Here is a 46,777-nt window from a genome sequence, read left to right as displayed (position 1 = left end):
AGGTTCCTCGACAGATCGATCTCCACCTGATCGAGGCCGAAGGTATTCGAATCATCGGAATTGTTGTAGGTGTAACTGGCATCTACGAATCCCGAGATTTCGACCAGGCGGGAAACGGCCGAATCACCATTCTCCTGTGCGGAGGCCGGGAAGGCGGCGAGCATCAAGACCGTAAGCCAGCCTGGGAATCTACGTAGCACAAAGGTACCTCTTTCATGATCCCATGATGTGATGTTAAAAACCTACGGATCAGATTCGACTCAGAACGAATAGGTCATCTCGAAGGCGAAGTTGACCATCGACTTTTCCTGCTCACCTTCATCCGGATCCCCGAATATCGCAGCGTCAGCGAAATCCCGGCGGAGTTCCATGAGGAACCCCAGGCCGTCGGTCAGCGCGAACGTCGGGGCGACGGTGAGGGCCTGATGGGTCTTATCCGATTCGAATGTATGAATCAAACCGGGGGCGGAGGAGGTGACGGTTCTGGTGCTGGTGTTAAAGTAGTCATACCTGCCCGTCAATCCCATGACGTCGGTAAGACTGTAGTGCGCCATGACCATGTAGCCGTTCCACTTGGTTTCCGAGTCCCAAATTTCCAGTTCTCTTTTGCCGTAGTTGTACTCCCCGCCGATGATGAGCCCGGGCGCCGGCGTCAGGGTCAGGTCGATGTCGTAGACGGTCAGATTGCCGACCGGATCTTCGACGGCCGAATTCAAGACCGTTACCTCCTGGTCGCCGCGCATCGCCGAGAAGCCTATCCCGCCCATATCCTCGTGGCTGTAACCGAGTCGGCCGCCGAACATCTTGTTGGAATTCGCGTCGACGTTATTGTCCCACCCGTTCGTAAGGTGGACCACCACGTCCATGCCGCCGCTCAGATTTATGGCCAGCATCGCGCCGGTCAGATTGGTGGGCAGTCCCCTACTGAAGACCAGCGAGTGGGAATACTGGTACATGTCCGGGGCGTCCAGGAGTTCGAACCCGATGGGCGCGTTGAATTTACCGAAGGTCAGGATCGGGTAGTTCCCCTCGTCCCGACCCAGCCCGAGATCGAGGGTGACGTAACCCTGCTCGGCGTCGAGGGTGAACCCGCCCTCGCCGTCACTCACCCATTCCAGGTCCGCGCGCAACGAGCCGATATCGCCCAGGTTCCTCGACAGATCGATCTCCACCTGATCGAGGCCGAAGGTATTCGAATCATGGAGACTGTTGTAGGTGTAGCTGGCGTCTACGAACCCCGAGATTTCGACCAGGCCGGAAACGGCCGAATCTTCATTCTCCTGCGCGGCGGCCGGGAAGGCGGCGAGTATCAGGACCGCCAGCAAGGCGGGGATTCCTCGTAACAAGAAGGTACCCATATACGCGCTCCCATGGTGTGATGGTAAAACTCACGGATCAGGTCCGACTCAGAACGAATAGGTCATCTCGAAGGCGAAATTGACCATCGACTTTTCCGATTTCCCCGATTCCGAATTGTAGAAGATCGCTTCGTCGGAGAAATCCCGGCGGAGTTCCATGAGGAACCCGAGCCCATCGGTCAGCGCGAACGTCGGGGCGATGGTGAGGGCCTGCTGGGATACTTCCACGTTGCCCGGTGGATGATCCTGCGCACCGCTGCGGCGTGCCGCAACCTGCGAAATGTCCCGGCTGAAGTAGTCGTACCGGCCCGTCAACCCCATGACGTCGGTAAGACTGTAGTGTGCCATCACCATGTAGCCGCTCCAGCTGTTTTCTACGTTAACTTGGTCAAGCTCCGTCTTGCCGTTGTTGTACTCCCCGCCGATGATGAGTCCGGGCGCCGGCGTCAGGGTCAGGTCGACGTCGTAGACGGTCAGGTTGCCGACCAAGCCCTCTTCGTCGCCGCGCATCGCCGAGAAACCGATGCCGCCCAACTCCTCGTGGCTGTAGCCGAGCCGGCCGCCGATCATCTTGTTGGTATTCGTGTCGACGTTCTGGTCCCATCCGTTGGACAGGTGGACCACCACGTCCATGCCGCCGCCCAGGTCCATGGACAGCATGGCGCCGGTCAGGTTGGTGGGCAATCCATTATCGAAGACCAGTGCGTGGGAGTACTGGTACATGTCCGGCGCGTCAAGAAGCTCGAACCCGATGGGCGCGTTGAATTTGCCGAAGGTCAGGGTCGGGTAGTTCCCCTCCCCGCGGCCCATGCCGAGATCAAGGGTCACGTACCCCTGCTCCGCGTCGAGGGAGAACCCGCCTTCGCCGTCGCTCACCCATTCCAGGTCCGCGCGCAACGAGCCGATATCGCCCAGGTTCCTCGATAGATCGATCTCCACCTGATCGAGACCGAAGGTGTTCGAATCATCGAGATTGGAGTAGGTGTAGCTGGCGTCTACGAACCCCGAGATTTCGACCAGGCCGGAAACGGCCGAATCACCGCTCTCCTGCGCGGCGGCCGGTAAGGCCGCGAGCATCAGGACCGCCAGCCATACGGGGAATCTGCGTAACATAAAGGTACCCATTTTCACGCTCCCATGATGTGGATGTGATGTGACAGAAAAGGAACCTCTTGATGTTAACGATTCGTCGCGAGTATGCGATTCGTATAATAGGACGTAATAGTATGATGTCAACTAAACATTTGGCTACTAAACATTACAGGTGGATGATACGATCTATGCGATCGCGCTCCCCGGCGACGAGCAGGACATCTTCCTCCTGGATCACATAGTCCGGCGCAGGGACGAAGTGCGCCTGGCCGTCCCGGTTCGCCTGGCCGGCCTGGACCGCCTGGTCTGCCTGGTCTGCCGGTTTCGACTGGGCGTCCTGACCGTCCCCGTGCTCCCGTTTCCTGATAAGCAGGATCTGCACACCGTGCCGGCTGCGGATCTGAAGGCGCCGGATGCTGCTTCCTATGAACCGCCGGGGCGCGTTGATTTCCACCATGGCGTAAGCGTCTCCCAGCTGCACGACCTGTCCGCCGCTCAACGTGTCTACCATGCTCCCGAATTCACCGGCCAGGTCCCGTCTGGCCGTCTCCCGGTTGTAGGCGTCCATGACGTGTTCTCGGCTGATGACGCCGACCAGGCGCCCCGAGTCCGGCTCGACAACGGGAAAGGCGTTTACCTGGTGCCGACCGAAGAGCAGCATGACCCGGTCCAGCGTGTCGCCGTCGTTGACTGTCGGCAGGTCGAACTGGGCGATGTCGTGGGCCACGATGACGCCTTCGAGATCCTCGCCGTACGCGACGAGACTGCGGATGCGGTCGAAGGTGACCGTTCCCTGGTAACGCTCCTCACCGTCCGTAATATAGAACTCCGTATCCGTACTATCGGCCAGGCGGGACATGAGGTCGTCGAGCGGCGCCTGCGGCGGTATCGTCTCGAAAGAGGCAACCCGGGCCTGCCCGACGGTCAGCGACCTGAGGATGTTCGTCTCCTGGCCCTTTTCCAGGTCCACGTTTCTCCTGAGGAGGCGCAAGGTGTAAACCGAAGGCTTGAGCAGGTAGGCGGACAGCGCCGTACTGACGATGACGGAGATCGCCAGCGGCAGGATCAACTCGTAATTACCGGTCATTTCGAAGATCATCAGGATCGACGTCATGGGGGTCCGGATGGTCGAAGACACCAGCGCGCCCATGGCCACCAGGGCGTACGCGCCGTCGGTGGCGCTCGTTCCGGGAAGCAGGTGGTTGACCAGCGCGCCGAAAGCGCCGCCCAGCATGCAGCCGACGAACAGGGAGGGGGCAATCACGCCGCCCGAGGCGCCCGATCCCAGGGAGAAGGACGTGGCGGCGATTTTCATGAATACCAGGATGAGCAGGAACTGCCATTCCAGTTCGGAGAACAATGCCCGGTCCATGGTCTCGTATCCCACGCCGAGGATCTGGGGATAGAGCAGGGCCAGGGCGCCGACGAGCAGGCCTCCGGTCATCGGCTTCAGGTAATCCGGAAGCGGCACCTTTCCGTAGAGGTCTTCCACGCCGTAAAGCGCCCGGACGAAGAGGGTGCCCACGATGGCGGCCAGGATGCCCAGTACGGCGTACAGAACGAATTCGAGCGGGTGGTTCACGCCGTGCGGGGGCACGATGATGGCCGGCTGGTTGCCCAGAAAATGGCGGGAAATGGCGGTAGCCACCACCGAGGAGATCACGATGGGACTGAACCGGCTGAAGGAGAAATTGCCCAGGATGACTTCGAGGGCGAACAGCGCGCCGGCGATCGGCGTGTTGAAGGTCGCCGCGATGCCCGCGGCCGCGCCGCAGCCCACGAAGGTGCGCATGCGATGGACGTTGACGTGCGTCAGACGGCCGAAGGTGGAGCCGATGGCGGCGCCGATCTGGGCGATGGGACCCTCGCGGCCCACCGACAACCCGGAGCCTATGCTGATGGCGGTGGCGAGCGAGGTCTCCACGGCGACCCGGGGCCTTATGCGTCCGCCGCGAAGAGCCACGGCTTCCATGACATCGGGCAGTCCGCGGGCTTCCCGGGTGCTGAAGTAGATCAGGACGCCGACGATCAGCCCGCCGGCCGTGGGTACCGTGAGCACCGCCAGCGTAGTGAGTGAAACACGGTCGGACAATCCACCGCCCCAGGCCACGGACTCGATGAACATGATCAGCTCGCGGAATGCGATGGCTCCTCCCGCCCCCAGCACGCCGATCAGTACCGCGGCGCTGATCATGAAGACCTGGTCGGTCGTCCGCATGCGTTCGATATTGGCGTGCAGGCGTTGCCTGAAACGCCGTGCCATTACGCGCCAGAGGCGAAACACCCGAAGCCTCGACAGATTCATGAATCGTCCTTCCCACCTTCATCTTGTCATCGACCGGCAAACCCAGTATCATACATATACTTGCCGAGAATCATTAAGTCAATTTTCGCACTGGAACAGGTCTGAACATGTCCGAGAACAAAAAGTCCGAAGACCCCATGTCCGAAGAATCCAGGTCCGGCGAACTCAAGTCCGACGACTTCTCTATTCCACTGCCCGATACATCCGATTGGGACGAGCCAGACCGAGGCATCCGCGTGAAACCCGCGGACGGCCGCGGCATCCTCATGCGGGACTGCCAGGTCGGCAGGGCAGGCGAAGTGCCGGAAGTGGCGTTCGACGGACACGGCCTGGCGCAGCGGGGTTCGGTCGTCGATCCCGGAACGCCCGATTTCGGGTTTGCCATTCGGGAGAAGAAGCTGGTATGGGCCGATAACATCGCGGATCTGTACGAGCAGGGCAAGGCGGGGCAGTGGGACGCCACGACGGACATCCCGTGGGATGACCTGCCCGTGTTGCCGGACGATCTGGAGCAGGCGGTGTGCCAGGTCATGACCTTCCTGATCCAGAACGAGTACCTGGCTATGTACCTGCCAGCCAAGTTCATGAACCGTATCGATCCGCAGTTCTCCGAGGTGGTCCTCTTCCTGGCCACGCAGGTCATGGACGAGGCCCGGCACGCGGAGGTATTCACCAAGCGCGCCCTCGCCAACGGCGGTGGCCTGCAGTACGTCTCGGCCGCGACCGAATGGTCCCTGCGCAGCCTGCTGGCCCAGGACGACTACTCGAACGGTTCCTTTCTCATGCACGTTCTGGGCGAGGGAACCTTCATGGAACTCCTCATGTTCCTGGAGCAGGTCGCGCCCGACCCGGTGACCGCCCGGACATTCAAGCTGGCGCGCCAGGACGAGGGCCGGCACGTCGGGTACGGCATATCCCATTTCGCCTACCACATCGAGCAGGATCCCTCGATAAAGGACGATCTGATGCGGGCGGCCGAGGAGCGGACCCTGTTCCTCCAGCAGGCTTCAGGTTCCAGCCCCTTCGTGCTGAAAGCCATGATGACGCTGGCCGGCGGCGGCTCGCACCCGGAGCAACTGGCGCGGGGACGGGACGCGGTGATGGGGCTATACGAGGAAATGCACCACAAGCGGGTACGCGAGTTGGTAGCCATCGGCTTCGACCGCCAGGATGCCGAACGCATCTCGGAACTGCACGGCAGCGGCGTGCGGAACTTCATGTAGTGCGTTCACTTAATCGTGAATAGGCCGTTTTGCTAAGAGGCTTGAAATGGGTGTCGTCCATAAGCACCAGGGACAGCAAGGAGCGAACGACTGGTCCGGCGTGGAGAAGCAGCCCTACAGCAAAGGCGGGGCAGTGGGCGGATCGGTGCGTGTAGTCATCGGTCCCGACGACGGGGCGAACAATTTTTCCGTCCGCTACTTCGAAATCGAACCGGGCGGGCAATCTTCCTTCGACCGCCATCCCCACGACCACGGCATCTACATCCTACGGGGACGGGCGAAAGTACTTATCGGGTGGGACGTCCACGACGTGGGACCGGGCGACGTGGTGTACATCGCCCCTAACGAACAGCACCAGTTCGAGAGCGTCGGCGAGGAACCGCTCGGGTTCCTGTGCGTCGTGCCGCCAAAGGGTGCCCCGGAACCGGCCGACGGCTAGCCTTCGGTCAGCCGCCCTTCGCGCCGCTGTTTTTCATTCCGTTTGCCATCAGGTGCAGTTGCGTATTCACGTATCCCGGCCGTACTTCCTCGAAGTGGGGGCCCATGATCCGGTGCAGGTCGCCGAGGGCGTGGAAGGGCACGGTGGGAATGGCGTGGTGTTCGGCGTGGTACGCGTTGTTCCAGTTCAGCCACCGGACCAGGGGGATGGTCAGCACGGTCCGGGTGTTGAGCAGGATGTGGCGGACGCGGGGACAGCCCGTGTGCTCGGACATGCGGATGAGACGCATGACGGGCTCGCCCAGGAAACGGGGCGCCAGCCAGAACAGGACCACGGCCAGCGTGTCGAACCAGACCGATACGGCCGCCAGCGCGCCGTAGGCCAGGACCATGCTCCAGGCCTCCATCACCACGATTCCACGTGCTCGTCCCGGCAGAAACTTGCGTTCGACCGCGTTGAACCGCCCGAAGAGCATCCGCGCCAGGGCGGTCAGGTTGCTGTAGAAATAGGGAATGCCCGTCGCGTACCAGAGATAGCCGCCCAGGCTTTCCGCCATGGGGATCATCTCGGGATCGTCCCCGGTGATCTGCGTGTGGGAATGATGGGCCAGGTGCTCGTAGCGAAAGTACGCGGGGATGAGAAACAGCCCGGTGCCGGTGACCCACCCCACGATCCGGTTCATCGCCGTGCTTCTGAAGGCCGTGCCGTGAGAGCATTCATGGAAGGGCGCGAACCAGTGCACCACGACGGCGCCATGGGCCAGCAGGGCCGGCGCCAGCCACCAGGTGCCCAGGGTAAGCGACACCAGGTATCCGGTGAGCAAGGTGGCCGCCAGATGCCCGGCCAGGAATACGAAACCCGGCAGGTTGCGTCGACGCAACAGTTCGCTCAGCCGGTCGGGCGGAACGATATCGGTGGGTTTTACCGGAACTTGTCCGGTTTTTTGTTCGAGGGTGGACATGGGTCGACAGGCGCCTGATCGGGTGGACGGGATCTGGCTAGCGACATGGTACGGGCACGGACCGTGGGTTGCGGCGGCTATCCGGTGCGTGCCGCGCGGTCGTCGATCTCCACGATACCCCGCTCGAGATCGAAGCGGCGCGTCTTCTGCCTTTCCACGTCCCCCACGGTAACGCGGACGAAGAAGGCGCCGTCGGGATAGTCGATGGAGTGGATATCCCCCTCGGCGAAGGCGGTCGCCTGCCCGGCGCCCACGGTATACTCCCGGGCCACCTCGAGGCGGGCCGGTCCTTCCGATCCTCCATCGTCCAGCCGATTCCATCGCCGCATCAGGGTATGCCCGGTGTAGTTGCCGTAGATCACGCTGCAGGGACCGTGATCGTGGGGCGGGGAAGTGCCGCCCTTTTGACCTCCATGGACGATGACGTGTATATCCGTCTCGGGATCATGGCCGATTACCGTGTGGCCTTCGTATTCGTCCATGTTCACATAGGTTTCCAGCAGGTCGGACTGGCCCAGCAGCCTTTCGGTGTTCTTCCTGATCGATTCCAGTCCGTGCCTGATCCCGTTTTCCCGCACGATCCGCCGGGCGTCTCCCAGAAAATCATCGACGGTGTACCTGGTCATCGATGGCCTCCTTGATGCTTCGATTCCGTTGAGTATGCTTGAAAGTCGAGAATATAACTTGCTTATTCAGGCCAAATGGCATATCTTATCTTACTTGGATACAATATACGCCGAAAACCTCGCTTTGTCCATAAATACTCAGTGTCCTGTAACGCTCAGTTATCCAACGGAGGAATGAGGATGACACGCATCATGAAGTTGAAAAGTCTTGCCGTATTCACGGTCCTGGTCGCGTTGGTCGCGGCGCCTGCCATTCAGGCCCAGACGATAGATGACGCGAAGACGAAAGTGGACGCCATGCCGGACGATCCTCCCCGTCACTACAATCTCGGCATCGCCTACTTCAAGGCAGGACAGTTTACGAACGCCATCGGTGCGTTCCAGAAAGCCGTCGAGTTGAAGGCGGACTACAAGGAAGCGTACTACAACCTCGGCCTTTCCCAGCAGAAGGCGGGCCAGACCTCCAACGCGATCAGGTCGTTCCGGAAGGCGACGGAGATCGATGCCAAATACGCAGACGCCCACGGCGCGTTGGGCAGCGCATACCAGAAGCTCAAGAACAGCAGCAACGCGATCAGATCCTACCGGGCCGCGATCGGCATCAACGACAAGAAGGCGAACTGGCACTACAACCTGGGCATCCTGTACCAGACCCGCGAGGACTATCCGAACGCGATCAGGTCCTACGAGAACTATCTGAGACTGGCGCCCCGGGCCAGGAACGCCGCGTCACTCCGGAACATCGTCGCCCAGATGAAGGACGCGATCCGTTAAGCGACATCCGGATTGATCCGGCCGATCAAGCCGAAGAAACAATCAGAAACGGACCGAAAATCGAAAGGCCTCCGCGTGAAAGGGATTCGCGCGGAGGCCTTTTGTTTGAGTTTGTTTGTACGGATCTGCACCGCACCGTACCGTACGGATCTGTACCACCGCCCTATCGCACCTGGGCGTTCCCACGGGCGGTTTACAACGGACGGTTTTCAACGGGAGATGTAGACCCGCGTATAGTCCATGGCGCCGACCGTACCGTCGGGGTTTTCCGCGATCCCCTTGACCCAGGGCTTCCTGAGTTCCAGGTACACCGGATGGAAGAGAAAGGACCCGGCGTAGTCCGACACCATGATCTCCTCCGCCTCCGCGTAAAGCGCCCGCCGCCTGTCCCTGTCCAGTTCCGCGGCTGCCTCCTCCACCAGGCGGTCGAACTCGACGTTCGTCCAGTCCGAACGGCCATACCCCTGAGGCTGCGAATGCCAGATCATGTCGAGCATGTTGCGGGGATCCAGGTAATCCGCGTAGAACACGATCAGCCCCAGGTTCATGCGCCAGTTATACATGTTGTTCATGTACATGGTCCGGTCGGCGCTCCGGATCGTCACGTCGACCCCGATGTTCTCCTTCAGCATGGCCATGATGGCCTCGCTTATCCGCTTGATGGTGGGGTTCGGCGCACGCAGCCACATCTCCTGGCGGGGGAACCCTCTGCCGCGGGGATAACCGGCCTCGGCTATGAGTTCCCGGGCCCTTGCCGGATCGTAGGTCTGGTAGGGTTTCATGGCCGGCCCGTTGTACTCCGCGAACTCGGGCGGGATCATGGAGTAGGCGGGGACGGCCGTGCCGCCCAGGAGGATACTGGTGATGACCTCCCGGTCGATCGCCCGCGTGAAGGCTTCCCGGACCCGCACGTCGTCGAAGGGCGGCTGCCGGGTGCGGTAGAAGAGATACCATGAGGCCCGCGCGGCTATCTTGACCAGGTCCGGCGCGAGTTCGGGATCGGCCAGGATGCGGGGCATGTCGGTCACGTCAACGAGTTCGCGGTCCACCTCGTCGTTCTCGTAGGCGAGGACCGTGGCCACCGCCGCGTTGCGGAAGGGATGGATGACCTTCTCCAGGTACGGCTTGTGGGGACCGTTGTACATGGGGTCCGGAACCAGGGTCATGTGGCTTCCGGTGATCCACTCCGACAGTTTGAACCCCGAATTCGAGACGATGTTCTCGAGGCGGGTCCATTTCCTCTCGTGCTTCTCGACTTGCCAGGGCGGCACCGGCAGCGCATTCCCATAGGAAACGATATAGGGAAGGTACGGCGCCGACTTCTCCGTTTCGATGACCAGCGTGAGATCGTCGGCCGCGCGGACGCCCAGCTGGGTCAGGTCCTTGATCTCGCCGCGGTTGATAGGCCTGGCGTTCTTGAAGTCGTGGTAGAAGAACCCATAGGGGTTGGCCTCTTCCGGGTCCAGCATGCGGCGGAAGGAGTAGACGAAGTCATGGGCCGTAACGGGCCGGCCGTCGCTCCACCTCGCGCCCTGGCGTAGGTGGAAGGTCCACGTCTTGCCGTCCGGGGAAGACGTGTAGCTGTCCGCGGCCGCGGGTTCCGGATTCCAGTTCGGATCGCGGCGGAGCAGGGGCTCGAAGGGGATGATGGTGTCTTCCGTGTCGTAGTCGTTGATTGCGGAATCGAGGGTGCGGGGCTCCGGGCTCATGTACCTGAAGACCTGCTGGTCCCGAGGGGAGGCGTCCGGCGGAAGGGGCCGCGCGGCCGATTCCCCGGAACCGCCTTGCGCCGCGATCAGCAAGGGGACCAGGAAGAAGGCGGAGACGGCGCCGAGCAGGGCGGCAGCATACTTGATTGAATAGTGCATGGTTCTTTTCCTGTGATGAATAGATGGTCGGTGAATTCAGTCCAGACGGATTGTGCTGGCCAGGCGGACCGTGCTGTCCAGGTGGAACGTCAGATTTCTTCCAGCGTACCGGCCACCGCCTCGACGAGACCGTCGACATGCGATTCGTCCATGGCCGCGGAAAGGCAGTTCATGGCGAGGCCGTTCGACAGGTAGTAACCGCGGTTCAGCAAGCCAAGAAATACCGCGGCCACGGGTCCCTTGTCGGCCGCCGCCACGGCGCGGTAGGTTCGGACCGGTTCCCTTGTGAAATAGATGCTGAAGGTGGAGCCGGACGCGGCCACCGTCGCCACGGTACCCGTGCGGGCGAACACGTCTTCAAGACCATGCACGAGACGATCGGTGAGACGGTCGAGTCTTGTATACACGTCGGGCGTCAGCACTTCCAGCATGGCGAGGCCCGCGGCCATGGTGACGGGGTGTGCGCTGAAGGATCCGCTCTGGAAAACCCGGGCCTTGCCCTGGGTGGGATCCAGCAGGGACATCAGTTCCCTGCGGCCGCCGAAAGCGCCCGCGGGAAACCCACCGCCCACGATCTTTCCGTAGGTGCTCAGGTCGGGCAGAATGCCGCACTGGGCCTGGACCCCGCCCGGTGACGCGCGGAATCCCACGATCTCGTCCAGGATCAGGAGCACGCGGTGACGTGCGGTGATCTCGCGTACCGCCTTCACGAAGTCCAATCGCTGGGGGATGACGCCCGTCTTCGGGTCGAGGATCACGGCCGCCAGTTCGTCGCTTTTCTCCGCGACAATCGCCTCGACGGCCGCTTCGTCGTCGAAGGGCAGGATGACGACGTTGTCGGTGGCGTTGGGCGGCATGCCTCCCGCGCTGGCCACGGGCACCGGCCGATCCGCGGGACCCGCCTTCGCCGGATCGGGTGAAGTGCTGATTTCGACGGCGTCGTGGCTGCCGTGGTAGCCCCCTTCGAACTTGGCGATGAGGTGACGGCCCGTATACTCCCGCGCCAGCCGGATCGCGTGGAGGGTCGCCTCCGTCCCGGAGTTGCAGAACCGGACCATCTCCAGGGAGTCCACTCTCCGGCACAGCTCGTCCGCCAGCACCGTTTCGATTCCCATGGGAGCGGCCACTGCAATGCCCTGCTCCAGCTGTCGCTCCACGGCTTGAACGACGGCCGGGTGATTGTGCCCCAGGATCTGCGTCGTGTGGTGGTTGGCGAAATCCACGTACCGGTTGCCGTCCACGTCGTACAGGTGGCAGCCTTCTGCCCGCGCGATGGTGACCGGGTACGGCGCGTAGTAGTAGGCGCCCTTGGCGACGCCGGGCATGACTTCACCCGCGCGCTTGAACGCTTCACAGGATCCCGGCGTCCTTTTGCGGTAGACCGCCTCCTGCGATATCTTCTGTGCCGTCGTCATTTATAGGAGATCCCTTTCATTATGGACCGGAATCGAAGGATTGCGCCACACGGGCACTCAAGCGTTGGCACGCGCCCAGCGGTCGCTTACGCCTGGTACACTTCCCAGAGGGCCTTGTAGTAGCCCATCAGCCGCTCGGGTTCGGGGCTGTGGGCGATTTCCGCAAGCGTGTATCCTTCATAACCGTCCGCTTGAAGCAACCGGAAGAGCTCCCGCCAGGGATATTCCGCGCGATAGATCTCGGTGATGTGCACCAGGCCGATCTTGTGGGCAAGCAGCCGGTAGTTGGTCTCGATGGATCCGTTAACCACTTCGCCGAAATTCGAGTTCCAGCAGACATATGCATTGGGATGGTCCGCGTGGTCCATGATGGCGCGCATGCGCCGCGGCTCCTGGGTGTCCTTGCCGTGCACCTCGACCCGGATCTGCACGCCGAGGCCGCCGGCCGCTTCCGCGCATTCCCCGACCGCTTTCCCGATTTGCTCCAGGGTCGCCTCTTCGGGAATGCCCGCTTCGGTTTGCAGGCCGTTGGGGCGCACTTTGACGCCCGGACAACCGAGGTCAGCCGCCAGTTTCGCATACTCGACGGTTCCGTCCACGTTCGACCGCACCTCGTCCGGATCGACCGAATGATACTCGAAGGCCGTTCCAAGTCCCACCAGGTCCACGCCGCCGTCCTCGAAACGCCGCCGTACCTCCGAACGCTCGCCCGCACTCAACGAGGATTCCACGCCGTGGGCATGGGTCGTGCGGAGTTCCACGCCCGTGAAACCCGTCCTTCCGCACATGTCGATGATGGCCGGCACGTCCCAGTCCCGGCCGATCTGGTAGGTCACGAACCCGAGCTTCATTCGGTCTCCTAACCCCGCAGGCGCCGGACGCGCGCCGCACTAACCCCGCAGGCGCCGGACGCGCGCCGGTACGTCGTCCTGGTGTATTTCGGCGGACAGGATGCCCAGTTCACGATCCGGCACGGGTAGGTGAACCTTCTGCCCTTTCCTTCGATGGGATTCCCGGAGGGCGATGGCCACTTCCAGGGCCTCGCGCCCGTCCACCCCGGAACACTTCGGGGGATGGCCGTTTTCGACGGCCGAAATCAGGTCCGCGACGATGGTCAGCCCCATGGATGGGTACCGGGCCGGCCAGGGAAACGGCATGCGGGCGGGCACGCCTCTGCCCCGCGGACCGCCGGGATGCAGCTTCACCAGTTCGGCGTCCTGCCCGTTCGCGATGGAGCGGAAGCGGCCCTTCGTGCCAAGGACGTCGATCTCCCAGTTCGCGATCCCGCAGGGCATGCCGCGGACAAAGGCCCGGACCCCGTTGTCGAAGGCCAGGTATCCGTTGCCCATGAGATCTTTCTCGCCCGCCGCGGCCTCGTCGGATTCCATCTCGCCGTACACCCATTCGACCCTGCCGCCCGCCATGTACCGGACAATATCGATGAGGTGGCTGCCGTTGTGGGAAAGACCGCACTGGCCGTAGCCCGTCACCTGTACGATCTCGCCGAGTTCGTCTTCTTCGATCATGGTCTTCGCGTGGGAGAAGAACGGATGCCAGCGCCGCGCGCAGTTGATGGCCAGGGCGACGCCGTGCTTCGCGCAGGTCTCCACCATGGCGTCCGCCTCGGCCAGGGTCAGGGCGATGGGCTTTTCCGCCCAAATGGCCTTCACGCCGGCCCGGGCGGCATCCTGAACGATCTGTGATCGGATCCGGGCCGTGGTGCAGACGCTGAGCAGATCGATACGCTCCTGCTCGAGCATATCGCGGTAGTCCGCATAAAGGTGACCACCTTCGATGCCCCAGCGCTCGCCGAATATCGAGCTCTGCTCTTTGTGGGGATCCGCCCCGGCGACCAGGTCCACATCCGGCGCGGCATGGTAGGACGGCGCGTGGCAGTAAGGCAGGAAAATGGATCCGCCCTGGTCGATCTCGTCGTCGAAGGTGCTGCCCATGCGGCCGAGGCCGATCACGGCGGCGCGGTATCTGCTGGCCATGCTGTCCTCCGGGTCATCCGGGAGCATTCGGGTGATTCTCGTGTAACGAGGATTATAAGACGGCAGCGGACACGGGACAAGCAGCAATTACCCTTTTGGCCCTACCCGCGGTCCGTACGACCGGCCCAGAATCGTCCCCACGATTCCAGGTAGTCGGAACTGCTCCAGGCCTTGTCCAACCCCACCCCCGAAATCACTTCGATGCCGAGTTCCTTGCATACGCTCCACTCGGGTATATTGGACATGTCGGTCCGGTCACCGCCCTTGGTGAACACGCGGGGCCGGATCACCCTCAGGGCCTCGCAGACCGTATCGTCGTCTTCTATTTCAAAAGGTATGACGTAGTCCACGCCGCGGATACAGGAGACGACCTGGCAACGGGCCCTGAGATCCATGAAGGGCTTGCCCTTCTTGCGGCGAAGAAACCCGTCGCCGTTGACGATAACGACCAGGGTATCGCCATGGGCCGACGACTCCAGCAGGCAGGAGACGTGGCCGGGATGAAGCGGATCGTACCCCCCTGAGGTGGCGACGATGGCGCCCAGGTCTTCCCTGGCCTTCGGGCCGGGGAACTCATCCAGGTCTACGATGCGGGCTTCATTTCGCGTGTGCTGCGGCATGGTACGGGATGATGATTTTGGCAGGGGACCGGGAATCCTGCTCAGAAGTCCAGGGTCTGCGTAATCTGTTGTTGGCTGAACAACAGGCTCTTCTTCTGGCCGTTGGCGTTGACGTGCACGAGATTGACCTGCTCCTCAAACGTCTCGAGGAGCAGTGTATTCGTCATGGTCATCGATTCCAGCACAGGGATGTTCTCGACCTCCACGTAACACCAGATCGCATCCGTGTCCACTTCCTTTCCAAGAAAGGCGGCACTGACGCGACGGCCGTTAATCTCGATTACGACGTGGCGCGCGAGATATCGGTCAATGTAAATATCCGCTTTTTCAACTTCGCGTTCCGTTCCCAGGTGCAGCCGATCCGTGCCCATCGTTTCCAGGGCCAGTTCCAGGTCGTCCATGAAGATGCGAAAAGACATCTCCAGCGCACCGGATTCGGGGTTGTGATCGACCTGGCAGACGCTGATGTAGAAGGGATGGGTTGCGTGGCGCGGTGCGACCAGCGAACGGGCCTCACCTGCCGTGGCGGCCGCCAGAAGGAGTCCACCGGCCAGAAGCGTACCCGACATGGCAATCCTGGTGTATCCCCACTTCATTCGGCTCCTCCCATATGCCAGTGCGGCGCGACACGCGCGACATGATATTCGAGCCGGCTTCCACGAGCACCGAAGTTATCCGATTTCGGCAAGGCAGGCAACTCGAATCTTTTGTCGGATCTTGCCCTATGCCTGCCTCGATGTCCGCGGGGGTTATCCATCGCGTTTTCGACTGGGACGTAAACGGTCTGCGACCTCATTTGAGGACAATCATCCTAAATCATGAATGATCGGTAAATATCACGGTATTGTCATATTAAAGGTACAAAACAGTTCATTTTAAGAGCTTATATCATGTATCTTCCGGTATTACTTCAGTGACCAGGCAGCACCCCGCGGGAAACGAGATTGCCGGACGACACACCAGATCGGAATATCCGTCCTCCCGGGCGAGTATAGCGGGACCTTCCCGCAGGAGAAACGACATGCGTGTTCTATTCATGCTGACCGTCATGTTCACATTGGCCTGTGGCGATGACGACATGCCGACGGCCCCGACGCCGACCCCGGAACCGGATCCCGCCGCCAAATTGATCGGCACCTGGAGATACACGGGGAACGATTTCGATGCCAGACTGGCAGCCAACCTGCGGGAATACCTTGTCGGGGAAGGCCTGACTGCGAGCCAGGCCGACATGGTGATAGCCGACATGCTTGGTGATACCAGCGAGACGTTCTCCGTTACCCTTAACTTCAGGGCCGACGGCACCGTAGTTGCCGATAACGAGCCACCTGACCGGTTCCAGGTGTCCGGCAATCGAATCAACATCACCACATCAGACGGCGAGACATTCAGTGTGGGTTACACGGTTACGGACACCACGCTGGCACTCCAGTTTCCAGTAGCTGCACTGCTGGCTACTGTGGGTCTTGAAACGGAGGACGAGGAGGAAGCGGAACTGCTGAGGATCATGTTCAAGGATATAGAGGTCATGACCATGTTTTTCTCCAAGGCGTAGGTCGTTTAGTGGAGCAGTTCACCATCCCCGGATGATCCTTTACACGCGCCCGCCCAAACCGTATATTCCATAATTCATATCGATCTGTATTGACTGAAACGCAACACTGAAAGAAACCAGGAGATCATCCATGGCGAAACGCCTGCTTTTCTACGTGTGCGCGCTGAGCATCGCGTGCCTTTCCACCTCCGTGATGGCCCAGAAGGGCCCTGAGTCGATCAACCGGAGCAAGTTCCGCCAGATCAAGCAGGAAGCCCCGACGCCGAACGTGTACCGGACGGCTTCCGGCGCGCCGGGTCACCAGTACTGGCAGAACGAGGCGGACTACGAGATGGAGATCGAGCTCGACGACGTGACGCAGCGCCTCTACGGCACCGAGACGATCACCTACCACAACAACTCGCCCGACGAGCTGGCCTACCTCTGGGTGCAGCTCGACCAGAACGTGCGGGCACAGGACTCGGACACGCGCAAGATCGCGGGCAGCCGGGTCTCGGGGCAAATGAGCTTCGCCCAGCTGCGCAGGCTGCTGAACGACTTCGACGGCGGCTTCAAGGTCGAGTGGGTGCGGGACCGGCGCGACAACCCGCTTCCCCATACCATCAACAATACGATGATGCGCGTGGACATCCCCGAGCCGCTCCGGCCCGGGCGGTCTTTCACGTTCAAGATCAAATGGTGGTACAACATCAACGACCGTATGAAGATAGGCGGCCGTTCCGGTTTCGAATACTTCGAGGAAGACGACAACTATCTCTACGCCATCGCCCAGTACTTTCCCCGCATGGCGGTGTATAACGAGGTCGAAGGCTGGCAGAACAAGCAGTTCCTCGGCCGGGGCGAGTTCACCCTTCCCTTCGGCGATTACAAGGTCAGCATTACCGTGCCGGCCGACCATATCGTCGCGGCGACCGGCGTGCTCCAGAACCCGAAGGACGTGCTGACCGACGAGCAGCAGGCGCGTTTCGAGCGGTCCAGGACCGCGGACGAGCCCGTCATGATCGTGACCGAAGCGGAGGCCATCGAAGCGGAGAAGGGCCGCGCGACCGAGAAGAAGACCTGGGTCTTCCATGGCGATAACGTGCGTGACTTCGCCTTCGCCAGTTCCCGCAAATTCATCTGGGACGCCATGGGCGTCATGTCCGGCCCCCAGCACGTCATGGCCATGTCCTTCTATCCCAAGGAAGGCAACCCCCTGTGGGAACGGTATTCCACGAAGGTGGTAGCCCATACGATGGACGTCTATTCGAAGTACACCTTCTACTATCCCTATCCCACGTCGATTTCCGTGCACACGAACCGCATCGGCATGGAATACCCGATGATCTGCTTCAACGGCGGCCGGCCGGAACCGGACGGCACCTACAGCGAGCGGACGAAGTACGGCATGATCAGCGTGATCATCCACGAGGTCGGCCACAACTACTTCCCCATGATCGTCAATTCGGACGAGCGGCAGTGGACGTGGATGGACGAGGGGCTGAATACCTTTCTCCAGTACCTGGCCGAACAGGAATGGGATACCGAGTATCCGTCCCGCCGCGGACCCGCCCACCAGATCGTGAATTATATGAAGGGCGACGTGGAGCGCATATCCCCCATCATGACCAATTCGGAGTCCGTGTTCCAACTCGGGCCCAACGCCTACGGCAAGCCCGCTACCGCGCTGAATATCCTCCGGGAGACCGTCATGGGCCGGGAACTCTTCGACCATGCCTTCCGCAGTTACTCACAGCGCTGGATGTTCAAGCATCCTTCCCCAGAGGATTTCTTCCGCAGCATGGAAGACGCCTCCGCGGTGGACCTGGACTGGTTCTGGCGCGGGTGGTTCTACAGCACGGACCACGTCGATCTCGGGTTGGGCGACGTGAAGTGGTTCCAGATCAACACGCGGAACCCGGATGTGGAGAAGGAGATCGCCCGGGCGGACCGGGCGGAGGAAAACCGGGGGATCAGCTACGCGCGCAACCAGACCGATATCACGGACCCGATGGTCGCGCAGGACTCGACGCTGGTCGATTTCTACAACAGGTACGATCCCTTCGAGGTTTCCATCCTCGACCAGGACGAGTATGAAAGCTACCTGGCGACCCTGTCCCCCGAGGACCTGGCCATCCTGGAAAGCGGCAAGCACTTCTACGAACTGACCTTCGAGAACGTCGGCGGGCTGGTCATGCCGGTGATCCTGGAGTTCGAATTCGAGGACGGAACGAAGGAAGTGCAGCGGATTCCGGCGGAAATCTGGCGGTACCGGGACGACCGCGTGACCAAGGTGTTCGTCATGGATCAGCAGGTGGAAAGGATCACCCTCGATCCCTTCCTGGAGACCGCGGATACCAACCTGAGCAACAACGTCTGGCCGCCGCAGTCGAAACCCACGCGCTTCCAGCTGTTCAAGCAGCGTCGCCGGACGCCGGAAAACCCGATGCAGCGACAGCAGCGCGCGGATGATAGAGAGCAGGAAGAGGCAGAGGAAACGAAGACCGAAACGCAGTAGGCACCGCGTCTGGCTACAGCTTCAGCCAGCAGAGGCCTTCGTCGCTGCGGTAGTAGACGGATACGGCCCGGCCGTAGACCGCTTCCTTTGAGATGAAACCGAAGACCCGTCCGTCCTTGCTGTTTCCCCGGGCGTCTCCGATGGCCAGGAGATGCCCGGGGGGAATGATCTCCGGACCGTAATCCTCCCCTCCGCTGTAACTGAGGTTCAGGCGGACCCGGCGTTCGCCGTAGTGCTCCTCCCGCATATCCGTGTAGGAACTCATCGGTGCGCCGTTGATGGAAACCTGGCCGCCGCGGACCGACACGGTGTCGCCCCCCACGGCGACGATCCGCTTCACCAGGCGGATGTCTTCCACGGGCGAATCGAAAATCACCACTTCGCCCCGTTCTACTTCGCGCCCCTCGGTAAGCTTCCAGTCCGTGAAAGGAAACCGGAAACCATAGGTGTACTTGGCCACGAAGATCCGGTCTCCCGGCAGGAGCGTGTATTCCATGGAACCGGACGGAACGGTATAGTGATCGGCCAGGGTCGACCGGGCCGCCAGCAGGACCAGCGCGATGAGCCCGAAGGATACGATTTCCCTGCCGATAGTCCTGATCCTGGGGTGCATGCGTACCTTTTCTGATGACGCCGGCCGCGGTCCGGGTTCTTTGCACACCGTGTCTGGTGAATGCGGTGTCCGGCCAACGTGGTGTTCGGTGAACGCGGTGTTCGGGGCTATTCCCTTTCGAAGAAGAAGCTGATCCCGCCATCCTCCCCGAAAACGGCGTCGAAGAACATCAGTTCGTCAGGAGTCGGAGGCTCTTCGGATTCGGCCTGGATCAACTGCAGCACATGAGCCTTGGTCAGGGTCAGCGTCAGTCGGTCGTTCTCGACCACGTAGTTACCAAGAAAGACGACGGTGTCGTCCTGTCGTAGGATCAGTACACTGCCGTTCGCCGACCATACAGCCGATTCATCCAGGTGGTTGGTGGCGGTGGCGTCGGCATTCAGGGTTAGTGTCCCAAGGGACGAGTTCGCCAGATCTGCTTCGATTTCAGCCAGGAACTCCGCTACGATGGCATCCGCGGTCGCTTCGTCCAGCCCCCCTATGTTCAACAGGAAATCCCGTAAGTTCTGGGCAAGGGTCTGAGCGAGATCCGTACCTACGGCTCTCCACGAACCGACCAGGTCCAGGTCGATGATCCGTACGTCGCCGGGCGGACCTTGCGGGCCTATTGGTCCCGCCGGTCCCGTGTTGCCGTCCGTGCCAGGTGGCCCCTGTGGTCCGGCGACCCCCGCCGGTCCCGCCGGTCCTGCCGGTCCCGCCGGTCCGGTCGGCCCTACCTTCCCCTCGCAAGCCAGTACGAACAGCGCCGGCACCAGGGCCATCAGGCCTATGGACAACGAAGTCTTCATACGCTTGTAGTTGAACATACCGGAACTTCCTTCCTGATTAGTGAGTTGGAACCTTATGTCCTGTCGTCTCTAGTCTCTCGAGGACAGGAAGAACTGCAGAATGTACCAGAACAGGAGCGCTACGGAGGCGAAGAGTTGAAGCGCCGCGCCGACGTGCCGGTCTTCCGGATAGTGATGCAGGACGTTCGATGTGTCGTAGAGGATCGCGCCGCCCGCCAGTACGATCATGGCCACGGTGAAGATCGTACCCAGGTGGAAACCGAAAAGCACGCTGGCCACGATCAGCACGAGAGCGCAGATGAACCCCCACCGCAGCAGTCCGCCGAGGAAGGAGAAGTCCTTCCGCGTATGAAATGCCACGATCGTCAACCCGAGGAAACCGAGGAGCGTGACCGTGGCGGCGCTGTTGATCACGCCCGGCGCCATGGAATCGGCGACGTAGAGCAGCGGCGTGAAGATAATGGCTTCGCCCACGACGAACAGTCCCAGCGCGCCGTACTGGCCGCCCCTGGTCTGCGCACTGTGCGCGAAATGGGACGCGATCCAGCTCAGGATGATGAACCCGCCCAGTACGATGAGCCAGGACCCGCCGAGCAGCACGCGGGCGATCGACTCCGCCATGCCGGTCTGAAACAGGTAGATCTCGATCAGGGCGAATGCCAGGATCGCTCCGAGAAGATGGGTGTAGGTACGAGTGATAAAAGCCCCGCGCACGTCGACACCCAGTTGCGCGACGGGTATGCCTTGCTGTGCCCTGCTATAGGCCGCCGTCCTGTTCATTGGCTCACGCTCCTTATTTCGGGTTAACAAACCGGTTTCAGTAAAAGCTACTCTTCGCCCAGCAGGTCCTCGAGGTCCTGCAGCACGTTGCCGTCGGATCGCACCAGCGCCAGGATGGCGTTGTGCGGGACGATGATATAGGTTTTCTCCTGGTAATTGATCTCGATGGACTCCTTGCGCAGGTAGAAGGCGAAATCGCCCGGCTGTGCCTGAAGCGGCAGATAGCGCACCGATTCGGCCGGTCTCGTGACGGGATCGCCCTCGTTGTAGTCCGGATTGGGCATCAGGTGCCCCGGTCCCACGCGGACGACCTTTCCGGTCCCCACCTTTTCCTTCTCGGTCACCGTGGCGGGCAGGTAAAGTCCCGAATGGGTGAGCTGTTCGCCGTCATGCTGCTCGACGAGTACCCGGTCTCCTACAATGATTAATTCGCTCATGTCTTTTTGATTCCGAAGCGCTCCCGCAACAACCGCAGAAACTCCGCCTCGTCCGCCAGGTCCCGTTCCTCGCGCCGGGGGGCTTCCGATTTGCCGCTGCCGGCGATAGCCCGTGACGGGAACCCGTCCGTCTCGATCAGGCACAGGTCGCTCAGCGTGATGCGCCCAGTCTCTGTTGCGAGCGAACACACGCGCTTCTGCGTAAAATGGGACTCCGGCGAGTGCTGGTGATGTTCGCAACCGGGCGTAAAGTCCGTCAGTTGACACGGCCGTAGCCGGAAGCGATACTCGGGTTTCCAGGCACCGGCCGCCGTAAGGCTCGAATGCAGGCCCTCACAGCCGTCGTGTTGCACACGCCAGACACCATCCGCGTGCGCTTGTGGTCCCGCCTCGTCCAGCAACAGCGGCTCGCGGAATCCATCGCCAAAGCCCACGTCCGCCAGCCACCGTTCCTTCAGTGTGACCCGCAGCGTAAGATGGTCCCAGGGGAGGCCGTCCTCCCAGGGATTCGCACCCACGCGCGCCTCCAGCAGGTCGACCGTGAAGCCGAGTGCGCGCAGCGCCATGGCAAACAGGCCGTTCTGCTCGTAGCAGAACCCGCCACGGCCCTGCGTCACGAGCTTCTCGAAGAGCCGCGCTTCCTCCAGCACAATCGGCCGGCCCCAATGGATGTCGAGGTTCTCGAAGGGCACGGCCAGCATGTGCGCATAGTGCAGGCGGCGCAGTGTCGCCGCCGTTGGCGGCAATGGGCCGCTGACTCCGATGCGCGCGCAATAGGCTGCGATATCAACGTCCATCCAGCTTCCCTGTGCATTCTGAAGCGCAAAATGGATTATGACCTATCAGTGCACAGCGTGCTTCGCGCCCTCACGCCTCAAATACATGCTAATATACGGCAATTTACCTTATGCCAGCAACCGAAATCCGGTCATTGGATTAGTGGCCGTTTTACTTGAAACGATTAGACTTAAAGGACCGCCCCCGCTTTTTGCAGTCCCAGAATCCGTTCTTCCGTATATCCCAGCACGTCGGCGAGCACAAACCGGCGGTCGGCATTGAATGCCGGAGGCGCATCCAGCGAGGAAGGCGGTGACACGGCGTCGTTTTCGAAGGTGATCGTGCGCAGGCCGCGAATAGGTACGCCGTCGGTTCGCTTCCCCTGAAGCAGCAACGGTTCCACGGAATCCTGGGCAAGGACCTCGTCCAGGTTCCGGACCGCGCCGGCCGGCACCCTGCGCGCCCGTAACTCATCCAGCAAGTCGTCTCTTTCCAATTCGGCCATTCGTTGCGCCAGCAGCGCGTTCAGCGCGTCGCGGTGGACCACGCGTTGCTGGTTGGTGGCGAACCGCGCGTCCGCGGCGGCTTCGGGCATGCCCAGTACCTCGCAAAGGGCCTCGAACTGGCTGTCGGTGCCGACGGCAAGCACGACGGGATCCCCGTTTCGGGTCGTGAACACCGTCCCGTACGGTGCGATGTTCGGGTGGTCGGAACCCGTACGGCCCGGCACGGATCCTGCCACCAGGTAGTTCGCGGCCTGGTTGGCGAGGGACGCGACGCCGGACTGGAACAGCGAAACCGTGTTGTATGAGCCCCGCCCCGACTGCATCCGTTCGATGAGGGCGATCAGCAGGGCTTCTTTCAATTGATGGGCCAGCAGCAGGTCGATGAGGGCCACCGGCATTTTGACCGGGCCGCTCGCTTCGGTACCGTTCATGCCCATGAAACCGGTTTCCGCCTGCAGGACGGCATCGAACCCCGGCCGCTCGTCCTCCTCGCCAAAGGCGGTGATATCCGCATAGATGAGCCGGTCGTTTTTGCCGCGCAGGGCCGGGTAATCAAGCCCGAACTTCCGGGCATCGCCCGGTTTGAAACTCTGCAGAAACACGTCGGCGCGCCGTACCAGGTCCACGATCACCCCGTACCCCGCCGGAATCGAGAAATCGACGCCGATAGACCGCTTGCCCCAGTTCACCGAAGAGAAATAAGCGGACACATCGGAGTGCTCGTCTTCGGCCGGTAGTTTCCACTGACGGGTCGTGTCGCCGCCGGTCCTGATGTTCTCCACCTTGATCACCGTAGCGCCGAGTTCGGCGAAGAACATGCCCACGGCGGGGCCGGCGAGCACGTTCGCGGCCTCGATGACGATCAGGTCTTTGAAGAGGGTATCGGTGGAAGACAAGGCAGGACTCGCCAGTCAGCAGGATCGCAGTCAGCAGGATCGCAGTCAGCCGGATCGCCGGTCAGCCGGATCGCCGGTCAGCCGGTCAGGATTTCGAAGAGGCTCATGCACAGGGACCCGCTGCGGCCGTCTTCGTCCATGTTGGAACGCCAGGTCGAGATGGAGAGCGCGGCGATGTCGCAGTGTTCCGCGAGGTGGCGGAACACGCGCTCCAGGTCGGGAGACGGCGGCCCGCCCGGCGCCGGGTAGCCCATGGCGGGCGCTTCCGACGGATCCAGGATGTCCGTATCGAAATGGACGTAGACCGGCCTGCCGGACAGGTCGCAGTGAAGGAGTCCGAGCACGTCAGGGACATGCCGCAACCGGGATGCTTCGACCAGTTTGCGCTCGCCGGGATCCAGGTCGCGGCCGTCCGACATGATGACGTCTCCGTCGGGAATAGGATCCATGCGCACGTTCTCGACCATCGTCTGCTCGCCCAGTCCGACCATCATCGCCAGCGGCATGCCGCCCAGGAACCCGCTCGGCGTCGTGTCCCAGGTGTTGAAGTCCCCGTGGGCGTCGAGCCATAGGAAAAGGGGCTGAATCCCGGCGCGCTGCAGCCCGGCCATGACCGGTATGGTCGCGCAACAGTCGCCCGCGACGCTGACCGGCCGCCTGCCGGCCTCCGCGGCTTCGGCGACGCGGTCGGCGAGGGGACGGTGCACACACAGAGTGCGGGCCATCTCGCTGTCGCCCTGCAACGTGGTTTCGTTTATGGTCCAGTCGTCCTGCGCCAGGTCGAGGAGCGCCGCGTCATGGCGGTCCAGGAAGTACGGCGTGAGTATATATTGATTACGCATGGCCACCCCTGTGTCGATGGCGGTATCTTATGGGCCTCAGGTGAAATCCAGCCAACGGTCCTGCTCTTCCGGCATCCAACAGGTCTCGGTTACGGATTCCAGGTCGAAGAACTGGTAGGGATCCACTTTCTTGTATTCCGCATAGGGCCCCGACCAGTCCCTGCGTCGTTCCTTGTACGCGAGGAATCCTTCGTGGGACACGTATTCGAACACCATCACGTAGCGGCCCGTGGCCCGGCCGGAGTTGCGTTCCACCTCGCGAAAGTAGCGGGCGGACCGCCATTCGGGGAACAGGTCGTCTTTGTGGGCCTCCACGAAGGCGAACCAGGTACGGATCATTTCGTCGTGGTCGACTTTCCGGTCGGGCTTGGGTATCCAGGTTTCCACTTCGAAGAAAGACATGGCCCGTCCGTTCCGTCAAGGCGGCCGTGGCGGCGCCCGGCCTGTGAGCTGCGGTGGCGCCCAGCCTGTGAGCTGCGGTGGCGCTCGGCCTGTGGGCCGCGGTGGCGCTCGGCCTGTGACAGGGAACAGGGGCAGCAGGATTCGAACCCGCGACCTACGGTTTTGGAGACCGCCGCTCTACCAGCTGAGCTATACCCCTTGAAATACCGCCTTGAACTGCACGGCACAAGATACATCGACGCGCCCGGATTGGCAACCGAATTTCCGCCGCCGGGCCCGTCCTTCACCACCCGATATCCCTTGCCGAAAAAGGCGCGGCGGCCTAAGATGCCCAATCATGAACGCCTTTCAGAAAACGGCCCTCGCTACCTTGGCGGCTACGATACTCCTGATCACCGTAGGCAGCCTGGTACGGATAACGGGCGCGGGTCTGGGTTGTCCCGACTGGCCCAGGTGCTGGGGTTCCTGGCTGCCGCCGGCGAGCGTGGAAGCACTGGACATGGCCTATGTCCGCGAGAAGGGCTACGATCCTGCGGACTTCAACCCGGTCAAGATGTGGACCGAATACGCCAACCGACTCGTGGGCGTCGTCATCGGGATACTCGTCTTCGTGACCTTCCTGCGTTCGTTTCGATATCGAATGACGCAACCGGCGGTCTTCTATTGTGCGGGCCTGTGTTTCGTGCTGGTCGGCTTCCAGGGCTGGCTGGGCGGGCAGGTGGTCAGGTCCGGCCTTCAGCCCGGGATCATTACGCTCCACATGGCCCTGGCGGTCATCCTGCTGTGCCTGCTGCTCTTCGTGACTTTCCAGTCCATGGAACAGCGCCTGCGCGTCGAACTCACCGGGCGGGGACGGTCCGTCCTATTGCGGCTGGGGTTTGCGCTCCTGGCCGTTACGGCGATCCAGGTCCTCATCGGCACGCAGGTACGGGAGGGCATCGATCCCTTCATCAAGGACGACGGCGGCCTGCCCCGGGGCGAATGGCTGGCCCGGGTGGGCCTCGTCGACCACGTGCACCGGTTTTCTTCCTGGCTGGTCCTGATTGCCGGCGTGCTCCTTTACCGGGCGGTGCGGCGACACGGTATGGCCGGGAAGCTTCACGCAGCCGCCCGGTTCATCCTGGCCGCCATCCTGCTGCAGATCGCGCTGGGGGTCGTCCTGGCTTACGGCGGCCTGCCGCCGGGGGTGCAGGTCCTTCACCTCACGCTGGCCACGCTGCTGGTCTGCGGAGAATGCATGTTTCTGCTCATGGTCAGGGCGTCACGCCGGTAATCAAGGTTTTCTTCTTTTCACATTTCCGCCATCCGGTTATGTTTGCTCAAGTTTCTCTTTTGAGTCTCGCTTCAGCCCCGGCAGGCACCGGCCGACCCCGGCAGGCCCGGGCGTACTCCGGCAGGCCCTGGCCGACCCGTCCTGAGAAGGAACGATGGACCCACTGACCGAGCAGTTGAAAACGATCAAAGCACGTTTCGAAGACGGCGTGCTGACCAGGGAGGACATCGACGAAGCGATCGCCCTGGCGGAAAACGCCGACGCGAAGCACGGCCCGGGTGACGGGCGCCAGAGCCTGCTCTACCTGCAGGCGCCCACGACCAACCCCCATTCAGCGGTGGTCGGCATCAGTATCTACGAAGACGGCACGGATTCCGACGGGCTCAACGACAACGGCGAATTCCGGTACCGGTCGATCAAGGAGGCCCTGGACGACGGCTGGCGCATCATCAAGTTTCCCGAAACGTCCCTCGCCATGCGTGAACAGGATAACTACGGGCTCGGGTACGAGTTCGTGCTGGAGCGATGGAGATAGCAGATGGAGGACGCGATGACCGGAGCGCCTTACGGTGAAAAGATGGACTGCGATCCGACGCTGACGGACCGCGAGGTGATCGATTTCTGCCGGAACGGTTACCTGATGCTCCCCGGTGTGGTGCCGGACGACGTCAACAGGCAGGTCATCGACTTCCTGGACCGGGTCGACAGTACCTACGAGCCCACGCCCATCATGAAGGAGTCCTTCTTCGTGGACGGCGTGCTCATGAACCCACAGGCGGCGGGCGCCGTCCGGTCGCTTCTGGGAAGCGGCTTCACCCTGCCGCTTATCATCAGCAACCACCGGGGTCCCCTGCCCTTCGACCAGCCCCAGAGCTGGCACCGGGACGGCGGCACAATCTATACGGACCGGCTGGAATACCTTCAGGTCTTCTACTATCCGGAGGAATGCACCGAGGACATGGGACCTACCGTGGTGCTGCCCGGGTCGCACTTCATGCGGAACAAGGCGCCCATGATGGCCCATCTTGGCTCCATCCGGGGGACCGTATCGTCGGCCGGTCCGGCCGGCACGATCTTTCTCACCGTCTACGGGATCTGGCACCGCAGGTCGCGGGCCACTTCCGGTCCAAAGGGAAAGAGCAAATACCGCAATCTGCTCAAGTACAACTACTGGCGGACCGCACCGCCGCGGAGAGACTGGATCACGGAGGAGGACATCGACTTCAACACGATCAAATTCGATCCGCCGGCGGGCGTGTTCGAGCAGTTCCAGGGCGCCATCGCGGCCGCACGGATGTTCACGTGGCTCTGCGGGGCGGAAGACGAGTACCGCAAAAGAGGCGGACAGTGTTGGCCCATCGCCACCACCGTTCGGGACGGCGTGAACCAGGAGGGAGCGCCCAGATCGCTTGCGAACCGTTGACATACACTTGTAATTAACCCATAAAGCCCAATGGTGCGGTCACCGGAGGGTGAAACCTAACGGAAAGAAGCAGGCCATGAAAATTACCGACATCGCGATTACCCATATCAATCCGAAACTCACGGAACGGAATGCCGACAAGAAGGTCCAGTTCAGGACTATCGATACGCAGACGATCTTCAAGGTGACGGCAGACAACGGCGTGGTGGGCTACGGGGACAGCCGGGGACACGTCACCATGGACATTCGGGACGTGGAACGCATGACGGGCAGCAGTCCCTTCGACCACATCGCCGCGGGCCATCCCGTGGGTCTCATGGGCGCGCTGTACGATCTCATGGGCAAACATCTTGAAGAACCCGCCTACAAGCTCATGGGACAGAAGGTGCGGGACCGGGTGCCGGTCGCGGCGTGGACCCGCGTGGCCTCTCCCGAAGAACTGGCCGCCGAGGTGGTGCGCGCCGCGGACGAAGGGTACATGATCTTCAAGATGCACACGGGCGAGTACTACGATGTATACGAACAGAACAGTGCCGTGGAAGAGGTCGCCCCGCCCGGGTTCAAGATGCACTACGACTTCAACCACAACCGCTCGTTCGCCGACGTGGCGCGCATCGTCGATAACCTCGAGAAATCGCCCGTCGTCGGCGTGATCGAGGACCCGCTGGCCTGGCGCGACGTGGACGGCTGGCGGCGCCTGCGCGAGCAGACGTCGATCCCCCTGTTGATGCACGTGCCGCAGCTGGGCGGCGGTCCGGAGATCGGGCTGGGATGCGCCGATGCCTACATGGTCGGCGAGCACGGCATCGGCATGAGCCTGAAGCGGGGGTTCGCCTGTGCCGAGGCGAACGTTTCCACCGTGATCCAGTTGACCGGGGGCACGCTCAGCAAGGCGATGGCGCTCCACCTCGGCGCGGTGATCCCCAACGTGATGTACACGGTCAACCTGGACGACCAGTACGGAGAAGACGTGACCGGCGGCCGGATCGAGGTGGCGGACGGCAGTTCCCCCGTGCCGGAGGGACCGGGCCTCGGCGTCGACGTCGACGAAGATGAACTGGTGCGCATCGCCGGAAACCCGATCACCGAGCTTCCCCGGCACATCGCGAAGACCCGCCTGCCCAGCGGCAACATCTACTATACCATCGGGTATCCCTCGGTCCACCGGCTGACCGGTTTCACCGAAGGCAACATCCGGGGAATCCGGCTGGACATCTGGGAAGAAGACGGCAGTTCATCCTGGCAGGAGACCTACGACTGGATCGAACGCCGTGGACCCTTCATGCGCAAGGAGTCGGAATGAACGAAACACCCCGCATACTCGTCACCGGATCGGCGGGAGCCGTCGGGACGATCATCGTGAACGGACTTAAAGACAAATACCCTCTCCGCGGTTTCGACCGGGTGCCTACACCGGGAATGGATGACGAGGTCGTCGGCGATATTACCGACATGGACGCGGTGCTCCAGGCCACCGAAGGCATGGACGCCATAATCCATCTGGCCGGAAATCCGTCCGGCGGCGCGACGTGGGAGGAAATCCTGGACGCCAACTTCATCGGGACCTATACGCTGTTCGAAGCGGCCAATCGCAATGGCGTGCGCCGGGTAGCCTTCGCCAGCAGGGCCGGCTTGCTGGCGCCCTATCCGCAGGACGTGTACCGCAGGATCGACATGCCGCCGCGTCCGGAGAGCTACTATTCCATCAGCAAGGTCTTCGGGGAAAGCCTGGGATACATGTACGCGGTGCGGTTCGACATGGAGGTCGTGTGCGTGCGCATCGGAAACTTCCAGAAACAGCGGGACCTGCCCGGCCATCCCCACCACCTCAGTCACGGTGACGCGGTGCGGGTGTTCGAACGGGCGGTCATCCACCCCGGCATCCGGTTCGAGATCGTTTTCGGTGTGTCCGACAGCACGTGGGACATGTACGACCTGGATCACGGCCGCCAGGCGATCGACTACTATCCCCAGGACAAATCCGTCATCGATCCGGAAGCCTGATCTTTCTGGCGCGTCTGGCCTCGGCCGAAAGCGCCTGTCCGTGTCCGTCTAAAGCGACGTCCAGCCGCCGTCGACCATGAGCGCGACCCCGGTGACGTACCCGGACGCGTCGGAGGCCAGGAAGACCACGGCGCCCTTGAGGTCCTCGTTGTCCAGCATGCGTCCAAGTGGCACGCGATGTTCATACCGTTGCACGAACGGTCCGGGCTGTTCATTGAAATACCCGCCGGGGCAGATGCAGTTCGCCCGTACGCCCTGCTTCCCGTAGTAGTTCGCGATGTATCGGGTGAAATTGATCATGCCCCCCTTGACGAAGGTGTAGTCCGGCGGTTGCTTCATGCCGGTTTCTTCGTAGAGGCCGGGGTCGTTGGCCACGACGCCGTAGATACTCGAGATATTGATAATGCTCCCGCTGCCCTGGCCGGCCATGACGGGGACGAAGGCCTTGCAAAGGGCGAAGAGCCCCACCATGTTCCCCTGGGCGCTGGCGGCCCAGTAGTCCGGCGTCTGCTCGTCGAAACCGCCGCCGCGGCCGACCACGGCGCTATTGACCAGGACGTCCACGCGGCCGTAACGGTCCATTACTCGTCGTTTCAGGTCGTCGATCGATTCGGTACTTGTGATGTCCAGTGCCTCGGGGTGGGTGTCGAATCCCCGTTCGTTCAGTCCGGCGACGAACTGCCGGTTGTTTTCCAGGTCTCGCGAAGCGACGACCACCGTGGCGCCTGCCTCGGCCAGGGCCTCGGAGATGCTGCTTCCGAACTGCGGTCCGGCGCCGCCCGTGACTACGGCGATGCGTCCGGCCAGGGAAAAGCTGTCGAGTACGCCCATGAGTAAACTCCTGTCGTTCATCTTTATAGACAATTACTAGACGGTGTATCGACTACTAGACGGTGTATCGACAAAGTATATACCGTGCCATCATGCGGGACAAAGCCTTTGTACCCGACGGATTCGACAGGTAAGCCGTAGCGCCTTGCAGGTCCACGAGTAGAGATCTGAAGCCATTTCGCCTGAGGAGCGGACCATGATCTGGGGGAGCGGAGACTATTGTTACGAGAAGGTGCCGGAGTGGGGATCCGAGCGCACGCTGGGCATCGCCACGGCCGTGGCCGTGGATTCGCGGGACCGGGTCTACGTCGTCGACCGGGAGCCGAGTCCCGCCGTGGTGGTCTACGACCGGGACGGCCACCTGCTGGACGAATGGGGTCACGACATACTGGCCCTGCCCCACGAGATATGGATCGACGGGGAGGACAGGATCTTCATTCCGGACTGCAGAGATCATACCGTCCGGGTGTTCGCGACGGACGGCACACTGCTGCAGACGCTGGGAGAGCCGAACCGGGCCGGAGAGCCGGGCAAACCCTTCAACATGCCGACGCGCGCCGTCAAGGGCGCCTGCGGGGACCTGTACGTCTCCGACGGATACGGGCAGTGTTATGTGCACCGGTTGACTCCGTCGGGAGGCTTGGTCCAATCCTGGGGCGGCAGGGGCGCCGCGCCCGGCCGGTTCACCCTCCCGCACAACATCTTCCCCGTGTCAGACGGCCGCCTGCTCGTGGCCGACCGGGAGACCAACAACCGGATCCAGGTCTTCGATTCCGAGGGGCGCTTCCTCGCGGAATGGCCGGGGCGTCCCGCGCCCTGCGGCCTGTTCGTCGATGACGAAGACACGGTCTTCCTGGGCGAGGGCGGCGGGGTCACCATCATGAACATGGACGGCAGGCTCATCGCCCAGTGGGTCGTCCGGGGCGGACCGGTCGATCAAGCCCACGGCGCGCACAGCGTATGGGTCGACCGGCACGGCGATATCTACGTGGGCGAGGTGGGCGTGGAGAACCTCGTGCACAAGTACGTCCGAGTGTGACGGACCGAATTTCCCTGAATACATCCCCGCATGCATCTATGAATCCTCTCCCTTCCGACCGACATTTTCCCCGTTGGATCTGGGCCGTCTACGCGGCCCTCTTCGCCCTTTCCATACCGTGGTACCTCCCGGAGATCGAACCGGTACCCGTCTGGATCGGCGTACCGTACTGGGTCGTGATCTGCCTGGCGGCCTGCCTGGCCATCGCGTGCTTCACCGCGTTCGTGATACACCGGTACTGGCGGGAGGACGGATAACCCATGGCGGATCAGCCTTACGGTCCCGGCGCCTTCGCCTTCCTGGCCGCCTACCTTGTCTTCATGATCGTCCTGGGATACGTGGCCCGGTCCCGCCGCCGGGACGATTCCATGTCCTCCTTCTACCTGGCGGGCAAGAACCTGGGCGCCCTGGTCCTCTTCTTCACACTCTACGCGACCCAGTACAGCGGCAACACGCTCATCGGTTATCCCGGCGAGGCCTACCGGCTGGGATACGCCTGGACCATGAGCGTCGGGTTCATGATGGCCATCGTGGTGGCCTACCTGCTCTTCGCACCGCCGCTCTACCGCGCGTCGCTGCGGGGCAACTTCGTGACGCCGGGCGACTGGATCACCCATCGGTTCGGTGCGGACGGAAGATCCGGACTGACCCTCTTCGCCGGCGTGCTGTTTGTGGTCGCCATCGCCAACTACCTGCTCGCGCAGCTCCTGGCGGTTGGGCATATCGTATCCGGTCTATCCGGGGGCGCCATTCCGTTCTGGGCGGGCGTCGTGATCCTTGCGGTCATCATCCTGTTCTACGAGACCCTCGGCGGCATGCAGGCCGTGGCGTGGACCGACTGCATCCAGGGCCTGCTCCTCTTCGTCGGGCTGCTGGGCATGCTGGCCGCCGTGGTCGCGGGGAGCGACCGCCTCGGTGAAGCGACGGCGTGGGTCATCGCCCATCAGCCTGCGAAAGCCGCGCTTCCCGGGGGAGAGACGATCCGTACCTGGATCAGCACCATCCTGCTGGTAGGCTTCGCCGCCGCCGTCTATCCCCAGGCCATTCAGCGCATCTTCGCCGCCCGGAGCACTCGCAGCCTGAAGCGGTCGTTCACCTTCATGGCCTTCATGCCCCTGGTCACCATCTCGGCGGTCGTGCTCGTCGGGATCCTCGCCATCCCGCAGCTATCGGGCCTCGAGGGCGTCGAAACCGACCAGGTCATGCCCCGCCTGCTCCGGGTCTGGGCCGCTGAATCGCTCTGGCTCTATGTCATGACCGTGCTCGTCCTCACCGGCATCGTCGCGGCGATCATGTCGACGGCCGACTCCGTCCTGCTCAGCCTCTCTTCCCTGCTCGTCAAGGACGTGCTGGGCCGGTTCCGGATGGGTTCGCTCCCGGAAGCGCGCCTTACCGCGTGGGGGAAGCGCCTGTCCTGGATCATCATGGCCATCCTGGTCCTCATCGCCCTGACGCCGGATCTCACCCTGTGGGGACTCATCGAGCTGAAGATGGAGGTGCTGATCCAGACTGCCCCGCTGTTTGTACTGGGGGTGCTGTGGCCGCGATTCAGCGCGTCAGGTGCGGCCGCAGGCATGGCCGCGGGCACGGCGCTCGCGGCCGGGCTGACCCTCGCGGGCATGGGCAAGGTCTGGGGCTGGCACGCCGGCGTGCTCGGCCTGGCGCTGAACGTGATCGTGGGAGTGGCGGTGAGTTGGGCAGGGTGCCGCCATTCGTTCGGATCACCGAAATTGCTTGACTTTTGTAACTAAATGACACATATTATTCGGTACGTCGGATCATAGTCGGATGTCAATTTTCGAAAGGAGTAAAATCATGAGAAGTGGCGATGAAATGTTAAAGCAGATCGTTGAGAAGTCCTCTCTGGACGCAGATTTCAGGCAGAAGCTGATTTCGGATCCGAAGTCGACCATCTGTGAGGAACTGGACATCACGATGCCGGAATCCATGTCGATCCAGGTCCACGAAAGCGATATGCAGACGGTGCATATCGCACTGCCCCCGGATGCGAATATCTCCGAGGAGCAACTCGAAGCCGTTTCGGCCGGCCTCTGTTGCTGCTGGTAAACTGAAATCAGCACGCCGGTCACTATGCGGATGCCTGGTATTCGCGTGATCAATTAGTTAGATAAAAGTCCTCCCCGATCATCCTGGTCGGGGAGGACTTTTGCTTTTGGTGTTATTACGTGTCACGGCGCTCGGTCCGAGCCCGTGGCGCACGGTTCGCGTGCGTGGCCTCAGTTCGCGTGCGCGCCGGAAAGCACCATGTATAGATAGGCCTTGGCCTGCGCCGGCCGGTTTCCGGTTATGACCAGCTTTATGTGATGTATGCCCCGCAACATGAGAAAAGGGCCGGTCTTGCCGAACAACGTCGTGGGTTTGGAAGCCCAGTCCGCAAGGGCCGCAAGCTTCTCCGGAACGACATAGTCCTCATAGCCCAACGCATCCAGTACGGGATCCCAGTCGGTCATGCCGTCGAGCCAGTAACGGGAATCCTGCGTGTATCTCTGCTTGACGATGGGCGTCAGTCCGAGTGTGGGCCCCAGCCCGTCTGCCCGTACGTCTACGTTTAAGCCCGCGCTCACGACGTCCGCCCTCTCCCTCAAGCGCGCGAGCACGGATTCGACCGCGGAAACCCGCCCCGTCCAACCGGTGTTCTCGAGATAAGGGCCGATTCCGTCCACCGCGCTGAAACCCATGATCGCCAGGCGGACTGTACGTTTCCGGGAAGGGAATACGCCGAAGGAATCCAGGCGCGTGTCTTCCGGCTGCGCCAGGTAGACCCGTTCGGCGTTTTCCCGCTCAGCGGCTATCCTTTCCCAGCCGACGCAGGAAACGAGGGCGTCAACCACCATGCCGACGTCCTTCTGGAGTCCGGCGCCGCCGAACAGCGTGCGTTCGTTGGGCCGCAGAAACAGGCCCGGTAGCGACTTTCCTTCACCCGGCGCCGAGCCTACGTCATACTCCAGCATCAGCTTACGCCCCACGATCTCTCTCAACGACGAGTGCTCGGCTTCCATTTTCCCGAACAGCCGCCTTACCGCACCGGCCGTCTCATCCGACTCGTCTGTCCGCGCTTGCGCTTCAAAAAAGTCGCCCGACCGGTTTCCGCTTGCCAGCGAGACGCCGAAGTCCGCCACGGGCCGGCTATCGTGCAGCGGAAGTTCAAAACCGAAGGGCTGGGCGCCCATCGTTATGGGCAGTTGTGTCGCCTGTTTCAGTATAAGCCCCCATTCCCGTGCTCCGATCAGACCGGGTGAAATCCCAATTCGCAACTGCGCCAGCAACTCGGCCATCGTTTCGCCCTCTTTGGCGAGACGATCCTGGGTGTGCAGGACGGCATCGTCGATATTCACCTTGCCTCCTTACGCGATGACCGGTGCGGGATTCAATTCGGCTTCGGTCAAGGGTTGATTGCGAAAACCCATGGCGACCGGCACGTCGTACAGGCGGCCCGGGGCGAATCTCGCCCAGAAATGGCGCATGCCCGGTACGATGACCCGCGCCACCGGCATGCCGATGTCCGGCCGGGTCTGGTCCAGCACGAGGAACTCCATGCCCCTGGCTTCGACCAGCGCGCGGCAGCAGTCCACGTCTTCCCGTGTATCCGCGGTCTCGATCGACGGATACTGCGCGGCCTGCCTGAGCGGCGCGTCCGTCGACGGCGCCAGCCAGGCACAATCGGCGATTCGAGCCGTCTTCCACCAGTTGAGCGCCATGGGATCGTCGATCATGGGCTGGTTGGGCCCACCGGATCGGCCAGACTGTGCGGGCCCCCCGGCTAGTCCGGCCCGACCCGAATGACCGCCGCCTTCGCGTCCACCGGGCCGGGGAAGCCACGTCAGGCACTGATTCAACTCGCACAGCGCGCGCAGGGCCGCGAGTCTCGGGTCGGCATGGGCACCCGCGCCGTATATGATATCCTCGGTTTCCGCGTCCGGCCGCCGGGAAAGCGCAACGAAGGACGGAATGCCCGTATCGGACGTCACGTCGAGCATCCACACCTCCCGCTCGCAGCGTCCGTAATAGTCCGTGGCGGATGCGAGGAATGCGTCGTCGAAACTGGAGAGATCCACCCCGGGGACGCTCAGCCGGTTATACCACCAGATGGCGAAGGCATCGCGCTCGACCAGTTCATAGAAACCCTGCAGGATGGCCTCCTCCAGGGTGTTCCCCGCGGCGCAGCCGTTGGAATCGGCAATCAATTCGGCGGGTCCGCGCTGTTCGGGCGCCATGCTGTAGAGCATCGACGTCGGCAGGTATCGATGCCGGCCCTGCGTGAACGACCATACGGGCGTCCAGTCGATTTCGGCGGCGGGATCGAAACGAGGCGGGACGATATTGTAGGGGTGGCCTGCCGCGTTGATGCTGTCCGCGTTGTCGAGCTGATCTTCGCTGAACAACTGCACGTCGTTGGGGTGGATCGCCCCGTCTTCGGCGGCGAAATCGATGAATCGACCACCGGTACGGATTTCGTCTCCGCTAAAAGCGCCTGAATGACGTTCGATCGCCTCGCAGAGGGCACTGGTCTCGGACTGTTCCCGCGTACTGCCCTTGCCGGCGCTTTTGCTGCGCAGGCTGCGCCTGAGCGAACTCAGGCTCCGGCTTCTCATGCCGGGATTGCTCCCGGCCCAGTAGACGTGAAGCCAGGCGTCATGCTCACTGGTCGTGCGCGCCAGCCAGGTCACGATGCCGCTGACCGGGCTTACAAGGTGGCGGTATTGCGCCAGGGTGGCTTCAGGCGTCACGGCCCGCGCTCCGCCGCTGTTCCGATGGTGTTTGGGGCTGGCCTTCAGACATACGGGCACCGGCGCCCGGTTTGGCCGGTACAGCCCTTCGTCGCCACAGACCGGACACTGCGGCCGCCGCAGGACCGTATGCATAGTGCTTGCGAATGTGCCGACATGCATCGAGACCGCATGTCCGTGGATCGGAGCCGCTTCATCCAGCACCAGCCACTTGACGATTTCAGCCGAAACCAGCCCGTATACCGCCTCGAGTACGACAGGGTCGGCGGCGAACGGCTTGAATGCGGCTTCCTCGCCGGCGACGTGCCGAAGGAACTGATGGGCCTCCTTATGGCCCCGTAGCCGGTGGGCCAGGCAGTCCCAGCAGGGGCCTTGCCGGTCCGCGCGAAACACGGGTCCGAACAGCGCATCCATGCCGCGCGGCCGCACCAGCATCCACGGCGCTCCCGCCTCAAGGCGGCGCCGATTCACCGCTACGAATCCCGCGTCGAGGTAATCGTCGCATACGATAACCTTGAGCTGGACGTCGTCGACGGCCATGGTGTCGGCCACCACGCCGGCGCCGCTCGTTTCCAGCTGCCGGGACAGCCTTCCGTCGTCTCCGTCGACCGCGACACGCGATTCCGCCAGCCGTTGTTCGACCCATCGGGGCGATGCGCCGAGGGACGTCCAGTATGCCGCCCGGGACCGGTCCATGCTATGATCGGCGGAGATGACATAGCCCCGGTCGGAGAGCGAAACGATCGCTGCGCGCACATCGTCTGCGGCATGGCGGCCCTCGAGGTCGGCGACGATGCCGGACAGGGGACGGCAGCCGTCGAGAAGAGGAAGCAGATCGCAAAGCAGGGCGCCGTGCAGCAGTGTATCGAAGGACTCGGAAACCAGCAGCGTCTGCTGCGCGCCGATGACGTGGGATCGCAAGTGCGGGGTAAGCGTGGGAAGATCGACGAGACCCAGGTCGGCGGGGGTCGTTCTCGTGAGTTTCCCCTGGCGGGCATTCTTGCTGGTCGGCCCAGGCATCCGGGGTTTCCGTGTCTTCTCGGCAGGCGCTTTCATGCGTGCGCGACGAGCGTGTCGATCCGGGCGGCGGCGCGAGCGGCGGTTTCGTCGACCACCGACGCCAGCGCATCGAAGTCCTCCTGCCCGCAGGCGTTCGCCACCAGGGACTTGACCTTCTCCCCCGCCGTCGCCGCGTCGAATCCTTCCGCTCCGACCAGCCGCATGACTCCCTGCAAGTCGCGCCACAGGTTAGCGGCTTGCGCCAGCGGCTCGTCGCCGGCGGCATCGAACACCGCCGCGGCGGACGGCGCCGGATCGTCGAGGAAGTCACCGGCACGGTTCAACTGCAGATAGCGCGCGGCCTGCTCGACATCGTTCAATCCGCCGGGCATCCCGGCGTATGCGGACACACTCGTCTCTGCGCCGTTTACCGGCCGATCGTCCGGACCGGTGCCGTCTTTCTGCTGTCCGCCCGACCCGGCGTACACCGCTGCGTCCGCACTGCATTCGGCCAGGACCCGGCGCCGCTCATCATCAAAGCGGCTTCCGATGCCGGAACCCTCGGTCTCGAAGACTCTACGGGCCCGGGTGAGCACGGGAACCCCGCCGGAAGCCGGGTCACGGGCTTGCTCGGCCAGATCGGAGAGCGATACCGCTGGCATGGCCTCCGCGCCGGCGGAGACCGGGGAGAACAACAGGTTGTCCTGCGCCAGGTCGGCCAGGGCCTTGCGGAAACTCCGGAACAGGCGTTCGTTCGCGCCGGACTGCGCGCCGTCATGGACGAACAGCATTTCGACCTCGATGCCGGGATAGGCTTCCCGGCTGGCCAGATCGCCCAGGAAGACGGCGGCGACCTCGCCCACGCTGTCCGTACCGTACCGCTCGCCGAAATCCGCCACCACGGAGGCAAGCACCGTCGAAACCGACGCTTCGGAAAGACTGGACAGCGCCGTTCTCGCCTCCGCCGGGAGCAGGTTTCCGCGCACCACGTGCATGGCGATCTGAAACGCCTTGTCGTTCGACCAGTTCCGCACGATCTCGGCAGTTTCCCTCGCGTCTACCACGGGCAACTCAACGATCAGGTCCTTCATTTCCTGAACGCCCATTTCGTAGGTCCAGTAGACCCGTGCAAGCCCGCGTCGTGCGATCGACTCGAACTCCTCGTCCTGCTCGAACCCCTTCGGCAGGTCGAGATCGAGGAATTCCTGTTCCTGCAGGTTATCCAGAAGCTCCGGGTTCCGTTCGATCCATTTCGCGAGCCGCGGCGCGGCGCCAAAGATCTCGACGATCGTGTCAAAGGCGTCGGGACGCTTCGCGGCAAGGGGACTGTCGTAGACACTCCAGTCTTCGATCTCCGGGTAGAAGTGCTTGCGCCACTGGTCCACCAGCGGGTCCATCTTTTCAAACCATTTTTTGGGCTTCAGGACGATGTTCATCATATCGGAGTAGGTGCCCGGCAGTTCCGGCGACTCGTCGAGACTGACCTGCAGCAGGGGATACTGGCGGGATGCCACCGCGTGATGGTCGGCATGGCGCTGCGCATTGAAGAGCATCCAGTTGCTGAACTTCCAGTCGGCACTCCAGGAATGGCGGGGCATGATCTTCTCCCACCGGCCGTTTTCCAGGCGGACCCGGCGCAGGCCGTAGTGCTGGAAGTAGTTGCTGATCTTCATCGAAAAGACGCAGGACAGGCCGAGGAAGGCGAAGACCGGGACCGCCCAGATCCCGCCCAACCAGAATACCAGTGCGTACCAGAACGCGACGCCGAAGCCATAGCGCCAGAAGGGATTGCTGTAATGCCACATGGTCCGGCGGCGCCGCGCCAGGCGTTCTCGCGCTACTTCCCATGAATTGACGAGGTTACTGACGATTTCCTTGGGCATGTACCGCCAGAAACTCTCCCCCTTCGGCGCGGACCCCACGTCGTAGGGTGTGCCGACCAGGGCGTGGTGGATATAGACGTGCTCCGTGGCATACTGCGGATAGGAGGCGGAAGATAGCAGGAACTCGCCGATCCGGCGTTCCCAGGTCGTGCGCCGGTGAATCAGTTCGTGGCCTACGACGAACACGGCCTGTGCTTCCATCGTCAGGATGATGGCCAGCACGACGTCCTGCCACCATACGAAGGGATCCGCCACCAGAATTTGCCACAGGCCGAAGACCAGGGTGGGCGGCCACAGAAACGCCCACGACCAGACCGGCAGATTGTGCCAGATCAGGCGGTGTTTCGGCGTCTTCCACGGATCCATGATGCGTCCGTCGCGTCCGAACACCCGGTCGAAGGACCAGGAAAGACTCATGAAGACCATGGGCGGCAGGAGCCACCATCCGCCCCACAGCGCGGCGAGCAGGATCAACGGGAAAACGCCCAGCGGCAGGTAATGGGGAAGGGCGGTCAGGATGGACGGCTCGATCTCCTGCGTTGCATCGGCCTGACCCGGTCCGGCGCCATTGGTTTCAGCGCTGTCGATTTCAACGGTATTTTGTGACATGGCTACACCTCCTTGGTCAGCATAACCTGGCACCTGCGCGGGCGTATTCTTGTCACCGGACGCCCGGAACCGAACAACCGGAACCGCAACACTCAGGTTCGCAGGAAGGCGGCCAGGCGCTCGAGCGCTTCGATGCAGAACGCGGTGGTCACGGCTTCGGAGCCATGGCCAATTTGTCCTACCGCGCCGAATTTCAGCGTCTGGTCGCCGAAGGCGAGCAGTTCCGGCCAGCTGCCGTCCCCGCGCTGCGCGCTCAAGATGCTCCTCAACGACTGCTCTGCGTCGATGCGCTCGAGGCATCCGGCGTCGCAAAGCGTCGACACGGCCTGGGCGGTCTGAAGGACGTTGCCGAAACCGCCCTGCTCGTCCCTCAAGCCCAGGACACGGTCCGCGAGGACCGGGCGCAGCCGATCCAGGGCTGGCGACACGCGTTTCACGGCCCGGGCGACCGCGTAACAGATCGCGATCTCGTCGGGGTACCACTTGGACGCGTCCTTGAGGTCGCCTTCGGTGATCAGCGCCTCCAGCCATCGCTGGGCATCCCTGGTTTCCGGGCAGTCGCCGAGCCAGGCGATTACGTTCGCGTTGACCACGGGGTCGGCTTCGATGCGAAATCGCGACACGACATCGGGTTCGTCGCCCTCCAGCATCCAGGTCATAAAGCGGCCTTCTGCGTCGCGGTTCGCCAGTACCCGCGGAATGTTCCTCCCAAGCAGGATCCAGGGGTGCGTTCCGATCACCAGGGAACAGAGCGAGGTGCTGTCGAGATCCTGGGGAAGATGACGGTAATAGCGCCAGAATCCGGGATATTCGATGGTGTCGGCCAGATAAGCCCTGGTCGCGGCGCAGATGGATCTGGCCTTCGCTTCCCGGCAACTTTCCAGGGCAAGGACACAGAACGCCGAAATGAAGGGAGGCCTTTCGAAATGCCGCGGCACCTTCGGATCGGCCACGTTGAACCGGATGCAGTGCCAGGCGCCGTGCTCGTCTATCGTCGACTCAAGGAAGTCAAGGCCACGGCGGATGCTTTCTCTGGCCGCTTCCGCCAGCACCTCGGCGCCGGCGTCGCTACCGGGGACGCGCCCCGCCCCGTCGCCCGGCGGCCGAAGGGGCGGCGCGGGATCGTGCATGGTCTTGCGCAGAAAGGCGAGGGACGACGCGCCGGTGCGCGCCTCCTCCCGTTCCTCCCTGGTGTATCGGTTGCGCGGGGGCAGGACGATATGGGTCGCGCCGGTGGTTTCTTCGTGTACTTGAATCTCGTGGTCTGCCTCCATCGTCACGCCGAGTTCCTGCTCGATGGTCTCCCTGGGCCTGGCGAGGAGACGTGTCCGCAAGTCGTCGTCGTCGCCCGCTCTCAAGATAAGCAATTCGGCCGCGTTGGGGGACTTCTTCATGATCGTCTGCTCCGTATCAGGCGATTTGCCGCCTGATCAGTTCCCTGAATACCCCGTCGGACTCCTTCAGTTCGTTGAAGGAGCCGCTTTGCACGACTTTGCCGCCTTTCAGCACGTAGATGCGGTCGGCCTGCTCGAGCGTGGACAGGCGATGGGCGATGACGAGGCGGGTGGAAGTCAGGGCGGCCAGGTTCCGCATCACGCTGGCCTGGTTCTCGTTGTCCAGCCAGTTCGTCGCCTCGTCGAATAACATGATACGCGGGCTGCCGATCACCGAGCGGGCGATCGTGATGCGCTGGCTCTCGCCGCCTGACAGGACGGAACCGCTGGTGCCCACCATGGTCATCATGCCCATGGGCATGGCCTTGATCTGATCCTCGACCTCCGCGGTCCGGACCGCTGCCCAAACTTCATCTGTGGTCACGTCTACGTGATGGCTGACGAGGTTGTCCCAGAGATCCTGGGGATGGAGCCCGACCGACTGGGGCACCGCGCCGATCTTCCTGCGCACCTGTTTCAGATTCAGGTGCCTCAGGTCGCGCCCGTCGTAGTATACCGCCCCGGCGGTCGGCCAGTCGATGCCGAGCGCGAGCCGGAACAGGGTGCTCTTCCCGGCGCCGGATTCCCCGGCGATGGCGACGAATTCGCCGGGATGGGCGCGTATCGTGACGTCGTCGAGGATCAGTGGTCCGTCGGCGTCGTAGCGGAAAGAAACATGATCGAACAGGATGTCCCCGCCCAGGTATTCGACCGGTTCGCCTTCCGTACCCGTCTCAGGCGCCGCCGAAAGCAGCGGACGCATCTGCTCAAAGGCCGGCAGCATGGAGGCCAGGGCGCCGATGGACTCGCCGAGCCGGGCGATGGTGGACTGAAACACGATGAAGACCGTGTAGACGACGAGAAAATCGCCGACCGGCATGTTGCGGTCTCCCGCCTCCATCACCGTGAACAGGAGCACGCCGGCGGCAAGGAATGGCAGTGCGGCGCCAAATGCCCGAGAATGCCCTTCCAGTGCGCCCAGTTCGATCTCCGCGCGCTTCTGTGCGCGATAATCCCGCGCCCAGATGGCGTAAGCCGAACCTTCCGCGTTATCCATGCGCAGCTTGGAAATGCCCCCCACGATCTGGAAGAGCCGGCCGGCCACGCGCCGGGCCGCCCTGATCATCCATCCGTATGGAGAGATCTGGCGCAATCCCAGCACCAGGGTGACCAGCAGCGAAGCCAGGCTGAAGAGGAGCGTGACGACCCCGAGGGTGGTGTCGTAGAAGAAGATGACGCCGAAAACCGGTAGCAGGAAAACCAGCGACAGGAAACAGTTGGCGACGACCCCCCGCAATCCGTCGCGGAGTTGCTGAAAGGTCATGCCCGACATAGCCAGGTCGCCGGCCGGATTGCGGTGCAGCATGCCGGGTGGAAGACGCATGAGCCGGTCCCAGAAGGCGGCTTCCACCCGGGACGCCGTGCGCCCCTCCAGCCGCATCATCGCCATGTTCTGGAGGAGGTGCAGCAGGGCGCCGAGCAGCCCGAAGGCCGCAATCGCCACGGCGACCGCATATAACGCTCCCGCGCTTCCGCCCGCCGTGATGTGGTTCGCGACGAACCCGAGGGCGAGCGCCGGCAGCAGCCTGATCACGCCGTATGGCAGCCCGGCGATCACCATCCGCGCCCAGTCCGAGGCCGATCCGCGCAGGGCGATGCCCAGCAGGTCCGCCGGTTTCACACCCCTCGCCGGCAGGGGCTGATAGAACATCCAGGCCTCTTCCGCCAGCGCGTCCGAACCGGCCAGGCGGGCCGCCGAGACCCGAGTGCGTCGATTGCCGGCCGGGTCGATCTGCCGGTATCGTCCGAACATGCCCGGCAGCAGCGCCACGGGCCGCCCGTCGTCGGCGCGATAGGCCAGCAGCGCGTTGCTGTCCCCGTACCACCAGCGGCCATCGGCGTTGAAACGCACGCGGCGGGCACGCACGCCGGAAGCGTCAAGAATGTCCACGAGGCCGACGGGGGCTTCGGATTGACCCGATCGCGCAGGGATCTTGAAATCGATGTCTTCATGGCGGCCGATCAGGTGCAGCGCATCCTCCAGTGCCGTATCCTCGACACCGGCGTCCCGATCGGTCGGAAGGTCGTAGATATTGTAGAGTCGCTGGCGCGCGGTGTGTTCGGCCGTTCTGCGGCTCGCTGTCCGCGCCCGTTCGAGATTGACGGCATCGACCACGACCAGCCGGCGATTCAGGCGCTCCAGCGTGAATGCGACCGTGTGAAACGAGGCGAGCGCCGTAAGCAGCCTGCCCTGCCGGACCAGAGTTTCCGTCGACTGGCCGGTCAGTGTCGCCTCGTCGACCAGGGTGAGCCAGCTCGTCCGGGCCAGGGGAATCACCGTCTCGTGGGGGCTGCCCGTCTCGGCAAGTTCGGCCGTATCGACGATCCCCATGAACAGGCCCGCGCCGGACGGCGGTTCGGATACCCACACCACGCCGCGCCGTACGGAAAGCGTACACGGCGCCAGGGTCTGCGTCAGTCCGGGTTCGGCCAGCGCGGTCGGAAGGGGAGGAGGGATGGCGAAACGCGCCAGTGTCTCCGTAATGGCGGTCAGCCACGTATCGGTCTGTTCCGCCAGTTCCGCTGGGTCCACCCGGGACAGCAGGGAAGCCGGCAGACGTTTGAGCAGGGAGCCCGGCAGTCCCCTGGCGATGATACTGAGCGTGGCGTCTGTTTCACTGCCCAGCCGGTGCGGCGCGACCCCCGGTAGCAGCCAGCCCGATTCCCGGCGCAGCAGGTGCTGCGGCGCCGACTGCTCCGTCCCATATTTGAGTTCGACCAGGAACAGATTGACGACGCCCTGGTCGATGAACCAGACGCTGTCCGGGTCGTCGAGGTTGACGGGCAGGTTGCCGGCGCAAGGCACGGATTCACCGAAGCGATCGGCGAGTTCGGCCAATGACGGGTATTTCGGTTCGTTCTGATTCATCAGTTCGACCTGACCAGTTTGTAGTACGCGCCGTCCCGGTCGGCGATCAGCTCGTCGTGGGTGCCCCGTTGCACCGTAACGCCTCCGTCCAGCACGATGATCTCATCGCAGTCCCGCACGGTGCTCAGGCGGTGCGCCACGATCAGGCAGGTGACCCCACGCCGCCGCAGCGCGTCATCTACGAATTCCTCCGTGGCCGCATCGAGGGCGCTGGTGGCCTCGTCCAGGATGAGCACGGTAGGGTTGCCCACGAGCGCGCGGGCGATTTCCAGCCGCTGTCGCTGGCCGCCGCTGAAGTTCGAACCGCCTTCCTCGACGAGCGTGGCATAGCCCTGGGGCCTGAGCAGGACTTCGTCGTGAATCTGGGCATCCCGTGTCGCGGCGAAGAGGACTTCGTCCGGGATGGCCGGGTTCCACAGCGTGATATTGTCGCGCAGGGTCGCGGAAAAGAGCACGATCTCCTGGTCCACCATGGAGATGGACTGCCGCAGCACTTCCTCGGGGATCTGATCCCGCAGATGGTCGTCAAACATGATCTCGCCCGACCAGGGCTGGTAGACCCCCGATACCAGCCGCGCGAGGGTCGATTTGCCGGAACCGCTGGGACCGACCACGGCAATCCGCTGCCCCGGCTTGATCACGAGGTTGAAATCCTTGATCAGGGGCGGGCGGCTCCGGTTGTAACCGAAGGTGACGTTGCACAGTTCCAGCTGGCCGGCGAGCTGGAGCCGGCCGTTGAATGTGTGGATCGCGTCCGATTCCGGGTTTCTGCGGCGAAAGACCGGATCCTCTTCGGTTTTGGAAATGTCCTCGAGCCGCTGTAGATCGGTTTCGAGGGCCTGGCGGTTTTCGGCGAACTCCAGGAAGCGCTCGACGGGGGCCAGGAACATCTCCGCCAGGATATAGAATCCCACCAGCATGCCCAGCGACATTTCTCCCTGCATGACCATCATGCCGCCGATGCCCAGGATCGCCGCACTGCGCAGCGCGTCGACCAACCCCGGCAGCGATGCGTTGACGGAGCCCAGCTCGGAATACAATTGCCGTGCGCGCAACTCTCGGGCCTGTTGCCCGCTCCATCGCGAGAAAAACCGGTCGTCCGCGCCCGTCATCCGCAGATTGTCGGCATGGCTCAGCATCTGCATGCCGAGACCTATCAGCAACCCCTGCTCCCGTCTCATCGTCTGACTTCGGACGGCTCTGAGGTTGTTGAGAAAACGTGCAAGCACCGCGTGCATCAGCGCCAGCACGATCACGATCAGCGTGAGTACGGTGTCGAAGGCGAACATCGCAACGAGGAACACCGCGCTCATGGCCATGTCGATCACGAGCACCAGGAACTGGTCCGCCAGGTTCTTGGCGATTCGGTCGGTGGACGACACCCGGTCCCTGACGTCGCCGGCCAGCCTGTTTTCAAAGAACTCCACCGGCAGACGTAGCAGCCGTGACATCCCGTTGCTGTAGCCGGCTACCGATACGCGGACCGCGAGCCGCTTGAGGAACCGGTGCTTGAGCATGGACAGGACATACACCAGGACCCCTCCGCCCAGCAAGGCGGTTACCAATCCGCCCCAGGTCCCGTGCTTGGCCATGACGTCGTCGACGAATACGCCGAGCGATGCCGGGATGACCAGGGTCAACATCGTCAGCATGAGTCCGCAGGCCACCACGCCGGTCAGCAGGCGCCACGACCCGGCGATCAGGCCGTTCAGCTGCCTGAACAGATCGGGCTGCTCGCCGCCGGGCGTGAAGTCCCCGCCGCGCTTGAAGCGAAGTGCGATTCCGCTGTAGCCTTTTTCGAACTCTTCGGAGGAGACCCTGCGCCGTCCCGTGGAAGGGTCGTTGAGGTAGTAGTAACGGCTGTCGATTCCTTCGAGGACGAGGAAATGGCTGAACTGCCAGAAGAGCACCAGCGGAAATTCCAGCATTTTCAGTTGCTCGGCGCGCACGCTGAGGCCGTTACACTCTAGACCGTAGTGCCGGGAGGCACGCAGGATGCTCGCGGCGCTGCTTCCGTCCCGGCTCACCTCGCATTTTTCCCGCAGTTCGGTGAGCGGCACCCATCTCCCGAAGTATCCCAGTACGATGCCGAGACAGGCCGCGCCGCACTCCGATGCGTGCATCTGCAGCAGAACGGGCGTGGATATCCGCTGCGCCGAGTCGTCCGCGGCGTTCTTGTTGCCAGCTTGTTTGGTCGTGCTCACCGTCATCCTGCGGTCACCTCATGAGGAACAGCCCGATCGGAGACTGCCTGCCCAGCTCGATGACGATCCGGCACTTCATGCCCGCAAGGGATTCCGGATCCCGGTCTTCCGGGAGTGCGGTCTCGAGCGTTATATCGATGCGGTGAACGGATACCGGCGCCGCAGTCTCAAAGGCGGCCGGTCCGCCCGAGACGGGTTCGGCGACGATGGCTCTGACCGTTCCGCCGGGTGCGTATGGATCTCCATCCGCCGGCTCCGGCTCGATCAATACCGGCATCCCGGCCGCAATATCCGGTGCGATTTCGCTATTGATCCAGGCGAGGGCTTCCACGGTGAGGCTTCCGTCGGGAAGGGTTTCCCCCTGCTCCACGATGACGCCGTCCACTACGATACTGCGCGCCACGCTGCCGAAGAAAAACCATGCCAGGAGGGCACACAGAAAAACAGCGATTGCGGCAACCAGCAGCCGTTCCCGCGGCGTGGATATCGTCAGAAGCCGGTCGAGTTGCTCGCGGTCTTCCTTTGCCTCCGCGACGGTGTCATGAAATGAGTTCAGCAGATTGTTGAACACGGGCGTTAAATGGTCTCCTCATGGCAGTCGAGCAGGTTGCGCACTTACGAAGCAGGTTTGCAC

Annotated in this window: 37 protein-coding genes, 1 tRNA gene and 2 pseudogenes; 14 read left to right on the top strand and 26 right to left on the bottom strand. The window is 62.7% G+C overall.

Annotated elements, in window-relative coordinates; translation table 11 throughout:
- From F4Z81_01325 to F4Z81_01310, 4 genes are all read right to left on the bottom strand, one after another.
- On the bottom strand, positions 1–200 hold a 200-nt coding region (locus F4Z81_01325), incomplete at its 3' end, for a hypothetical protein (protein ID MXW03686.1).
- A gap of 60 nt (positions 201–260) precedes the next feature.
- The gene (locus tag F4Z81_01320; GenBank protein MXW03685.1) at positions 261–1,358 is read right to left on the bottom strand and encodes an outer membrane beta-barrel protein; all 1,098 of its coding nucleotides are present in this window, start codon (positions 1,356–1,358) and stop codon (positions 261–263) included.
- A 48-nt stretch (positions 1,359–1,406) separates the two neighbouring features.
- Complete coding sequence (locus F4Z81_01315) at positions 1,407–2,483, bottom strand: outer membrane beta-barrel protein (GenBank protein ID MXW03684.1); 1,077 nt, start codon at positions 2,481–2,483, stop codon at positions 1,407–1,409.
- Between the two features lie 133 nt (positions 2,484–2,616).
- Positions 2,617–4,755, bottom strand: a complete 2,139-nt coding sequence (locus F4Z81_01310) for a CBS domain-containing protein (protein MXW03683.1) — start codon at positions 4,753–4,755, stop codon at positions 2,617–2,619.
- Between the two features lie 107 nt (positions 4,756–4,862).
- Between F4Z81_01310 and F4Z81_01305 the strand changes: the two genes are divergently transcribed.
- Together F4Z81_01305 and F4Z81_01300 are read left to right on the top strand one after the other, a co-directional pair.
- Complete coding sequence (locus F4Z81_01305; GenBank protein ID MXW03682.1) at positions 4,863–5,978, top strand: ferritin-like domain-containing protein; 1,116 nt, start codon at positions 4,863–4,865, stop codon at positions 5,976–5,978.
- Between the two features lie 46 nt (positions 5,979–6,024).
- The gene (locus tag F4Z81_01300; GenBank protein ID MXW03681.1) at positions 6,025–6,417 is read left to right on the top strand and encodes a cupin domain-containing protein; all 393 of its coding nucleotides are present in this window, start codon (positions 6,025–6,027) and stop codon (positions 6,415–6,417) included.
- Positions 6,418–6,424: 7 nt separating this feature from the next.
- Here the strand turns inward: F4Z81_01300 and F4Z81_01295 are convergent, their stop codons facing one another.
- The gene (locus tag F4Z81_01295; GenBank protein ID MXW03680.1) at positions 6,425–7,699 is read right to left on the bottom strand and encodes a hypothetical protein; all 1,275 of its coding nucleotides are present in this window, start codon (positions 7,697–7,699) and stop codon (positions 6,425–6,427) included.
- Between the two features lie 380 nt (positions 7,700–8,079).
- On the opposite strand from F4Z81_01295, the gene F4Z81_01290 reads away from it, so the two are divergent.
- Positions 8,080–8,778: a tetratricopeptide repeat protein gene (locus F4Z81_01290; GenBank protein ID MXW03679.1), complete on the top strand. Its 699-nt coding sequence runs from the start codon at positions 8,080–8,082 to the stop codon at positions 8,776–8,778.
- Between the two features lie 209 nt (positions 8,779–8,987).
- Here F4Z81_01290 and F4Z81_01285 read toward each other — a convergent pair whose 3' ends face one another.
- From F4Z81_01285 to F4Z81_01260, 6 genes are all read right to left on the bottom strand, one after another.
- A complete protein-coding gene (locus tag F4Z81_01285; GenBank protein ID MXW03678.1) occupies positions 8,988–10,646 on the bottom strand; it encodes a peptide ABC transporter substrate-binding protein in 1,659 nt (552 codons plus the stop codon).
- Positions 10,647–10,735: 89 nt separating this feature from the next.
- The gene (locus F4Z81_01280) at positions 10,736–12,061 is read right to left on the bottom strand and encodes an aspartate aminotransferase family protein (GenBank protein ID MXW03677.1); all 1,326 of its coding nucleotides are present in this window, start codon (positions 12,059–12,061) and stop codon (positions 10,736–10,738) included.
- An 86-nt stretch (positions 12,062–12,147) separates the two neighbouring features.
- Positions 12,148–12,912 carry a sugar phosphate isomerase/epimerase gene (locus F4Z81_01275; protein ID MXW03676.1) on the bottom strand — a complete coding sequence of 255 codons (765 nt, stop codon included), beginning with the start codon at positions 12,910–12,912 and terminating at the stop codon, positions 12,148–12,150.
- A 39-nt stretch (positions 12,913–12,951) separates the two neighbouring features.
- Positions 12,952–14,082: a Gfo/Idh/MocA family oxidoreductase gene (locus F4Z81_01270; protein MXW03675.1), complete on the bottom strand. Its 1,131-nt coding sequence runs from the start codon at positions 14,080–14,082 to the stop codon at positions 12,952–12,954.
- A 74-nt stretch (positions 14,083–14,156) separates the two neighbouring features.
- A complete protein-coding gene (locus F4Z81_01265) occupies positions 14,157–14,675 on the bottom strand; it encodes an adenylyltransferase/cytidyltransferase family protein (GenBank protein MXW03674.1) in 519 nt (172 codons plus the stop codon).
- A gap of 41 nt (positions 14,676–14,716) precedes the next feature.
- Positions 14,717–15,244: a hypothetical protein gene (locus F4Z81_01260; GenBank protein MXW03673.1), complete on the bottom strand. Its 528-nt coding sequence runs from the start codon at positions 15,242–15,244 to the stop codon at positions 14,717–14,719.
- Between the two features lie 452 nt (positions 15,245–15,696).
- Between F4Z81_01260 and F4Z81_01255 the strand changes: the two genes are divergently transcribed.
- A complete protein-coding gene (locus tag F4Z81_01255) occupies positions 15,697–16,230 on the top strand; it encodes a hypothetical protein (GenBank protein ID MXW03672.1) in 534 nt (177 codons plus the stop codon).
- A gap of 193 nt (positions 16,231–16,423) precedes the next feature.
- A complete protein-coding gene (locus F4Z81_01250; protein MXW03671.1) occupies positions 16,424–18,727 on the top strand; it encodes a M1 family metallopeptidase in 2,304 nt (767 codons plus the stop codon).
- A gap of 13 nt (positions 18,728–18,740) precedes the next feature.
- On the opposite strand, the gene lepB is transcribed toward F4Z81_01250, so the two are convergent.
- The 8 genes and pseudogenes from lepB to F4Z81_01210 all read right to left on the bottom strand — a co-directional run bounded on the left by lepB (position 18,741) and on the right by F4Z81_01210 (position 24,967).
- Positions 18,741–19,340 (bottom strand): signal peptidase I, encoded by a 600-nt coding sequence (gene lepB, locus F4Z81_01245; protein ID MXW03670.1) that lies wholly within the window; start codon positions 19,338–19,340, stop codon positions 18,741–18,743.
- A gap of 590 nt (positions 19,341–19,930) precedes the next feature.
- Positions 19,931–20,065: pseudogene (locus F4Z81_01240) on the bottom strand (bclB domain-containing protein).
- 132 nt (positions 20,066–20,197) lie between these two features.
- On the bottom strand, positions 20,198–20,908 hold the full coding sequence (locus F4Z81_01235) for a permease (GenBank protein ID MXW03669.1): 711 nt from the start codon (positions 20,906–20,908) through the stop codon (positions 20,198–20,200).
- Between the two features lie 47 nt (positions 20,909–20,955).
- Positions 20,956–22,142, bottom strand: a pseudogene (locus F4Z81_01230) (hypothetical protein).
- 170 nt (positions 22,143–22,312) lie between these two features.
- On the bottom strand, positions 22,313–23,524 hold the full coding sequence (locus tag F4Z81_01225; protein MXW03668.1) for a CoA transferase: 1,212 nt from the start codon (positions 23,522–23,524) through the stop codon (positions 22,313–22,315).
- Between the two features lie 77 nt (positions 23,525–23,601).
- Positions 23,602–24,366 (bottom strand): hypothetical protein, encoded by a 765-nt coding sequence (locus F4Z81_01220; GenBank protein ID MXW03667.1) that lies wholly within the window; start codon positions 24,364–24,366, stop codon positions 23,602–23,604.
- 36 nt (positions 24,367–24,402) lie between these two features.
- On the bottom strand, positions 24,403–24,768 hold the full coding sequence (locus tag F4Z81_01215) for a hypothetical protein (GenBank protein MXW03666.1): 366 nt from the start codon (positions 24,766–24,768) through the stop codon (positions 24,403–24,405).
- Positions 24,769–24,894: 126 nt separating this feature from the next.
- Positions 24,895–24,967, bottom strand: a tRNA-Trp gene (locus F4Z81_01210).
- A 138-nt stretch (positions 24,968–25,105) separates the two neighbouring features.
- On the opposite strand from F4Z81_01210, the gene F4Z81_01205 reads away from it, so the two are divergent.
- The 5 genes from F4Z81_01205 (at position 25,106) to F4Z81_01185 (ending at position 29,468) form a co-directional block, all read left to right on the top strand.
- Positions 25,106–26,041, top strand: a complete 936-nt coding sequence (locus F4Z81_01205; GenBank protein MXW03665.1) for a heme A synthase — start codon at positions 25,106–25,108, stop codon at positions 26,039–26,041.
- A 154-nt stretch (positions 26,042–26,195) separates the two neighbouring features.
- Positions 26,196–26,576: a hypothetical protein gene (locus F4Z81_01200; protein ID MXW03664.1), complete on the top strand. Its 381-nt coding sequence runs from the start codon at positions 26,196–26,198 to the stop codon at positions 26,574–26,576.
- A gap of 3 nt (positions 26,577–26,579) precedes the next feature.
- Complete coding sequence (locus tag F4Z81_01195; protein ID MXW03663.1) at positions 26,580–27,464, top strand: phytanoyl-CoA dioxygenase family protein; 885 nt, start codon at positions 26,580–26,582, stop codon at positions 27,462–27,464.
- A gap of 76 nt (positions 27,465–27,540) precedes the next feature.
- A complete protein-coding gene (locus tag F4Z81_01190) occupies positions 27,541–28,767 on the top strand; it encodes a hypothetical protein (protein MXW03662.1) in 1,227 nt (408 codons plus the stop codon).
- Positions 28,764–29,468: an NAD(P)-dependent oxidoreductase gene (locus F4Z81_01185; GenBank protein MXW03661.1), complete on the top strand. Its 705-nt coding sequence runs from the start codon at positions 28,764–28,766 to the stop codon at positions 29,466–29,468. The genes F4Z81_01190 and F4Z81_01185 overlap by 4 nt, the downstream gene beginning before the upstream one ends.
- A 48-nt stretch (positions 29,469–29,516) precedes the next feature.
- Here the strand turns inward: F4Z81_01185 and F4Z81_01180 are convergent, their stop codons facing one another.
- Positions 29,517–30,320 carry an SDR family oxidoreductase gene (locus F4Z81_01180; protein MXW03660.1) on the bottom strand — a complete coding sequence of 268 codons (804 nt, stop codon included), beginning with the start codon at positions 30,318–30,320 and terminating at the stop codon, positions 29,517–29,519.
- Positions 30,321–30,495: 175 nt separating this feature from the next.
- Between F4Z81_01180 and F4Z81_01175 the strand changes: the two genes are divergently transcribed.
- Genes F4Z81_01175 through F4Z81_01160 form a run of 4 tightly spaced genes read left to right on the top strand, consistent with a single transcriptional unit; the run spans position 30,496 to position 33,405 of the window.
- The gene (locus F4Z81_01175; protein ID MXW03659.1) at positions 30,496–31,338 is read left to right on the top strand and encodes a hypothetical protein; all 843 of its coding nucleotides are present in this window, start codon (positions 30,496–30,498) and stop codon (positions 31,336–31,338) included.
- 38 nt (positions 31,339–31,376) lie between these two features.
- Positions 31,377–31,595, top strand: coding sequence for a hypothetical protein (locus tag F4Z81_01170; GenBank protein MXW03658.1), 219 nt, complete (start codon positions 31,377–31,379; stop codon positions 31,593–31,595).
- A 3-nt stretch (positions 31,596–31,598) separates the two neighbouring features.
- Positions 31,599–33,089, top strand: coding sequence for a sodium:solute symporter family protein (locus F4Z81_01165; protein ID MXW03657.1), 1,491 nt, complete (start codon positions 31,599–31,601; stop codon positions 33,087–33,089).
- A 37-nt stretch (positions 33,090–33,126) separates the two neighbouring features.
- Positions 33,127–33,405, top strand: coding sequence for an NHLP leader peptide family natural product precursor (locus F4Z81_01160; protein ID MXW03656.1), 279 nt, complete (start codon positions 33,127–33,129; stop codon positions 33,403–33,405).
- Between the two features lie 170 nt (positions 33,406–33,575).
- On the opposite strand, the gene F4Z81_01155 is transcribed toward F4Z81_01160, so the two are convergent.
- From F4Z81_01155 to F4Z81_01130, 6 genes are all read right to left on the bottom strand, one after another.
- Positions 33,576–34,694, bottom strand: a complete 1,119-nt coding sequence (locus tag F4Z81_01155) for a hypothetical protein (protein MXW03655.1) — start codon at positions 34,692–34,694, stop codon at positions 33,576–33,578.
- A 9-nt stretch (positions 34,695–34,703) separates the two neighbouring features.
- Positions 34,704–37,142: a TOMM precursor leader peptide-binding protein gene (locus F4Z81_01150; protein ID MXW03654.1), complete on the bottom strand. Its 2,439-nt coding sequence runs from the start codon at positions 37,140–37,142 to the stop codon at positions 34,704–34,706.
- A complete protein-coding gene (locus tag F4Z81_01145; GenBank protein ID MXW03653.1) occupies positions 37,139–40,108 on the bottom strand; it encodes a hypothetical protein in 2,970 nt (989 codons plus the stop codon). Before F4Z81_01145 ends, F4Z81_01150 begins: the two co-directional genes overlap by 4 nt.
- 879 nt (positions 40,109–40,987) lie before the next feature.
- A complete protein-coding gene (locus F4Z81_01140) occupies positions 40,988–43,939 on the bottom strand; it encodes an ATP-binding cassette domain-containing protein (protein ID MXW03652.1) in 2,952 nt (983 codons plus the stop codon).
- A complete protein-coding gene (locus F4Z81_01135; GenBank protein ID MXW03651.1) occupies positions 43,939–46,149 on the bottom strand; it encodes an NHLP family bacteriocin export ABC transporter peptidase/permease/ATPase subunit in 2,211 nt (736 codons plus the stop codon). The genes F4Z81_01140 and F4Z81_01135 overlap by 1 nt, the downstream gene beginning before the upstream one ends.
- 7 nt (positions 46,150–46,156) lie before the next feature.
- Positions 46,157–46,714 carry a hypothetical protein gene (locus F4Z81_01130; protein MXW03650.1) on the bottom strand — a complete coding sequence of 186 codons (558 nt, stop codon included), beginning with the start codon at positions 46,712–46,714 and terminating at the stop codon, positions 46,157–46,159.
- Positions 46,715–46,777 lie beyond the last annotated feature (63 nt).

It is taken from the genome of Gemmatimonadota bacterium (genome assembly GCA_009835325.1).
GTDB lineage: Bacteria > JAAXHH01 > JAAXHH01 > JAAXHH01 > JAAXHH01 > JAAXHH01.
This window is presented reverse-complemented; position numbering and strand designations above follow the sequence as displayed.

Excerpts from the sequence above, each read along its gene's own strand:
- F4Z81_01320 (MXW03685.1), bottom strand. The coding sequence starts at position 1,358 with ATGGGTACCTTCTTGTTACGAGGAATCCCCGCCTTGCTGGCGGTCCTG.
- F4Z81_01315 (MXW03684.1), bottom strand. The coding sequence starts at position 2,483 with ATGGGTACCTTTATGTTACGCAGATTCCCCGTATGGCTGGCGGTCCTG.
- F4Z81_01310 (MXW03683.1), bottom strand. The coding sequence starts at position 4,755 with ATGAATCTGTCGAGGCTTCGGGTGTTTCGCCTCTGGCGCGTAATGGCA.
- F4Z81_01305 (MXW03682.1), top strand. The coding sequence starts at position 4,863 with ATGTCCGAGAACAAAAAGTCCGAAGACCCCATGTCCGAAGAATCCAGG.
- F4Z81_01300 (MXW03681.1), top strand. The coding sequence starts at position 6,025 with ATGGGTGTCGTCCATAAGCACCAGGGACAGCAAGGAGCGAACGACTGG.
- F4Z81_01295 (MXW03680.1), bottom strand. The coding sequence starts at position 7,699 with ATGGAATCGGCTGGACGATGGAGGATCGGAAGGACCGGCCCGCCTCGA.
- F4Z81_01290 (MXW03679.1), top strand. The coding sequence starts at position 8,080 with ATGGCATATCTTATCTTACTTGGATACAATATACGCCGAAAACCTCGC.
- F4Z81_01285 (MXW03678.1), bottom strand. The coding sequence starts at position 10,646 with ATGCACTATTCAATCAAGTATGCTGCCGCCCTGCTCGGCGCCGTCTCC.
- F4Z81_01280 (MXW03677.1), bottom strand. The coding sequence starts at position 12,061 with ATGACGACGGCACAGAAGATATCGCAGGAGGCGGTCTACCGCAAAAGG.
- F4Z81_01275 (MXW03676.1), bottom strand. The coding sequence starts at position 12,912 with ATGAAGCTCGGGTTCGTGACCTACCAGATCGGCCGGGACTGGGACGTG.
- F4Z81_01270 (MXW03675.1), bottom strand. The coding sequence starts at position 14,082 with ATGCTCCCGGATGACCCGGAGGACAGCATGGCCAGCAGATACCGCGCC.
- F4Z81_01265 (MXW03674.1), bottom strand. The coding sequence starts at position 14,675 with ATGCCGCAGCACACGCGAAATGAAGCCCGCATCGTAGACCTGGATGAG.
- F4Z81_01260 (MXW03673.1), bottom strand. The coding sequence starts at position 15,244 with ATGTCGGGTACGCTTCTGGCCGGTGGACTCCTTCTGGCGGCCGCCACG.
- F4Z81_01255 (MXW03672.1), top strand. The coding sequence starts at position 15,697 with ATGCGTGTTCTATTCATGCTGACCGTCATGTTCACATTGGCCTGTGGC.
- F4Z81_01250 (MXW03671.1), top strand. The coding sequence starts at position 16,424 with ATGGCCCAGAAGGGCCCTGAGTCGATCAACCGGAGCAAGTTCCGCCAG.
- lepB (MXW03670.1), bottom strand. The coding sequence starts at position 19,340 with ATGCACCCCAGGATCAGGACTATCGGCAGGGAAATCGTATCCTTCGGG.
- F4Z81_01235 (MXW03669.1), bottom strand. The coding sequence starts at position 20,908 with ATGAACAGGACGGCGGCCTATAGCAGGGCACAGCAAGGCATACCCGTC.
- F4Z81_01220 (MXW03667.1), bottom strand. The coding sequence starts at position 24,366 with ATGCGTAATCAATATATACTCACGCCGTACTTCCTGGACCGCCATGAC.
- F4Z81_01215 (MXW03666.1), bottom strand. The coding sequence starts at position 24,768 with ATGTCTTTCTTCGAAGTGGAAACCTGGATACCCAAGCCCGACCGGAAA.
- F4Z81_01205 (MXW03665.1), top strand. The coding sequence starts at position 25,106 with ATGAACGCCTTTCAGAAAACGGCCCTCGCTACCTTGGCGGCTACGATA.
- F4Z81_01200 (MXW03664.1), top strand. The coding sequence starts at position 26,196 with ATGGACCCACTGACCGAGCAGTTGAAAACGATCAAAGCACGTTTCGAA.
- F4Z81_01195 (MXW03663.1), top strand. The coding sequence starts at position 26,580 with ATGGAGGACGCGATGACCGGAGCGCCTTACGGTGAAAAGATGGACTGC.
- F4Z81_01190 (MXW03662.1), top strand. The coding sequence starts at position 27,541 with ATGAAAATTACCGACATCGCGATTACCCATATCAATCCGAAACTCACG.
- F4Z81_01185 (MXW03661.1), top strand. The coding sequence starts at position 28,764 with ATGAACGAAACACCCCGCATACTCGTCACCGGATCGGCGGGAGCCGTC.
- F4Z81_01180 (MXW03660.1), bottom strand. The coding sequence starts at position 30,320 with ATGAACGACAGGAGTTTACTCATGGGCGTACTCGACAGCTTTTCCCTG.
- F4Z81_01175 (MXW03659.1), top strand. The coding sequence starts at position 30,496 with ATGATCTGGGGGAGCGGAGACTATTGTTACGAGAAGGTGCCGGAGTGG.
- F4Z81_01170 (MXW03658.1), top strand. The coding sequence starts at position 31,377 with ATGAATCCTCTCCCTTCCGACCGACATTTTCCCCGTTGGATCTGGGCC.
- F4Z81_01165 (MXW03657.1), top strand. The coding sequence starts at position 31,599 with ATGGCGGATCAGCCTTACGGTCCCGGCGCCTTCGCCTTCCTGGCCGCC.
- F4Z81_01160 (MXW03656.1), top strand. The coding sequence starts at position 33,127 with ATGTCAATTTTCGAAAGGAGTAAAATCATGAGAAGTGGCGATGAAATG.
- F4Z81_01150 (MXW03654.1), bottom strand. The coding sequence starts at position 37,142 with ATGAAAGCGCCTGCCGAGAAGACACGGAAACCCCGGATGCCTGGGCCG.
- F4Z81_01145 (MXW03653.1), bottom strand. The coding sequence starts at position 40,108 with ATGGCTGGAGGCGCTGATCACCGAAGGCGACCTCAAGGACGCGTCCAA.
- F4Z81_01140 (MXW03652.1), bottom strand. The coding sequence starts at position 43,939 with ATGAATCAGAACGAACCGAAATACCCGTCATTGGCCGAACTCGCCGAT.
- F4Z81_01135 (MXW03651.1), bottom strand. The coding sequence starts at position 46,149 with ATGACGGTGAGCACGACCAAACAAGCTGGCAACAAGAACGCCGCGGAC.